The 57671-nt window shown below is 59.7% G+C and carries 44 protein-coding genes and 2 tRNA genes (2 of these 46 cut by a window edge); 16 read left to right on the top strand and 30 right to left on the bottom strand.

What is annotated here, in order from left to right:
- Positions 1-762, bottom strand: partial view of an L-piperidine-6-carboxylate dehydrogenase gene (locus BMY73_RS15260; protein WP_092408115.1) — the 5' portion only. The gene continues 729 nt to the left of window position 1, outside the view; the window shows 762 of its 1491 coding nt (coding positions 1-762); it begins with the start codon at positions 760-762; its stop codon lies off the left edge, out of view.
- 174 nt (positions 763-936) lie between these two features.
- Here BMY73_RS15260 and BMY73_RS15255 point away from each other — a divergent pair, with 174 nt between their 5' ends.
- The 4 genes from BMY73_RS15255 to BMY73_RS15240 all read left to right on the top strand — a co-directional run bounded on the left by BMY73_RS15255 (position 937) and on the right by BMY73_RS15240 (position 5601).
- Positions 937-1842 carry a LysR family transcriptional regulator gene (locus tag BMY73_RS15255; RefSeq protein WP_092408113.1) on the top strand — a complete coding sequence of 302 codons (906 nt, stop codon included), beginning with the start codon at positions 937-939 and terminating at the stop codon, positions 1840-1842.
- Positions 1843-2222: 380 nt separating this feature from the next.
- The gene (gene pncB, locus BMY73_RS15250) at positions 2223-3422 is read left to right on the top strand and encodes a nicotinate phosphoribosyltransferase (protein ID WP_062378995.1); all 1200 of its coding nucleotides are present in this window, start codon (positions 2223-2225) and stop codon (positions 3420-3422) included.
- A gap of 61 nt (positions 3423-3483) precedes the next feature.
- Entirely contained in the window at positions 3484-4311 is an 828-nt protein-coding gene (gene nadE, locus BMY73_RS15245) for an ammonia-dependent NAD(+) synthetase (RefSeq protein ID WP_092408111.1), read from the top strand.
- A 273-nt stretch (positions 4312-4584) separates the two neighbouring features.
- The gene (locus BMY73_RS15240; RefSeq protein ID WP_092408109.1) at positions 4585-5601 is read left to right on the top strand and encodes a DUF1338 domain-containing protein; all 1017 of its coding nucleotides are present in this window, start codon (positions 4585-4587) and stop codon (positions 5599-5601) included.
- Positions 5602-5732: 131 nt separating this feature from the next.
- On the opposite strand, the gene azu is transcribed toward BMY73_RS15240, so the two are convergent.
- Positions 5733-6179, bottom strand: coding sequence for an azurin (azu, locus tag BMY73_RS15235; RefSeq protein WP_062379000.1), 447 nt, complete (start codon positions 6177-6179; stop codon positions 5733-5735).
- Between the two features lie 422 nt (positions 6180-6601).
- On the opposite strand from azu, the gene BMY73_RS28335 reads away from it, so the two are divergent.
- Entirely contained in the window at positions 6602-6778 is a 177-nt protein-coding gene (locus BMY73_RS28335; RefSeq protein WP_175500186.1) for a hypothetical protein, read from the top strand.
- Positions 6779-6936: 158 nt separating this feature from the next.
- On the opposite strand, the gene BMY73_RS15230 is transcribed toward BMY73_RS28335, so the two are convergent.
- From BMY73_RS15230 to BMY73_RS15215, 4 genes are all read right to left on the bottom strand, one after another.
- Positions 6937-7833: a transglutaminase family protein gene (locus BMY73_RS15230; RefSeq protein ID WP_092408107.1), complete on the bottom strand. Its 897-nt coding sequence runs from the start codon at positions 7831-7833 to the stop codon at positions 6937-6939.
- Positions 7833-10340, bottom strand: a complete 2508-nt coding sequence (locus BMY73_RS15225; RefSeq protein ID WP_092408105.1) for a circularly permuted type 2 ATP-grasp protein — start codon at positions 10338-10340, stop codon at positions 7833-7835. Before BMY73_RS15225 ends, BMY73_RS15230 begins: the two co-directional genes overlap by 1 nt.
- 143 nt (positions 10341-10483) lie before the next feature.
- Entirely contained in the window at positions 10484-13777 is a 3294-nt protein-coding gene (locus tag BMY73_RS15220; protein WP_092408103.1) for a transglutaminase family protein, read from the bottom strand.
- A gap of 632 nt (positions 13778-14409) precedes the next feature.
- Entirely contained in the window at positions 14410-16719 is a 2310-nt protein-coding gene (locus BMY73_RS15215) for a YgiQ family radical SAM protein (RefSeq protein WP_062379008.1), read from the bottom strand.
- Positions 16720-16917: 198 nt separating this feature from the next.
- Here BMY73_RS15215 and BMY73_RS15210 point away from each other — a divergent pair, with 198 nt between their 5' ends.
- Together BMY73_RS15210 and BMY73_RS15205 are read left to right on the top strand one after the other, a co-directional pair.
- Positions 16918-19752, top strand: a complete 2835-nt coding sequence (locus BMY73_RS15210; RefSeq protein WP_092408101.1) for an RHS repeat domain-containing protein — start codon at positions 16918-16920, stop codon at positions 19750-19752.
- A 127-nt stretch (positions 19753-19879) separates the two neighbouring features.
- Positions 19880-21070 (top strand): alginate lyase family protein, encoded by a 1191-nt coding sequence (locus BMY73_RS15205; protein WP_092408099.1) that lies wholly within the window; start codon positions 19880-19882, stop codon positions 21068-21070.
- Positions 21071-21079: 9 nt separating this feature from the next.
- Here BMY73_RS15205 and dnaB read toward each other — a convergent pair whose 3' ends face one another.
- The 7 genes from dnaB to rnr form a co-directional block, all read right to left on the bottom strand.
- The gene (gene dnaB, locus BMY73_RS15200) at positions 21080-22477 is read right to left on the bottom strand and encodes a replicative DNA helicase (RefSeq protein ID WP_062379013.1); all 1398 of its coding nucleotides are present in this window, start codon (positions 22475-22477) and stop codon (positions 21080-21082) included.
- Between the two features lie 149 nt (positions 22478-22626).
- Positions 22627-23073, bottom strand: a complete 447-nt coding sequence (rplI, locus tag BMY73_RS15195) for a 50S ribosomal protein L9 (RefSeq protein ID WP_062379016.1) — start codon at positions 23071-23073, stop codon at positions 22627-22629.
- A 20-nt stretch (positions 23074-23093) separates the two neighbouring features.
- Positions 23094-23990, bottom strand: coding sequence for a YybS family protein (locus BMY73_RS15190; RefSeq protein WP_062379018.1), 897 nt, complete (start codon positions 23988-23990; stop codon positions 23094-23096).
- Positions 23991-24032: 42 nt separating this feature from the next.
- On the bottom strand, positions 24033-24263 hold the full coding sequence (gene rpsR, locus BMY73_RS15185) for a 30S ribosomal protein S18 (RefSeq protein WP_037015707.1): 231 nt from the start codon (positions 24261-24263) through the stop codon (positions 24033-24035).
- A gap of 28 nt (positions 24264-24291) precedes the next feature.
- On the bottom strand, positions 24292-24714 hold the full coding sequence (gene rpsF / locus BMY73_RS15180; protein WP_062379020.1) for a 30S ribosomal protein S6: 423 nt from the start codon (positions 24712-24714) through the stop codon (positions 24292-24294).
- 247 nt (positions 24715-24961) lie between these two features.
- Entirely contained in the window at positions 24962-25723 is a 762-nt protein-coding gene (gene rlmB, locus BMY73_RS15175) for a 23S rRNA (guanosine(2251)-2'-O)-methyltransferase RlmB (protein ID WP_092408098.1), read from the bottom strand.
- The gene (gene rnr / locus BMY73_RS15170) at positions 25720-28347 is read right to left on the bottom strand and encodes a ribonuclease R (RefSeq protein WP_092408096.1); all 2628 of its coding nucleotides are present in this window, start codon (positions 28345-28347) and stop codon (positions 25720-25722) included. The genes rlmB and rnr overlap by 4 nt, the downstream gene beginning before the upstream one ends.
- Positions 28348-28574: 227 nt before the next feature.
- On the opposite strand from rnr, the gene BMY73_RS15165 reads away from it, so the two are divergent.
- Both BMY73_RS15165 and BMY73_RS15160 read left to right on the top strand, forming a co-directional pair.
- A tRNA-Leu gene (locus BMY73_RS15165) sits at positions 28575-28661 on the top strand.
- Between the two features lie 209 nt (positions 28662-28870).
- Positions 28871-28957, top strand: a tRNA-Leu gene (locus BMY73_RS15160).
- A 185-nt stretch (positions 28958-29142) separates the two neighbouring features.
- Here the strand turns inward: BMY73_RS15160 and BMY73_RS15155 are convergent.
- The 12 genes from BMY73_RS15155 to BMY73_RS15100 all read right to left on the bottom strand — a co-directional run bounded on the left by BMY73_RS15155 (position 29143) and on the right by BMY73_RS15100 (position 44223).
- Complete coding sequence (locus BMY73_RS15155; protein ID WP_371914979.1) at positions 29143-31104, bottom strand: methyl-accepting chemotaxis protein; 1962 nt, start codon at positions 31102-31104, stop codon at positions 29143-29145.
- Between the two features lie 123 nt (positions 31105-31227).
- Complete coding sequence (locus tag BMY73_RS15150; RefSeq protein WP_062379027.1) at positions 31228-32520, bottom strand: adenylosuccinate synthase; 1293 nt, start codon at positions 32518-32520, stop codon at positions 31228-31230.
- A 53-nt stretch (positions 32521-32573) separates the two neighbouring features.
- Positions 32574-33761 carry an ATP phosphoribosyltransferase regulatory subunit gene (locus BMY73_RS15145; protein ID WP_092408094.1) on the bottom strand — a complete coding sequence of 396 codons (1188 nt, stop codon included), beginning with the start codon at positions 33759-33761 and terminating at the stop codon, positions 32574-32576.
- A 297-nt stretch (positions 33762-34058) separates the two neighbouring features.
- On the bottom strand, positions 34059-34928 hold the full coding sequence (hflC, locus tag BMY73_RS15140; RefSeq protein WP_092408092.1) for a protease modulator HflC: 870 nt from the start codon (positions 34926-34928) through the stop codon (positions 34059-34061).
- Complete coding sequence (gene hflK / locus BMY73_RS15135; RefSeq protein ID WP_092408090.1) at positions 34928-36112, bottom strand: FtsH protease activity modulator HflK; 1185 nt, start codon at positions 36110-36112, stop codon at positions 34928-34930. The genes hflC and hflK overlap by 1 nt, the downstream gene beginning before the upstream one ends.
- Positions 36113-36208: 96 nt before the next feature.
- On the bottom strand, positions 36209-37510 hold the full coding sequence (hflX, locus tag BMY73_RS15130) for a ribosome rescue GTPase HflX (protein ID WP_062379033.1): 1302 nt from the start codon (positions 37508-37510) through the stop codon (positions 36209-36211).
- Between the two features lie 12 nt (positions 37511-37522).
- Positions 37523-37783 carry an RNA chaperone Hfq gene (hfq, locus tag BMY73_RS15125; RefSeq protein WP_062379035.1) on the bottom strand — a complete coding sequence of 87 codons (261 nt, stop codon included), beginning with the start codon at positions 37781-37783 and terminating at the stop codon, positions 37523-37525.
- Positions 37784-37873: 90 nt separating this feature from the next.
- Positions 37874-38845 carry a tRNA (adenosine(37)-N6)-dimethylallyltransferase MiaA gene (gene miaA, locus BMY73_RS15120; RefSeq protein ID WP_092408088.1) on the bottom strand — a complete coding sequence of 324 codons (972 nt, stop codon included), beginning with the start codon at positions 38843-38845 and terminating at the stop codon, positions 37874-37876.
- Positions 38845-40830 carry a DNA mismatch repair endonuclease MutL gene (gene mutL / locus BMY73_RS15115; protein WP_062379039.1) on the bottom strand — a complete coding sequence of 662 codons (1986 nt, stop codon included), beginning with the start codon at positions 40828-40830 and terminating at the stop codon, positions 38845-38847. The genes miaA and mutL overlap by 1 nt, the downstream gene beginning before the upstream one ends.
- Positions 40827-42266 (bottom strand): N-acetylmuramoyl-L-alanine amidase, encoded by a 1440-nt coding sequence (locus BMY73_RS15110; RefSeq protein WP_218190157.1) that lies wholly within the window; start codon positions 42264-42266, stop codon positions 40827-40829. Before BMY73_RS15110 ends, mutL begins: the two co-directional genes overlap by 4 nt.
- Before the next feature lie 2 nt (positions 42267-42268).
- Positions 42269-42739, bottom strand: coding sequence for a tRNA (adenosine(37)-N6)-threonylcarbamoyltransferase complex ATPase subunit type 1 TsaE (tsaE, locus tag BMY73_RS15105; protein WP_092408084.1), 471 nt, complete (start codon positions 42737-42739; stop codon positions 42269-42271).
- On the bottom strand, positions 42727-44223 hold the full coding sequence (locus BMY73_RS15100) for a bifunctional ADP-dependent NAD(P)H-hydrate dehydratase/NAD(P)H-hydrate epimerase (protein ID WP_062379044.1): 1497 nt from the start codon (positions 44221-44223) through the stop codon (positions 42727-42729). Before BMY73_RS15100 ends, tsaE begins: the two co-directional genes overlap by 13 nt.
- 105 nt (positions 44224-44328) lie before the next feature.
- Here BMY73_RS15100 and queG point away from each other — a divergent pair, with 105 nt between their 5' ends.
- Complete coding sequence (queG, locus tag BMY73_RS15095; RefSeq protein WP_092408082.1) at positions 44329-45399, top strand: tRNA epoxyqueuosine(34) reductase QueG; 1071 nt, start codon at positions 44329-44331, stop codon at positions 45397-45399.
- 28 nt (positions 45400-45427) lie between these two features.
- Here the strand turns inward: queG and BMY73_RS15090 are convergent, their stop codons facing one another.
- Both BMY73_RS15090 and orn read right to left on the bottom strand, forming a co-directional pair.
- On the bottom strand, positions 45428-46039 hold the full coding sequence (locus tag BMY73_RS15090) for a trimeric intracellular cation channel family protein (protein ID WP_092408080.1): 612 nt from the start codon (positions 46037-46039) through the stop codon (positions 45428-45430).
- Between the two features lie 98 nt (positions 46040-46137).
- Entirely contained in the window at positions 46138-46674 is a 537-nt protein-coding gene (orn, locus tag BMY73_RS15085) for an oligoribonuclease (RefSeq protein ID WP_062379049.1), read from the bottom strand.
- Positions 46675-46779: 105 nt separating this feature from the next.
- Here orn and rsgA point away from each other — a divergent pair, with 105 nt between their 5' ends.
- The gene (gene rsgA, locus BMY73_RS15080) at positions 46780-47811 is read left to right on the top strand and encodes a small ribosomal subunit biogenesis GTPase RsgA (RefSeq protein ID WP_092408078.1); all 1032 of its coding nucleotides are present in this window, start codon (positions 46780-46782) and stop codon (positions 47809-47811) included.
- Positions 47812-48037: 226 nt separating this feature from the next.
- Here rsgA and motB read toward each other — a convergent pair whose 3' ends face one another.
- Together motB and motA are read right to left on the bottom strand one after the other, a co-directional pair.
- The gene (motB, locus tag BMY73_RS15075; RefSeq protein ID WP_092408076.1) at positions 48038-49099 is read right to left on the bottom strand and encodes a flagellar motor protein MotB; all 1062 of its coding nucleotides are present in this window, start codon (positions 49097-49099) and stop codon (positions 48038-48040) included.
- Between the two features lie 3 nt (positions 49100-49102).
- Entirely contained in the window at positions 49103-49954 is an 852-nt protein-coding gene (gene motA, locus BMY73_RS15070) for a flagellar motor stator protein MotA (RefSeq protein ID WP_062379054.1), read from the bottom strand.
- A 210-nt stretch (positions 49955-50164) separates the two neighbouring features.
- Here motA and BMY73_RS15065 point away from each other — a divergent pair, with 210 nt between their 5' ends.
- The 4 genes from BMY73_RS15065 (at position 50165) to BMY73_RS15050 (ending at position 55570) form a co-directional block, all read left to right on the top strand.
- Entirely contained in the window at positions 50165-51700 is a 1536-nt protein-coding gene (locus BMY73_RS15065; RefSeq protein ID WP_092408074.1) for an HDOD domain-containing protein, read from the top strand.
- A 46-nt stretch (positions 51701-51746) separates the two neighbouring features.
- A complete protein-coding gene (rhdA, locus tag BMY73_RS15060) occupies positions 51747-52562 on the top strand; it encodes a thiosulfate sulfurtransferase (RefSeq protein ID WP_092408072.1) in 816 nt (271 codons plus the stop codon).
- 70 nt (positions 52563-52632) lie between these two features.
- The gene (asd, locus tag BMY73_RS15055; protein ID WP_092408070.1) at positions 52633-53496 is read left to right on the top strand and encodes an archaetidylserine decarboxylase; all 864 of its coding nucleotides are present in this window, start codon (positions 52633-52635) and stop codon (positions 53494-53496) included.
- Positions 53497-53776: 280 nt separating this feature from the next.
- Complete coding sequence (locus BMY73_RS15050) at positions 53777-55570, top strand: molecular chaperone (protein ID WP_092408068.1); 1794 nt, start codon at positions 53777-53779, stop codon at positions 55568-55570.
- Positions 55571-55707: 137 nt separating this feature from the next.
- Here the strand turns inward: BMY73_RS15050 and serB are convergent, their stop codons facing one another.
- Positions 55708-56925, bottom strand: a complete 1218-nt coding sequence (gene serB / locus BMY73_RS15045) for a phosphoserine phosphatase SerB (RefSeq protein WP_062379062.1) — start codon at positions 56923-56925, stop codon at positions 55708-55710.
- Positions 56926-57056: 131 nt separating this feature from the next.
- Between serB and BMY73_RS15040 the strand changes: the two genes are divergently transcribed.
- Positions 57057-57671 carry the start of a HAMP domain-containing protein gene (locus tag BMY73_RS15040; protein ID WP_092408064.1) on the top strand. 915 nt of this gene lie beyond the right edge of the window, so only the first 615 of its 1530 coding nucleotides appear in the window; it begins with the start codon at positions 57057-57059; its stop codon lies off the right edge, out of view.

The raw sequence follows: 57671 nt of genomic DNA, 5'->3' as shown, positions 1-57671 counted from the left end.
GCCCAGCTCCAGAATGCTGCGTGCGAAACGCGCTGCAATCTTCGGCGCGACTTCGCGGCCCATGCGCGTGCTGCCGGTGGCGCTGATCAGCGCAACACGGGCGTCATCCACCAGCGCTTCGCCGGCCTCACGTCCCCCGACGATGCACTGCGCCAGAAACTGCGGCGCGTCAGGAAACTCTGCGGCAACGCGATCGAACAACGCCTGGCAGGCCAGTGCAGTCAGCGGCGTCTTTTCCGATGGTTTCCAGATCACCGAGTTACCACACACCAGCGCCAGCGCGGTGTTCCACGACCAGACAGCCACCGGGAAGTTGAACGCGCTGATCACGCCAACCACACCCAGCGGGTGCCAGGTTTCGCGCATGTGGTGACCCGGACGCTCGGAGGCGATGGTCAGGCCATACATCTGACGAGACAGGCCCACCGCGAAGTCGCAGATGTCGATCATTTCCTGCACTTCACCCAGACCTTCCTGAGTGATTTTGCCGGCCTCCCAGGAAACCAGCTCGCCCAGATCGGCCTTGTGTTTGCGCAGGGCTTCACCGAACAGACGAATCAACTCACCGCGGCGAGGCGCAGGGACCTTGCGCCAGGCATCGAACGCGTGCTCGGCACGGGTGATGCGCTGCTCGACTTCAGCGGCACCTTCCCAACTCACCGAAGCGACCTGGCTGCCATCGATCGGCGTGTGAACAGGCTTGTCGCCTTTCTGATGGAGGGCAGGGTCGACACCGAGGCGGGATAGAAGATCGTTAAGCATGGTTTCTCCTGGATTCAGTTGAGCCGTAAACACGAATGCGGAATGCCGGGATTGCGTGCGGGCATGGGGGCTAGCGTCAGGCTCTAGTAATAGCCGGACTCAGTCAGTCCAACAAACGACGTTTAAGCGAGATATCATTCCGTTTTTTCATGCTGATGCTTAACAGGCCTGAATATGCTGAACAAACGCCACCTGCCTTCCGTCACGGCGCTGCAATGTTTCGAAGCGGTGACCCGGCACCTGAGTTTCACCCGCGCCGCCGAAGAGCTGAACCTCACGCAAAGTGCGGTCAGCAAGCAAGTGGCGCAACTCGAAGAACTGGTCCAGCACCTGTTGTTCAGACGCGTGCGTCGACGCCTGCAGCTGACGCCCGCCGGCGCGCTGTACCTGGCGGAAGTGCGCAAGGTGCTCACGCAGATGGAGATGTCCACGCACTTTCTGCGCTCTTACGGCGGCGAAACCGAGGTTCTGCGTGTGTCCACACCATCGACGTTCGGCGCACGCTGGCTGGTCCCCCGGCTCAAAGGCTGGCGCCTGCGTCATCCGCACATTCATCTGGACCTGGTCAACGAACAGGAAAGCGACGATCTGGCCCAGAGCCGCTGCGACATGTCGTTCTATTTCGGACAGGGCGCGCGCCCCGGTGCAGAAAGCGTGAAGCTGTTCAGCGAGGAACTGATCCCGGTCTGCGCGCCCGCCAGCCTGCCCGACAAGCCCTTCACCGATCCGACGCAGTTGGCGGATCTGGTCTTGCTGCAGAACGCCCATCGTCCTCAAGCCTGGCATGAATGGTTCGAAGATCAGGGTTATCAGACCGAACACAGCTACCACGGCCCGCGTTTCGAGACGTTCTACATGTGCATCCGCGCAGCACAGGTCGGTTGCGGCGTTGCGCTGTTGCCGCGGTTTCTGGTCGAGGAGGAGTTGGCGGACGGCAAGCTGATCATTCCCTGGCCGCATGCACTGCCCAGCCGCGATGCCTACTACCTGGCGTACCCGGAGCACGCGGCCGAGGTACCGAAGATCCGCGTATTCGTGGAGTGGATGCTGGAGCAACTGGACACGCCAACGCCGCAGTAAGGCCCGTTCACCTGGCACCTGGCACCTGGCATGCTGACATCTGGCATGCTGACATCTGTAGGAGCGTGGCTTGTCCCGCGATCTGCCGGGAACCGGCAGCAAACCCATGCGACCCTGGCGTATCAGGAACATCTCATTTCCCGGTTTTACTGCCGCTACGCAGCAGATCGCGGGACAAGCCACGCTCCTATAGGAAAATCACACAACCAAACATTTCTGCCCCAACCCGCTCTCGGCTGGCATTATGTCGGTCATCGTCAATAACAGACCGGACGTAGTGGCCTGAAGCCAACATCAGGCGCTCCCACAAGGTTGTATGCGACACCGACTTGAATTCCATGGGCCGCACCCTGGCGGCCGCTGCTGGCTGGAGCGACACAATGAGTGAGAGCGCTTTCGCGGACCGGATCGTGCAGAACCTGCTCGATACCGACCTCTACAAGCTGAGCATGATGCAGGCTGTGCTGCACAACTACCCCAACGTCGACGTTGAATGGGAGTTTCGCTGCCGTAACAGTGAAGATCTGCGGCCTTATCTGAAGGACATTCGCCAACAGATCGAGCAGCTCTGCGATCTGTCCCTGAGCATCGAAGAAACCGGCTTTCTGGAGCGCATCAACTTCATGAAGCCGGATTTCCTGCGTTTCCTCGGCCTGTTCCGCTTCAACCTCCGTTACGTGCAGACCAGCATCGAGAACAACGAACTGACCATCCGCCTCGCCGGCCCGTGGCTGCACGTGATCCTGTTTGAGGTACCGATCCTCGCCATCGTCAGCGAGGTGCGCAATCGAAACCGCAACCCCGATACCCTGCTGGTTCAAGCCCGCGATCAGTTGTATCGCAAGTTCGACTGGCTGACCGGCGCTGCCACGCCCGACGAACTGGCGGAACTGAAGGTGGCTGATTTCGGCACCCGCCGGCGTTTTTCCTACGCAGTGCAGGAAGATGTCGTATCGGTTTTGAAGAAAGACTTCCCCGGTCAGTTCGTGGGCACCAGCAACGTGCACCTGGCTCGCAAATTCGACCTCAAGCCACTCGGCACCATGGCCCACGAATGGATCATGGCGCACCAGCAACTGGGCCCGCGCCTGATCGACAGCCAGATCGCCGCGCTCGATTGCTGGGTGCGTGAATACCGCGGCCTGCTCGGCATTGCGCTGACGGACTGCATCACCACCGATGCCTTCCTGGGCGATTTCGACCTGTTCTTCGCCAAGCTTTTCGACGGCTTGCGCCACGACTCGGGCGATCCTGTGCAATGGGCCGAGAAATGCATCGGGCACTACCAGAAGCTCGGCATCGATCCGATGACCAAAACCCTGGTGTTTTCCGATGGGCTGAACCTGCCCAAAGCGCTGGAAATATTTCGCGCATTGCGCGGTCGGATCAATGTCAGCTTCGGCATTGGCACCAACCTGACCGCTGATGTGCCGGGCGTCGAGCCCATGAGTATCGTGCTTAAAATGACCGCCTGTGCCGGCCAGCCCGTCGCGAAAATTTCCGACGAACCCGGCAAGACGCAGTGCAAGGACCCCGAGTTCGTGTCCTATCTGCGCCACGTATTCAAGGTGCCAACCTGACTCGAGCACCCGTCGCACACTTTTTAATGCCTATTTTCTTCTTCTGCATAAGGAGTCAATCATGCAAGCCGTACAGCTCGAGATCGCCAAGGCGCTCAAGGTCCAGGCCCCGTTCGCCAATCAGGGTGAACTTGATGCCGAAGTCACGCGCCGCGTCCAGTTCATCAAGGACTGTCTGCAGAACGCCCGCCTGAAAGTGCTGGTGCTGGGCATCAGTGGCGGCGTCGACTCGCTGACCGCCGGCCTGATGGCGCAACGCGCGGTGAAGGAACTGCGTGAAAGCACCGGTGACACCGCCTATCAGTTCATCGCCGTGCGCCTGCCGTATCACATTCAGCACGACGAGCATGAAGCCACTGCCTCGGTGGACTTCATCAACCCGGACGAGCGTCACACGGTGGACATTGCGCCCTCCGTCAAGGCGCTGGTCGAGCAGGTGAAGGCCTTCGAAGGCCAGTCCGACGCGGCTGTGGATTTCGTTAAAGGCAACGTCAAAGCGCGCACGCGCATGGTCGCGCAGTACACCATCGCGGGCGTTCGTGGCGGCCTGGTGATCGGCACTGACCACGCGGCGGAAGCGGTGATGGGCTTTTTCACCAAGTTCGGTGACGGCGCCTGCGACCTGGCGCCGCTGAGCGGTCTGGTGAAAAACCAGGTGCGAGCCATCGCGCGTTTCTTCGGTGCGCCGGAGAATCTGGTCGAGAAAATTCCGACTGCTGACCTCGAAGATTTGATGCCGGGCAAACCCGACGAGGCGTCCCACGGCGTGACCTATGCCGAGATCGATGCCTTCCTGCATGGCCAACCTTTGCGTCAGGAGGCGTTCGACATCATCATCAACACCTACCGCAAAACCCAGCACAAGCGTGACCTGCCTTACGCGCCGTAAGGGTCTGCTACGGAATTAATGACGGTATGCAACCTTGTAGGAGCAAGCTTGCTTGTGAACATTGAGGATCAGCCACCGAAAATGCATCGGATCTACTGGCCTCTTCGCGAGCAAGCTCGCTCCCACAGTTGATGTGTGGTGTGTCGGAACGAGCGCAGGCATCTGTAGGGCATCAATAGAAAAAGGAATGAACCCGTCGTTTTTTTTCGCTTGATGGCATTCGCCATGAAGGCTTACATAGCGTTCTGACTTTCTCGCTCAGAGCCGCTACCCATGACTGCTTTCCAAGGCCTCTTCTCCCTCGTCGCTTCCACCGTCGGCCAGCCCGCTGCTGACTGGCTCGAACACCGTGTGGAAGTCCCTCAGGCGCTGCAAAACTTTTCCTGGAGCGACGACGCGATCCATCGTGTCTGGCTCGCCGAGGCGCTGAACCTGTGCCTGTTCCACAAGCTGGTCGAGGCGGTGCCGGACGGCCTTCGCTACGTGGATGAGCAACACGACAGCGGGCGCAAGGTGGTGTTCGATCACGGCGCAATCCGCACCGTGGACTGGGTGCAGAACGGCGAGCTGCCACGGGGTCGTCTGGCCTTCTCCCGACTGCTGGAGCCGCTGGGCTTCACCGATGTGCGCACCTATCCGTTGACCAAATTGAACATGACCGGTTGGGGCTATCGCCAGATGGACCTGCCGGAAGACATCGCCCAGTTTTTCGTGTCCGAGCTGCACCCCGGCCGCCTGAGCGAAGGGTTCCAGAACGCTGTCAGCCGCGTCGTCGGCTCGAGCCGCGATCCTCTGAGCCACGAAGACCTGAGCATCCTCAAGCGCCTGCAATCGACCCACCATTGCAGCCTCGACGAGGCCACGCGGCTGTTGCCGGGCCTGTACCGCGCCTTCGACCGTCAGCACGGTGTCGTGCGGGAAGACGATTATCGCCAGTTGCTCAGTGAAAGCGTGGAAATGGCCTGGATCTCGACGGAGGGCAATAGCTTCAACCACCTGACCGACCGGGTTGAGAACCTGGAGGCCACGGTTGAAGAACAGCGTCGGCGCGAGCGCCCGATGAAGGACAGCATAGAGGTCTCGGCATCAGGACGTGTCTTGCAGACGGCCTACAAGGCCTGCACCGTGAACCGCGAGTTGCTCGATGCCGACGGTGTCGTGAGAACGCATCAGGTGCCAGGGTCGTTTGTCGAGTTCATTCAGCGCAAAGTCGACCCGGAGAACGGCAAGCTCGACCTGAACTTCGACAGCAGCAATGCGCAGGGGATTTTCAAGATGACCGCGTCGTGAGGACGCCAGTCACTCTATAAGAGCGCGCTTGCCCGCGACAGGTATTTGCATCCGAGACATCTGCGTCGTCGGATGCATTTTTTCGAGGGCAAGCGCGCTCCTACGCGAGCTGAATCATCACACGGCCTGCATCACTTCAGCGTGATCGTGCCCTTCATCATGCTGATGTGGCCCGGGAACGAGCAGAAGAAACCGTACTTCTCTGCCGGATCCAGCTTTGACACATCGATTTTCAATGAATCGGTTTCGCCAGCGCCAATGATCTTGGTGTGAGCGATGACGCGCGCATCACCCTCTTTCAAATACTGCTTGTCGATGCCGGCGCTCATGCCGTCGGTGGCGATTGGCTGCATGTCCGCTTCTTTACTGATCACCAGGTTATGGCCCATGACGTTCTTCGGCAGACTGCCAGAGTGCTTCAGGTTAACCGTGAACTCTTTGCAGCTCTTGTCGATCTCAATCGCTTTGGTGCTGAACGTCATCTGGTCGGTCGAATCGACCTCGACCGAGCATTCAGCCGCCAACAAATGCCCGCTGGCCAACGTCAGCAGGGATACAGCCACAAGCTTGCGAATCATGATGGGTCTCCTGAATGGATTTTGCTTCTGGTTTTTGTATACAAAGAGTGCCCTAACTTTAAACAATTTATCAACCGCTTATTATGAAACCTGTCTGGTTCGGCTCTATCAGGGCCATCGAGACAATCAAACAGCGGACCCTACAGTGTCTTTCTAAAATGGCGTTGTCACTCATCAATTAGGACGATCTTCATGCCACTCAATAGTCTTTTTCGCAGCTTGCTCGCCGCCTACGCCTGCGGCGCCAGTGGCAATTACCACAGCGCCGCACAAGATTACGGCGATTACCGCCGCGCCTGATACAGGGGCTGATCGCGTGGTTGCTCGTGAGCCGGACAGTGGGTGTGCGAAAAATACAACGCCGGAGGAGCGTCGTTCTCAGGCAGAATGACCGGACTTATCGTCTGCCTCGAGGATTGCCCATGGCCAAACCCAATTATTCCTTTGCCAAACGTCAACGTGATCTGGCTAAAGAGCAGAAGAAAGAAGAGAAAGCACAGCGCAAACAGGCCGAAAAAGCTGAAGCACTGGCTGGAGAAGGTGAGGCTGCGGAAAGCGACACTGCCGAGCAGCAGAGTGACGAAAAGCCAGCTGAATGATTCACTGCCGAAACCGCTGAACAGCACAATGGGATGGGTGAACGCGAAATCCTGAAGGAGTGAGCTTGCTCGCGATGAGGTTTTCGCCACGATCCATCCGTTGGCTGACATTCCACGATCGCGAGCAAGCTCACTCCTACAGTGAATGCGTCGCCCGCCTACCCCGCAATCGGCATTACGGTCACCCGCACTTCGGGATCATGATTGCCGCCGCCCAGAATCACGCCGCGTAGCGGAGAAACATCGGAAAAGTCCCTCCCCCACGCCAGACTGATGTGCTCCAGCGCTGGCTGGATATTGTTGGTGGGATCGAAATCCACCCAGCCCAGTACCGGGCAAAACACCGATACCCAGGCATGCGACGCATCGGCGCCGATCAGCCTGGGCTGACCGGGCGGTGGCTGGGTCAGCAGATAGCCGCTGACATACCGCGCCGCCAGCCCACGTGAACGCAGGCACGCCAGCATCAAATGCGCGAAGTCCTGACAGACCCCACGCTTTGTCTCCAATACTTCCACCAGCGGCGTCGCCACTTGGGTCGCTTCGCCATCGAACGTGAATTCGTCGAAAATCTTTTCCATCAATGCCTGAGCGCACAGCAGCATCGGTCTGCCCGCCGGAAAGCAACTGGCCGAGAACTCGACAAACGACTGCTTTAAATGCACGTAGGGCGATTCAAAGCGATAGCGGCAGGCATCGAGAATGTCCGGGGACATCTTCGAAGCACTGTAGGTAAGCGTGCTGCGGGTGTGGTCCCAGGCATCCGACTGAAAGAAATCCAGCGCGGGACGCTCCAGGACTTCGACGCGCAAACGCGCATTGACCTGTAATTCGTCGTGGGGACGCTCGAACGCCAGCCGGGTCAGCGGGTTGCCGAACACATCCAGCTCGTCGCGGCGGGTGGTGGGTGTCGGGCTGATCACCAAATGCTGTTCCAGGCAACGCTGCCACGGACTGCGTCGCGGCCACAGATGGGCCAGTTGCTGGGCCAGCGAAACCGGGCTGTCGTACTTATAGTGGGTATCGTGAAGGATCTGGTAATGAGCGCTGTTCATCAGACGGACACCGTGCGCTGGCTGACATCATCGACATGAGCGAAATGGCGCAAGGCCAGGCGGTCAGAGACCTGACCGCTGACCTCGCCAATACCCTGCAGTAAATCAGCCAGCCCATGCAGCGCAGCCTTGACACTGCTTTCCCCGAACAGACCGTTCTCCAGACACCCGAGATCGAAGGCGGCCAGACGCTGCGTCAGTGCCGCCAGACTGCGGTCCTGCGGCGCGCCGAAATCGTCGTTCAAACGCTTCAAGGAACGCGTCACCAGCTTGAGCTGGAACAGCACCGCGTGAGGGTTCTGGTCATCGAGCAACAGCAAGTCCAGCACCGGAATCAATTGCGGCACCGCCAGGTAACGCGAGCGGTACGTGATGCTGCTGTTGCCCAGCTCCAGCACCCAGTCGAGCGCGTCCTGATCGAACACCGCATCGCTGCGCAAAAACGCCGCCAGACTCGTGCTGAGAAATTGCAGGCGTTCGATACGCCGCCCCATCATCAGGAAGCGCCAGCCTTCATCGCGCGTCATGTCGTCGAGGGCAAAGCCCGACAGCGCGGCGAGCGACATCACCAGCCGGTTGAGGAAGTCCAGCAGCTCACCGAAATCAGGGGTGTCGGTGTCCAGATGAGTGGCTTCCCGCTGCAGCTCCACCAGCGCCTGCCAGTTCTCGCGGGACAACTTGCCACGCACCTGGGACGCTGCCCACTGCAACCGTTGCAGGTTGGAACGCAAGCTGAACGGCCATTCGTCACCGAGCAGCGCGGCAAGCAAACGGTCAGGGAGCGCAGAGCCTTCCTCGTCCTCTTCGTCGACCCGAGGAACCAGGTTCAAACGCTCGCCCAACTCGATAGCGGCTTGCAGCGCCAGCGGGTCATCACCGTCGACATAGCGCGCCAGCATGATCCGCAGCAACCGCGCGCTGTCGTCGCAACGTTCGCAGTAACGACCGAACCAGAACAGGTTTTCCACCACGCGCGACGGCAGATACGGGTCGCGGCGAATCAGGTCGTGCACGCCCAGTGAACGACGGCCCTTCCAGGGTTCGCTGCCCAGCGTGCGTTCGCCGAGAATCCAAGTGTCCTTGCTGGCACCGCCTCGCTGCATCGACACCACGTCCGCGTCGGCATCGGCGGCTACGCGCGTCAGGCCACCCGGCAGAACGCGGTAGCCGTCCTCGGTGGCGACGGCATACACCCGCATGCCGATCGCACGAGGCTGCAACTGCTCCTCCTCGCCCTGCCAGACCGGCGCGTGCGAGAGTTGGGCCAGTTCCTGGGCCACATAGGCATAAGGTCGGGCCTGCATACGCGCAGCCAGGGCCCGGCGCTGCTCTTCATTGAGATCGCGTCCGAACACGGGCGCGAAACTCTGGGACGGGAACGCCGGCTTGATCAGCAGGTCAGGCATTTTTTCCAGCGCCTGAGCCAGCACAGGCGGCTCGCCGCACCACCAGGTCGCCACAGAAGGCAGCATCAGTTCTTCGCCAAACAGGTGTTCGTTGATCTTCGGTAAAAAGCCCAGTAATCCGGGAGACTCCAGCACTCCGCTTCCCAGCGCATTGGCCACCAGCACACGGCCCTGACGCACGGCTTCCAGCAAGCCCGGCACACCCAGCGCAGAGTCAGTGCGCAACTCCAGCGGATCACAGAAATCATCGTCCAGCCGACGCATGATCGCGTGAACACGGCGCAGGCCGCTGAGTGTTTTCAGGTAGACCGTGGCATCGCGTACGGTCAGATCACTGCCTTCCACCAGTGGATAACCCAACTGACCCGCCAGGTAGAGGTGTTCGAAATAGCTTTCGTTGAAGCGTCCCGGCGTCAGCAGTACCACCAGTGGCACTTCGTTGCTACTGGGTGCCTGACGGGTCAGGGTTTCCTGCAATGAACGGAAGAAACCGGACAGGTGCTGCACTTCCAGATCGCGATACAGCTCCGGGAATGCCCGCGACACGATCAAACGGTTTTCCAGCGCGTAACCGGCACCTGAGGGCGCCTGGGTGCGGTCTGCCGTCACCCACCAGCGACCGTCCGGCGTACGCGCCAGGTCCACTGCATACACGTGCAGGAAGGTCCCTTCCGGCGGCGTTACGCCTTGGCACGGCCAGAGAAAATTGTTGTGGCCGAAGACCAGTTCGGCCGGAAGCAGCCCCTCGGCAATCAGCGTCTGCGGACCGTACAGGTCAGCCAGTACCGCGTTGAGCAGGCGCGCGCGCTGGGCAATGCCGGCCGCGACCTGTTGCCATTCCTCAAGGGGAATCAAATGTGGCAGCAGGTCCAGTTCCCACGGGCGATCCGCGCCCTTGGGGTCGGCATAGACGTTGTAAGTGACACCGTTTTCCTGAATCTGCCGGGCGAGCAGTGCCTGGCGCTGAATCAGCTGCGCGGGCGTGCTGCGTTGCAAGTGCTCGTAAAAACGCAGCCAATGCGGGCGTACCTCGCCGCTGGCGTCGAGCATCTCGTGATAAGTACCCGCACTCAGCGGATATTGGTCAAGCAGGTCGGGCATGGAAGGCTCGGCAGACAACTAAAGGGCTCGAATTCGCAGGGATTAGATTAGCGCAGACAAATGACACGGAGTGGCTTGCTTCCCTGCGGCCGCTTTCTGGGTCGTATTGCCTGACGCAGAACGTCAGGCAAGGTGTCCGGGCCTTACCGATGCAGACGCATGTCCAGCGTCATCGGCATTTCATCGTTGATGGTCAATGCGGGAACGGCCTGTTTGCCGGGGGTGTGACCAAGGCGGAAGAACCGCGACAGGCGTCGGCTTTCGGCTTCGTTGGCGTTCACCGGCAGGGTTTCGTAATTGCGACCACCAGGATGCGCGACATGATACTCGCAGCCGCCCAGTGAGCGCTGCATCCAGGTATCAAGAATGTCGAACACCAGCGGCGCATGAACCGGAATGGTCGGTTGCAGCGCGTTGAACGGCTGCCAGGCACGGTAACGAACGCCCGCCACGAATTCGCCAACACGCCCCGTCGGTTGCAACGGCACCGGGATACCGTTGCACGTCAGTATGTAGCGTTGTGGTGGCAGCCCGGTGACCTTGAGTTGCAGACGCTCCAAGGACGAATCCACGTAACGAACCGCGCCGCCCGCCGCACCTTCCTCACCCAGAACATGCCAGGGCTCCAGCGCCTGACGCAGTTCCAGCTCAATGCCGCTGACTGCGTAATCGCCGACCTTCGGAAAGCGGAACTCCAGGTGTGCCGCGAACCACTCGGCACGCACCGGGTAACCCGCAGCGTTGAGTTCGACGATGACGTCGGCGAAATCCTGCTCGATGAAGTGCGGCAGCATGAAACGATCATGCAGTTCGGTGCCCCACCGTGCGAGTTTTGGCGGCGCATAGGGCTCACGCCAGAATCGCGCGACCAGGGCCCGGAGCAATAACTGCTGCGCCAGACTCATGCGGGCGTGAGGCGGCATTTCGAAGGCGCGCAGCTCCAGCAAGCCCAGACGGCCCGTCGCGCCATCGGGCGAGTAAAGCTTGTCGATGCAGAACTCCGCGCGGTGGGTGTTACCCGTGACGTCAATCAGCAAGTTACGCAGCAAACGGTCCACCAGCCACGGCGCACATTCCTCGCCGGGGGCTGGCATTTGCGAGAAGGCGATTTCCAGCTCGTACAGTGAATCGTTGCGCGCTTCATCGACGCGTGGCGCCTGCGACGTAGGGCCGATGAACAACCCCGAAAACAGGTACGACAGCGATGGATGGTTATGCCAGTAGCTGAGCAGGCTGCGCAGCAGATCCGGTCGACGCAAAAACGGAGAGTCGCCCGGCGTGGCGCCACCGAGCACAAAATGGTTGCCGCCTCCGGTGCCGGTATGGCGTCCGTCGATCATGAATTTTTCAGTGGTCAGCCGCGTCAGGCGCGCCTGTTCGTAGAGGAATTCGGTGCGCTCGACCAGTTCGTCCCAACTGGAGGACGGCTGCACGTTGACTTCGATCACGCCAGGGTCTGGCGTGATACGGAAATTGGTCAGACGTGGATCGCTGGGCGGCTCGTAGCCTTCCAGCAAGACCGGGCAGCGCAATTCTTCAGCGGTCGATTCGATGACGACCACCAGCTCAAGGTAGGCTTCCAGCGACTGCAACGGCGGCATGAACAGGTACAACCTGCCGCCTCGCACTTCGGCGCCAAGCGCGGTGCGTGTCAGCCAGTCGGCAGACTCGTCGATGGCAGGTGCTCGCTCGGTGTCTGGATTTTTCTGTTCGACCAAACCGTCCAGGTTGGCCTGAACCTGGTCACGGTCCGGCAGATCGGGGAAGTCCTGGTTGTGGTCGGTCGGATGGATGTACGGATATTCGGCAGCCCTGACCCACGGTTGCGACGCCAGCGGCAAACGATAACCCAGCGGGGAATCCCCCGGCACCAGACGGCAGTGCTCGTCGCGCAGGTACCAGCGGCCGCTCTGCCAGCCATCATCGGCAGCCGTACGCGCCAACGGCAGCACATGGCCGATGATCTTGTCCAACCCTTGCGAAAACACTTTGCTCAGTCGCGCCCGCTCAAGTTCGTCGCTCAGACGGGAGTCTTCGGCAGTGACGTTCCCGGGCAGCGCACCTTCGCGCCACAGGTAATAGAAATTGTCTTCGTACGCGGGAAACACGTAGCGAGCCGGCAGTTTCAGTCGCTCGGCAACACTGCGCAGAAAGCGCCCGGCCATTTCGCTGTCGGTGCCGTAATCTTCGTTTTCATCGGCGATCAGCGCATTATTGCGCCACACCGGTTCGCCATCGCGGCGCCAGAAGCAGTTCAGCGACCAGCGCGGCAATTGCTCGCCCGGATACCATTTGCCCTGACCGAAATGCACCAGGCCCTGTGGCGCGTAGTGTTTGCGCATGCGCTGGAAGAGCTCGGCGGAGAGCACACGCTTCTTCGGCCCCAGTGCCGCCGTGTTCCATTCGATTCCGTCACGATCATCGATCGACACAAAGGTGGGTTCGCCCCCCATGGTCAGGCGTACGTCATGCGCGATCAGGTCGGTGTCGATCTGTCGCCCCAGCGCCTGAATCTCGAGCCATTGCTCTTCGGTGTAGGGCTTGGTGACGCGCGGCGCCTCCCAGATGCGCTCGACGGACATCTCGTGGCTGAACTCCGTTTCGCACGGCTCGACCAGACCACTGATCGGTGCCGCCGAAGAGGGTTCCGGGCTGCACGCCAAAGGGATGTGCCCCTCTCCGGCAAACAGCCCGGAGGTCGCGTCCAGACCCACCCAGCCAGCGCCGGGCAGATACACCTCGCACCATGCGTGCAGATCGGTGAAATCGACGTCAGTACCCGAGGGCCCATCGAGCGCCTCGACATCGGCCTTGAGCTGGATCAGGTAGCCGGAAACGAATCGCGCTGCCAGGCCGATATGACGCAGCAGTTGCACCAACAGCCAGGCCGAATCGCGGCAAGAGCCGGAGGCATTTTCAAGGGTGAACTCCGGCGTCTGAATGCCAGGCTCCATGCGGATCAGGTAACCGATGTCGTTAGCCAGACGCTGGTTGAGGTTGACCAGAAAGTCGATGGCCGGGATTGGCGTGCGATCGATGCTCTCCAGATACGCCTGAAATTTCGGCGTCAGCGGCAGCTTTTCCAGGTAAGGCTGAAGCTCGTGATGCTCTTCCCTGGCGTAGGTGAACGGAATCTTCTCGGCATAGGGCTCAAGAAAGAAGTCGAACGGGTTGAACACCGCCATCTCGGCGACCAGGTCGACCTCGATACGCAGCTCATTGGTCTTCTCCGGGAACACCAGACGCGCCAGGTAATTACCCTGCGGGTCCTGTTGCCAGTTGATGAAATGAGTCTCAGGCAGGACGTTCAGCGAATAAGACAACACACGCGTGCGGCTGTGAGCCGCCGGACGCAAGCGCACAATCTGCGGACCCAGTTCCACCGCGCGGTCATAGCGGTAATGAGTGACGTGGTGCAAGGCAATGTGAATCGACACGGCGTGCCTCCTGCGAGCCTGGACGGTAGCGGAACCGCGCAAGACTTATGCCATCCAGGCAAGTCCAGCGCCTTCGGCGTTGAAGGTGCTCGCTCAGCTAAGCACAGCACCAAAATTGCGCCAGCTTCGGCGGCTGGTGCAAGGGTCGCACGGAAATGAGGCGGGCGGGGTTATTTACCGCTTTCAAGGCGCAGTGACCCGCCGAAACAGGCACATCTGGAGGCCTCCAGACATCGATTTCGGCGTGCGTCCATCGCTTGGCTACAGCACTCGGTTCAACGCATGGAGAAAACCGTGGCAATAAACCAGGCCGGCGCCCATACAGGTTCCGGACGCGCAGGCGGGCTGAACAATCGATTCAACTGAGCCGCTCGCTCGATCCGTAAACGTGCCGCGTTCATCGCACAGGAATAATCGTTCCTGATCACAGTCAAACTCACTTCTTTGCACCTCGGCGTGATTAGGCCGAAGACAATACGGAGCAAGTTGAGATTTCGAAGTCGGACCGCGGCTCGTTGAGTGTAGGAACTTTCCTGAATTTCAGGCCGTGGGGCGAACGGAAAGTCAGGCCCACCGGGCCGTCGCGCAAAAAAACGCCAGCTTGGTAGCTGGCGTTTTTATGACCGCGTCACTTAGCGCGGAAACACCGGCTGACGTGACGGCTTCTTGCTCTTGCCACCTTTACCGCCCTTGGCCGCATCGGCACGTTCCTTCGCGGCCTGTTTGTTGCGAGCCGCTGCGGCGGCCTTGGCCTCTTCGCGTTTGTCCCACGGTTTGCTGCCGTCGGTAGCGCGTGGCGGCAGCCCTGTGTGCTGGGTCAGGATCTTGGTGGTTTTGGCCACCTTGTGGCTGCCAGCCGGCGTCGAATTCTTGCGACGCGCGCTCTGGTAACTGTCGGTTTCCGGTTGATGCAGCGGAATCAACTGGTGTTTACCCGGACCGATCAGGTCGGCACGGCCCATGCGCTCCAAGGCCTCACGCAGCATCGGCCAGCCTTTCGGGTCGTGATAGCGCAGGAAGGCCTTGTGCAGACGGCGCTGCTCTTCGCTCTTGACGATGGTCACCGAGTCGCTCTTGTACGTGACCTTGCGCAGCGGGTTTTTGCCGGAGTGGTACATGGCAGTCGCGCTGGCCATCGGTGACGGATAGAACGCCTGCACCTGATCGGCCCGGAAGCCGTTGCCCTTGAGCCACAGCGCCAGGTTCATCATGTCTTCATCGGTGGTGCCGGGATGAGCGGCGATGAAGTAAGGGATCAGGTACTGCTCTTTACCGGCCTCTTTCGAGTACTTCTCGAACATGCGCTTGAACTTGTCATAGCTGCCAATGCCCGGCTTCATCATTTGGTTGAGCGGACCTTCCTCGGTGTGTTCCGGGGCGATCTTCAGGTAACCACCGACATGGTGCGTCACCAGCTCTTTCACGTACTCCGGTGACTCCACCGCGAGGTCGTAACGCAGGCCGGAAGCGATCAGGATTTTCTTCACTCCTGGCAGTTCGCGCGCGCTGCGATACAGCTGAATCAACGCCGAGTGATCGGTATTCAGGTTCGGGCAGATGCCGGGGAATACACAAGACGGCTTACGGCACGCGGACTCGATTTCCGGACTCTTGCAGGCAATGCGGTACATGTTTGCGGTCGGGCCGCCGAGATCGGAAATGACGCCAGTGAAGCCCGGAACCTTGTCACGGATTTCTTCGATTTCACGGATGATCGAATCGTGCGAACGGTTCTGGATGATCCGGCCTTCATGTTCGGTGATCGAGCAGAAGGTGCAGCCGCCGAAGCAGCCACGCATGATGTTCACCGAGAAACGAATCATGTCGTAAGCCGGAATCTTCTCCTTGCCGTACACCGGATGCGGGACGCGCGCGTACGGCATGCCGAACACGTAGTCCATCTCCTCAGTGGTCATCGGAATCGGCGGCGGGTTGAACCAGACATCGACTTCACCATGCTTCTGGACCAGCGCGCGGGCGTTGCCGGGGTTGGTTTCCAGGTGCAGCACGCGGTTGGCGTGGGCATACAGCACAGGGTCGTTGCGCACCTTTTCCATGGACGGCAGGCGAATCACGGTTTTGTCGCGGGTCATGCGCGGGCTGGCGAGAATCTGCACGACCTTGGCTTCATTTGGGTCCTCAACCTCACCCTTTTCCTGCTCGATGGCGCAGGCCTGAGTGTCTTGAGTGTTCACATACGGGTTGATGATCTTGTCGATCTTGCCCGGACGGTCAATGCGCGTGGAGTCGACCTCGTACCAGCCTTCCGGCGTGTCACGACGAATGAACGCAGTGCCGCGCACATCAGTGATGCTTTCGATCTTCTCACCGCAGGACAGCCGATTGGCGACCTCGACGATGGCCCGCTCGGCGTTTCCGTACAGCAGGATATCGGCGCTGGCGTCGATCAGAATCGAATTGCGAACCTTGTCCTGCCAGTAATCGTAGTGCGCGATCCGGCGCAGCGAGGCTTCGATACCACCCAGCACGATCGGCACGTTCTTGTAGGCTTCCTTGCAGCGCTGGCTATAAACCAGGCTCGCGCGATCCGGCCGCTTGCCCGCCATGCCGCCGGGCGTATACGCGTCGTCGGAGCGGATTTTCTTGTCCGCAGTGTAGCGGTTGATCATCGAATCCATGTTGCCGGCCGCGACGCCAAAAAACAGATTCGGCTCACCGAGCTTCATGAAGTCGTCTTTGGATCTCCAGTCTGGCTGGGCAATGATCCCGACGCGGAAGCCCTGCGACTCCAGCAGCCGGCCAATGATCGCCATGCCAAACGACGGATGATCGACGTAGGCATCACCGGTCACGATGATGATGTCGCAGGAATCCCAGCCAAGCTGATCCATTTCTTCCCGGCTCATCGGCAGGAAAGGCGCCGGCCCGAAACATTCGGCCCAGTACTTCGGATAGTCAAATAACGGCTTGGCTGCTTGCATGTCAGGACCTACGTGTTTGCACGTTGGAAAAATCGCGGGCGCGGAGGATAGCACAAATTTTGATCAAGTCCGACTACGCCAGTCGGTTTTTAGCCGAGTCACTTTGCAGGAACCGGCCCGCCGTTACTGTCAGTTCTGACAGTTTCGAACGTTAGAAGACAGGTGTACGTTGGGCATGACTTGACAGGGGAACGTGACATGCCAACCTCCGTTCATACCCATACCCCCTCCCTGAAAGTGACCGATTGCCGTGGCCTTACCGTACGGAATGTAAATTTTCATCGGGCGATAATCGGTGAACAGGTGGAGGCGAGAATAGAAAGCCAGACCTTCGATGTCGCAGGGCATTTGGCTACGCGTCGTGACCCACGCCTTTTTACCGCTTTTCAGGGCGATCCGTCGGCGCCAGCCAATATCACCAATGTCTTCAGCCTGTCCTCAGCGTTACTGTTTCAGAGCAGCGTGGACGCGGGCTGGAAAGCACGTCTCTCCGGCAGTGCAGGCAATGACCTGGACACCTGGGATGCTCGGGGAACCTATCGCAGGCTGGAATATGATTCGCTGCTTCGGCCCTCAGCGGCTTATGAGCAAATGGCTGACCGTCAGGTTCGAGCCTGCGAACGGCTCTCTTACATCGCCCCCTCCGAGGCAGCTTCAGCGCTTAATCTCTGCGGTGTGCTTCACCGCTGCGATGATGGGGCAGGCAGCCACTTCATTGATGCCTGTAATATTCTAGGGGTACCAAAACAACAGCGACGACGTTTCCTGAAGAGCCTGGAACTGCCTGATTGGCCCGATGACACCGAGCAACGCGATGCCCTGCTGGGGCCTGATGAAGGCTCGAAAAATACAGATTCAATGGGCCCAACGGGCGACCTCCTCGCACAAACGGACGCAAGCGGAAATCGACGTTCTTTCGCCTACGATACCGCCGGACTGTTGTCGCGGGTCGAGTTGACGCTGGCCTCGACATCAACACCGCGGGTTCTGCTACACAGCCTCTCGTACGACGCATTTGGAAACCTTGAGTCCCAGACAGCAGGCAACAACGTCACCAGCCACGCACGTTTCTCCATGATCGATTGCCGTTTGCAGGAGTTGATCACCTGCAGATCCGCAACCACGCCTTTACAGCACCTTGTTTATGGTTACGACCCCGCAGGGAACATCGTGAATGTCCTGGATCAGGCTCAGCCAGCTCGCCACTTCAAAAATCAGCAAATCCAGGCACTCAACAGCTATGAACACGACAGCTTGTATCAACTGGTCAAAGCGACGGGGCGTGAGTCGTCAACTGCAGCGATTCAACCGGGGCTGCCTACCCCCATCTCGTTGCTCACCGACACGAGCCAGCTTCTGAATTACACGCAGCACTATCGATATGATGAAGCAGGAAACATGCTTGAGCTCAGGCATGAAGGCCAGCAGGCATACACCCGTAGAATGTGGATCTCACCGTTCAGTAATCGAGCGCTGGCATGGGAGGACGACAGCGCCCCGCCCGACGCTGATAACCTGTTCGATGCCTGCGGCAACCTTCAAAAACTGACACAGCAATCACTTCAATGGGACGGCCTGAATCAACTGACTCAAATGGACGTGCTGACTCGCAACGATGGGAATAACGACAGCGAATCCTATTTTTACGACAGCGACGGACAACGGTTGCGCAAAATTGCAATGTCATCCGCAAAGTCAATCGTGCATACCCGTGAAGTACGCTACTTGCCTGGTCTGGAAATAAGAATGGATACCGCCAACGGCGAACATCTGGAAGTCATCACCGTCCAGGCAGGACGCAACTTGGTGCGCTGCATGCATTGGGTCTGCGGCAAACCCGAACAGATCCTCAATGATCAACTGCGTTACAGCGTGGACGACCATTTGGGATCATGCACGCTGGAACTGGATAACGAAGCCCGACTGATCAGTTATGAAGGCTACTATCCGTTTGGAGTGACCGCCTGGTGGGCTACGCGATCAGTCGTCGAAGCGTCCTACAAAACCGTTCGCTACTCAGGCAAAGAGAGAGACGGTGGCGGGCTTTATTACTATGGATTACGGTATTACGCCCCTTGGCTAGCTCGTTGGATAAACCCGGATCCCCTGGGGATGGCTGATGGGTCCAACCTGTATCAGATGGTCAATAACAACCCGGTGAACAGAGTCGATGTGCAGGGCGGACACAGCATGGAATTCGGCGTTTACGATATATTTCTTTTCTTGGGTATAGCGATGGGTATAGGCGTTCTAATTTATGCTCTTCATGAAATACAAAGGGCATATTCCCTTCGCCAAGACCCCCGGCTAGACCTCTACAGAAAACTCAAACTGAAATACGACATTCAGCTGGATGAATTTCTAAGCCTTGATGAGTTCGTGGTAAACCATTACAAGAACTCACAACTTGTACTGCACGAAGATGAGGCGACACAACAGCCTTCAGTGTTTGTCTTAAGCAGTGCTAAACAACTGTCCTTTTTCAACCAACATAAATCTCTTCATGGCTTTTTAACCAGTCAATTCGCCCGTAACACGCCGCACTTCGACTTTAAAAGGGCCACACTTTTACCCCAGAGTCACGCATCCCCTCGCGCCCCTGGGACGCTGACGGCGTTTCGGACAAATGAATCACTTTGGGCCCCCTCAACGGGAAGCTCACCCGTAAAAAGAAATAAAAAACACCGGGCAAGTGCCGCTCCTGCGAAATCGGACGAACCCTCTGTTCAGAACATGAGTGCGCTGGCGGGCAAAATACCCCTCCAGCGCGTTTCCGAGGAAGATGTGGAAGCCTATTTCAATACCTCCGACTTTCTCAAACAGGAACCAAAGTATGAAGGCCTGCGGGGTGCCGTTCGGGCCGCCATCGAGAATGTCGAGCGAGGTAGAGGCAATCTACATAAAGTGACCAAAAATACATATTCCGTGGATTTACCCGGTCTCGGAGGCCAGACCGGACGCGGCGCCTGGCGTTTGTTGCTCAAGCGGAAAGAAAATGGCTTTGCGCCACACTCCATTGTAGACACCCACTGATCGAGACGTCGGACCTAACGCTTTTCTTGACCGTTCATGTTTTCTGCGATTAACCGCCAAAGTGACGTTGCCTGACAGCTTGGCGACGACACGCGAAATCATGTCGTAAACAAGAAGAGTACAGCTCATGAGTAAAGCCACACCGGTCCGCACCCTGGCCTTGATCGCCTTGGGAGCCGTGACACTGGGAACAGAAGCCTCAGACGCCGCAATAACGACGTTCAAACATCCGGGCATATTGCTGGACAGCGACCGGCTGGACTTCGTCAGGGAAGCGGTCAGAGAACAACGCTCGCCCTGGCACCAAGCCTACAACGCCATGATGAGCGACCCGCTTGCAGCACGTGACTATCGACCCACGCCGTGGACGACCGTCGAGTGCGGGCCGTTTTCGAACCCCGACAAAGGCTGCAAGGACGAGGTGCGCGACGCACAGGCGGCTTACACCCAAGCCTTGGCATGGTCTTACAGCGGTGATCAGCGCTATGCCGAGAACGCCATCACCATTATGAACGCCTGGGCCTCGACCATGAAGGACGGGCATCGCAACTCCAACGCGCCCTTGCAGGCGTCTTGGTCTGCACAGCTGTGGACTCGCGCCGCGGAAATCATTCGCCATCGTGGCGAGGTTTGGGCTGCAAGCGATATCGAGCAATTTTCCCTCATGCTGCGCACCCAGTACCTGCCGGACATACAGCGCGGTGAAGCGCCGCGCATTGGAGTCTGTCATTACGGCAACTGGCAGGCCAGCGGCATTGAAGCGCAGCTCAATATCGCAGTGTTTCTGGATGACCGCGCACTTTTTGACAAGGCCATTTCACAGTGGCGCAAGCGTTTACCGGCGTTCGTATATCAAGAGGCCGATGGCCCGCTGCCTGTGATACCGCCTGATTGCGCCAAGACCGATGAGCAGCTGATTGCGTACTGGGAAGGCCAAAAGACATTTGTCGACGGCCATGCACAGGAAACCTGTCGCGACCTTGAGCACACCGCTTACGGCTTGGCAGCGTTCATCAATGTCGCGGAAACGGCGTATTTGCAGGGGCTGGATTTGTACGGTGAACAATCGAAGCGATTGCGCGACGGCATGGAGTTTCATGCCGCCGCCAGGAATCAGGCCACCACGCCTGGCTGGCTATGCGGCGGCAAGCTGATTGGAGACCTGAACGGAACGTTCGAGGTGGCCTACAACCATTACGTTAACCGGAGGAGCTTTGAACTGCCCGAAACCCGGCGCTGGCTGCTCCAGCGGCGTCCGGCCAAAGGCTACTTTCATTACCTCTGGGAAACGCTGACCCACGCTGACACGGGCGCGTGAGTCAGCCTGCTATTCGTCGTCATCGAAGTTATAACTGCCCGGCGCGAGGTTCTCGAAGCGGGTGTACTTACCGATAAACGCCAGACGAACAAAACCGATCGGGCCGTTACGCTGCTTGCCGATGATGATTTCGGCGATGCCCTTGTGCTCGGTTTCCGGGTGATACACCTCGTCCCGGTACACAAACATGATGACGTCGGCGTCCTGCTCGATCGCTCCGGATTCCCGCAAGTCGGAGTTGACCGGACGTTTGTTGGGGCGCTGTTCCAGGGAGCGGTTGAGCTGCGACAACGCGACCACAGGGCAGTTGAATTCCTTGGCCAGCGCTTTCAGGGATCGGGAAATCTCGGAAATTTCGTTGGTCCGGTTGTCACCGCTAGACCCCGGAATCTGCATCAACTGCAGGTAGTCGATCATGATCAGGCCGATCTCGCCGTGCTCACGTACCAAACGGCGGGTACGCGCGCGCATTTCCGAAGGACTGATGCCGGCCGTGTCATCAATGAACAGCTTGCGGTCGTTGAGCAGGTTCACCGCCGAGGTCAGACGCGGCCAGTCATCATCGTCCAGTTGACCGGAGCGGACCTTGGTCTGGTCGATACGGCCGAGCGACGACAACATACGCATGATCAGCGATTCCCCTGGCATCTCCAGCGAGAACACCAACACCGCCTTTTCGCTGCGCAGGACCGCGTTCTCCACCAGGTTCATCGCAAAGGTGGTCTTACCCATCGAGGGACGACCTGCGACGATGATCAGGTCAGCGGGTTGCAGGCCGCTGGTTTTTTCATCCAGGTCGGTATAACCGGTGGACAGACCGGTGATCCCCTCGCCGAGATTGAACAGCGTGTCGATGCGGTCGATGGCCTTGGTCAGCAGGTCGTTGACGCCCACCGGCCCACCGGTTTTCGGCCGCGCTTCCGCGATCTGGAAGATTTGCCGTTCGGCTTCGTCGAGAATCTCTTCGGCGGTTCGCCCTTCAGGATTGAACGCGCTGTCGGCGATTTCGTTACTGATGCCGATCAACTGCCGCAGAGTCGCGCGCTGACGCACGATCTGGGCGTACGCCTTGATGTTGGCGACCGACGGGATGTTTTTCGCCAGCTCCGACAAATAGCCCAGGCCGCCCACCTGAGAGGTCTGACCTTCCTTGTCCAGTTGCTCGGACAGGGTGACCACGTCAATGGGCAGGTTCTGATCAGCCAGCTTGGCGATGGCGCGGAAAATCAGACGATGGTCATGACGATAGAAATCACCGTCCGAAACCTGATCCAGCACGCGTTCCCAGGCGTTGTTGTCCAGCATCAGACCACCGAGCACGGCCTGTTCGGCCTCGATGGAATGCGGCGGCACCTTCAGGGCAGCGGTCTGCAGGTCGTATTGCTCGGGAGCGGAAATATCGTTCATGGCCACACGGAATAAGGGGTTTGAAACAGGATACTCAGAAATGACAAAGGGCACGACCTGATAAACAGGAACGCGCCCCTTGCTGACCCACCGACGAGCGAATCGTCAATCGGTCGGACTCCAGCGCCGAAACGCCGGAATCGAGCAGCTTAAGCAGCCACCACAACTACGCGAACGGTAGCTTCAACGTCGCTGTGCAAGTGCACGGCAACGTCGTATTCGCCAACGTTACGGATGGTGCCGTTCGGCAGACGAACTTCAGCTTTGGCCACTTCAACGCCAGAGGCGGTCAGTGCGTCAGCGATGTCGTGAGTACCGATCGAACCAAACAGCTTGCCTTCGTCACCAGCGGTGGCAGTGATAGTCACTTCCAGCTCAGCCAGTTGAGCAGCACGAGTTTCAGCAGAAGCTTTCTTCTCGGCAGCGGCTTTTTCCAGCTCGGCGCGACGCTCTTCAAACGCAGCCAGGTTGGCAGCGGTTGCAGCGGTGGCTTTGCCGAAAGGCAGCAGGTAGTTACGGCCGTAACCAGCCTTAACGTTTACTTTGTCGCCCAGGTTGCCCAGGTTGGCGATTTTTTCCAGCAGGATGAGTTCCATTTGGTAATAACCTCTTAACTTTAACCTTCACCGTTCGCAGAACCGTTATCGGCATCTTTCGACGCCAGACGGCCGCGAAAATCAATCAGGCTGTCGACAATGGCAAACACCACCAGCAACGGATAAATCAGCTGCATGAACAGCAACAACGTGACGTACAACCCCACCAGCCAGAACCGTGTCAGGCGCTTTGCAGCCACCAGACCGTGAATCAAGGCCAGCCCCGCGAACATGAGCGGTACGCTGCACAACGGTGTCAACATCGCCAGTTGCGGACCGAAATTCGGCGCAACCAACATGCACACCAGCAGCACCAGCATCGGTGCCCGCGGGAGTCTCAAGCTGCGAAATTCGCGCCCGAAACCACCCGGGTTATACAAGAGCGCCTGCCAGTACCGCCCAAGAATCAGGCAGACCACGCTGACGATCTGCAACACCGCTGCGATCAGGCCGTTGAGGACCGGCGTAATCAATGCTCCCAGACGCGCTCGCTCTTCTACCGACATCTGTTGGTAGACATCACCGAAGACGTGTGGAAGGAGTTTCTGCAACTCCCCCGCCATGGCTTCGATGGGCTCGCGGAAAACCGCCCCCAGAATCACCGAATACAACAATCCAGCCGCTACGCTGACCAGCAGCACGCGGACCCAGGACTCGCTGGCACGCAACAAAGCCGCCAACCCCCATGACCCCAGCAACACCATCAGCGTGCGAGGATCACCGAAATACCACCAGACCAAAGCCGGCAGCAGAGCCCAGGCGAGTACGCTCGAAGCGTCGCTCAACCCGCGTCGCAGGAGCACAAGGCACCCTGCGGCAGCACTCAACCAGAACAACAGCGGCAACGCCGCACATCCCACCACTACGAGAGTGGCCTGCACGCGGCCGCGCATGATGAATTCAGCCATGGCGCGCATGCGATTTATCCCTTACTGCGTTTTTGTCGACTGAACCTGGTCTCAGCGGCCGTGGCTGTCGGTGTAGGCCAGCAGGGCCAGGAAGCGGGCGCGCTTGATAGCGGTAGCCAGCTGACGCTGATAACGAGCTTTGGTACCGGTAATGCGGCTAGGAACGATCTTGCCGGTTTCGGATACGTAGGCTTTCAGGGTGTTGAGATCCTTGTAATCGATCTCCTTCACATTTTCAGCTGTGAAGCGGCAGAATTTACGACGACGGAAGAAACGTGCCATGTAATAGGCTCCTCAAAAGGTCCGTGGATTACTCGTCAGCGTTATCGCTGTTGTCGCTGTCATCACTGTCAACGCCTTCGGCGTCGGAGTGCTCAGGACGGTCGCGACGCTCACGGCGCTCACTGCGGTTCTCTTCAGCCTTGAGCATTTCGGACTGGCCGGTAACGGCTTCGTCGCGACGGATGACAAGGTTACGGATCACGGCATCGTTGTAACGGAAGTTGTCTTCCAGCTCGGCCAGGGCCTTGCCGGTGCACTCAACGTTCAGCATCACGTAGTGAGCCTTGTGAACATTGTTGATTGCGTAGGCCAGTTGACGACGGCCCCAATCTTCCAGACGGTGGATCTTGCCGCCGTCTTCTTCGATCAGCTTGGTGTAACGCTCAACCATGCCGCCGACTTGCTCGCTCTGGTCCGGGTGAACCAGAAAGATGATTTCGTAATGACGCATGAATGCTCCTTACGGGTTGTAGCCTGCCGCCAAAACGGTCAGACAAGGAGTGAATAACACTGGTTTAGCTTGCACAGGACAGGCACATGAGCGCCTGCCATGACAGCAAGGGGCGCAATTGTAGAGAAGGGCCAGAGACGGCGCAAGGAAATTGGTGATTATTTGAGCAAGGCAGCGTCAAGCTGTAAGCGGCAAGCGACAAGCCGATCGCGGACGGTTTCAGCTTGTCGCTTGTCGCTTGAGGCTCCTACTTTCGCGAAGCGGCTGCTTTCACACTGCGCTGGCGCATCGCTTCGAACAGGCACACACCTGTCGCCACCGAAACGTTGAGACTACTGACGCTACCCGCCATCGGCAGGCGGACCAGGTAATCGCAATGTTCACGGGTCAGGCGACGCATGCCTTTGCCTTCCGCCCCCATGATCATGATGGTCGGCCCGGTCAAATCCTGCTGATACAACTCTTGCTCCGCCTCTCCAGCAGTGCCCACCACCCACAGGCCACGCTGCTGGAGTTTTTCCAGCGTGCGTGCAAGGTTGGTCACCGCTACCAGCGGGATCACTTCGGCAGCGCCGCACGCCACCTTCCGAACGGTCGGGGTAAGCGTCGCGGATTTATCCTTGGGTACGATCACCGCCAGCGCACCCGCAGCATCGGCGGTGCGCAGGCAAGCGCCGAGGTTATGCGGATCCGTCACGCCGTCGAGCACCAGAATCAAAGGTGCGCCTTCGGTGCGGTCGAGCAACTCGTCGAGCATCGCTTCGCCCCAGACCTGACTCGGGCTGACATCCGCCACCACGCCTTGATGCACGCCCTCAACCCAGGCATCCATTTCACGACGCTCGGCCTGACCGACCGATACGCGATTCTGCGCAGCCAGGTCGATCAGCACCTGAACGCGCGGATCGCTACGCCCTTCCGCCAGCCAGATCTGCTTGACCCGTTTCGGGTGGTGCCGCAACAACGCCTCTACGGCGTGAACGCCGTAGATTTTTTCCAACGAACTCATGACTTCGCCTTAGGTTTACGCACCCCGCCGCTCTTCGCAGCTGGAGCCGAGCCCGACTTAGACGGGCCCTTACGGTGTTTGCTCGGTTTCCCGGAAGCCGTTGCAGGCGCCGAATCACTCCTGGCCGACTTTCCCGACGTCGCCTTGCTACCGCCCTTCGCTTCCGCCAACAAGGCTTTCTTCATCTCGCGGCTTTTGCGGACTTCAGCGTTTTTGGCGGCCGCGTCGCTTGGGCGATACGCCTCGACGACAGGCTCTTTCGACGCACTGCGACGGCTTGGGCGTGCAGTCGACGCTTTTTCCTTCTCTTTCTCTTTTTCCACCGGAGCAGGCTCGGCGGCCCGGCGCTTGCGGCCAATCGGCGCGCTGGTGGTTTTTTCAGACATTTCGAAGTCAATCTTGCGCTCGTCCAGATCGACGCGCATGACCCGCACTTCCACCGTGTCGCCCAGACGGAAACTGCGCCCGGTACGTTCACCTGCCAACCGGTGATGAACCGGATCGAAGTGATAGTAATCGCCCGGCAGCGCGGTGACGTGAACCAGACCTTCGACGTAAATATCCGTCAGCTCGACGAACAGGCCAAAACCGGTCACGGCCGTAATCACGCCAGGGAACGACTCGCCCACGCGGTCTTTCATGAATTCGCACTTGAGCCAGTTCGTCACATCGCGAGTGGCCTCGTCGGCACGGCGCTCGCTCATCGAACACTGTTCGCCCAACTGTTCCAGCACGGCCTCGTCGTACGGATAAATACGCGCCTTCGGAATCGACGCAGCGCCAGCCCGGCGAACGTGCGGCGTTTCCTGCTTGGAGCGGATCACGCTACGAATGGCGCGATGGGTCAGCAAATCCGGGTAGCGGCGAATCGGCGAGGTGAAGTGCGTATACGCCTCGTAATTCAGTCCGAAGTGCCCGTTGTTGTCGGAGCTGTAAACGGCCTGGCTCAGAGAACGCAGCATGACGGTCTGGATCAGGTGGTAATCCGGACGGTCCTTGATGGTTTCCAGCAGCGCCTGATAGTCCTTCGGCGTCGGGCCGTCTTTACCCTTGTGCAGAGACAGGCCAAGTTCGCCGAGGAACGCGCGCAGCTTTTCCAGACGCTCCGGCGGCGGGCCGTCGTGAACGCGATACAGCGCAGGAATCTCGTGCTTCTTGAGGAATTCGGCGGTGGCCACGTTGGCAGCCAGCATGCACTCTTCGATCAATTTGTGAGCATCGTTGCGCGTCGTCGGGCGGATTTCTGCAATCTTGCGCTCGGAGCCGAAGATGATCCGGGTTTCCTGGGTTTCGAAATCAATCGCACCGCGCACATGACGCGCCCCCAGCAACACCTTGTACAGCGCGTAGAGTTGCTTGAGGTGGGGAACCACGTCACCGTATTCGCCGCGAAGCTGCTTGGCTTCTGCGGATTTCGGATGTTCCAGAATCGAGCTGACCTTGTTGTAGGTCAAACGGGCGTGAGAGTGGATGACGGCTTCGTAGAACACGTAGTCGGTCATCTCGCCGGTCTTGGAGATGGTCATCTCGCAAACCATCGCCAGACGGTCGACCAACGGGTTCAGCGAGCACAGGCCATTGGACAACTGCTCAGGCAGCATCGGCACGACACGCTCAGGGAAATACACCGAGTTGCCGCGCACCTGCGACTCGGCATCCAGCGCCGAACCGATCTTCACGTAGCTGGAGACGTCGGCAATGGCCACGTACAACTTCCAGCCACCGGAGAACAGGCGCAGCTTGCCGGGCTTGGCCTCGCAATACACCGCGTCGTCAAAGTCGCGCGCGTCTTCGCCGTCGATCGTGACGAACGGCAGATGGCGCAGGTCGACGCGATGCTCCTTGTCTTTCTCTTCCACTTCCGGCTTGAGCTTGGCGGCTTCCTTGAGCACTGCTTCAGGCCAGACGTGAGGGATATCGTAAGTGCGCAGCGCGACGTCGATCTCCATGCCCGGCGCCATGTAGTTGCCGACGACTTCGATCACATCGCCCTGGGGCTGGAAGCGCGGCGTTGGCCAGTGGGTGATCTTCACCTCGACGAACTGGCCAATCTTCGCGTTGGCGTTACGACCCGGTGTCACCAGCACTTCCTGCTGGATCTTGGGATTGTCCGGCACCACGAAGCCGATGCCGCTTTCTTCGAAATAGCGACCGACAACCGATTCATGAGCACGGGAGACGACTTCGACGATGACGCCTTCACGACGACCGCGACGGTCCAGGCCGGAAACACGCGCCAGTGCGCGGTCGCCATCGAACACCAGACGCATCTGCGCAGGACTCATGAACAAGTCATCCGAACCGTCGTCCGGCACCAGGAAGCCAAAACCGTCGCGATGGCCGCTGATGCGCCCCAGGATCAGGTCGAGCTTATCCACAGGTGCGTACGTGCCACGACGGGTATAGATCAGCTGCGCATCACGCTCCATCGCGCGCAAGCGGCGACGAAGGGCTTCGATCTGATCTTCGGTCGTCAGACCGAACTCTTCCACCAACTCCTCGCGAGCCGCGGGCGAGCCACGGTCGGAGAGATGCGCCAGAATCAGCTCACGGCTGGGGATGGGGTTTTCATATTTTTCCGCTTCACGAGCGGCCTCGGGATCGAGGGACTGCCAATCGGCCATTAGATTCAGTTCACCTTATCTGTATGCAATTAGTTTGGCATATACCAGATTGAAACGCGAAGACAGCGTTTGCTGTCGCTTTTCGCTATTTCAAAAAAAATTTCTCAACAGGGGGTTTACAGCCTCCAAACTCATCCGTAAGATGCGCCCCACAACGACGGCAGCGCCACGTTGTAGTTGAAATCAAACGGCTTTTTGAAAAATTAACCGAATGAAATCAACGCATTGCCCAGATGGTGAAATTGGTAGACACGCCAGCTTCAGGTGCTGGTGACCTTACGGTCGTGGAAGTTCGAGTCTTCTTCTGGGCACCAATTCAACGAAACCGAGCCAAGTGCTCGGTTTTGTGTTTTCCGGGATTTGAAAACCAATCGATCCACAAAACAGATCTGAGCGTAGATCACTTCCTTCTCCCTATCGAACTCCTGCTGCGTCTGCCTCCTGCCGAAGATTTCTCAGCCCGCTCACAAAATCGCAAATTTGTGTTGCATTGAAATGAAAAATCTAATTAAATCAGCGCCATGCCCAGGTGGTGAAATTGGTAGACACGCCAGCTTCAGGTGCTGGTGACCTTACGGTCGTGGAAGTTCGAGTCTTCTCCTGGGCACCAAACAAAACAAAACCGAGCCAAGTGCTCGGTTTTGTGCTTTCTGGGGGTTTGAAATTCTCCGAGCCCCAGCACGCCTCACCTATAGGAGTGAGCGTGCCCGCGATAGCCATACATCAGTGAGCGCAGTATTGCCCGATGCATATCGCGAGCAAGCTCACTCCTACAACGGGTCGCTCAACGACACATCAAGCCCGGAACTGCCCCAGACTCGCCTTCAACTGCGCCGCAAGCCTGTCCAGCGTCTTGCCGCTTGCCGTCGTTTCAACCACTGCCTGGGCGGCCTTTTCTGCCTGGGCATGGATGACCTCCACGCGCCCTCTCACAGCCTGCGCCCCCTTGGCCTGATGCTCCGCCGCCCGGGTCGCCAGCCCAATTGCCGCATGGACCTGCTCAACCGATGCCTGCACCGTTTGCTGAAGGCGCGCGCTGTCTCGCAAAACCGAAAGCCCTTCCTTGGCCTGACGCCCCGCCACACCGATGGTCGCGACAGCCTCCTTCGCGCCCGCCTGCAGCTTGGCGATGTGCTCCTGGATATCTCCCGTGGAGCTTTGCGTCTTGCTGGCGAGCGCGCGAACTTCATCGGCAACCACCGCAAAACCGCGACCCGTCTCGCCCGCACGGGCAGCCTCAATGGCGGCGTTAAGCGCCAGGAGGTTGGTCTGCTCGGCGATGCCGTGAATGACCTCCAATACCACTTCAATCTGCTGGCTCTGTTGCGCGAGGCGCTCGATGACCTGCGCCCCGGTTTCGACCTGCCCGGCCAGGGCTTCGATCAGGCTACCGACCTGATTGGAGGTGCGCGTGTTTTCATCCGTGGCCTGACGAATATCCACCACCTGCTGCAGCGCTGCCTGCATGGCCTGGCTTTCGGCTTGCGCTTCGTCCGCCATTTGCGCCAACGCCTGGAGGCTGGCCGCCACCTCGTCGCGCTGCAGTTCTGCAGCCGCATCGGCACCGGCATTGCGCTTGCTCATGGCGTCGATCTCGACACCCGTCTGCTGTGCAACGTCTCCCGCCTCACGAACGATCGGCTGCAACTTGTCGACGAACCGGTTCACTGCCGCCGCCATGTCGCCAATCTCGTCGTTACTGGTGAGTTTGACGCGCTTGGTCAAGTCACCCTCGCCCGCCGCCAGATCATCCAGCGCGCGGTTGAGCAATTGCAGCCGCAGGACGACACGGCGACCCAACACCACCGCCAGCGCCAGCAATACCCCCAGACCGACCAGTGCCAGGCCCACGCCGATTCTCCAGCGCAGCGTGGCCGCAGCGTCCTGGACGGCAGCGCTGGTATTGGTCGCCATCGCCGATGCGGCTGCCTGCGCCGCCTGCAAACGGGAACGCAAGGCACCGGAGCTCTCAGCCGCCGCACCGCCGAGGCTCTCGGAAACAAGCTGCTCGCCGCTGCCAATCAGCGCAGTGAACCGCTTGTCCAACGCCGCCAGGTTTTCTTCGACCGTGGCGGTCGACACCCCCATGCGCACCTTACCGATCTCGACACCGTTAGGGCTGATCGAGGCTTCGACGTAGTAGACCGAAGGGTCCTTCTGGGCGGCATTGAGCACCTTGTCCAACGCCCGATCCCCCTCGCCTTTGGCCAGCAGCGACTTGATCGATTCATTTTCACGGTTCAGATAGCGGGTCAGATGCTCGCCCTGCGCATCGTCGTAAACCACAAACAGCACATTGGGATTGCGCTGCGCACGACGCGCGAATTCGGACAACGTCGGCGTGTCGCCATCCCACATGGCGCGCGGGGCAACGGCCGCGAGAAGCTCGGCCATATCGGTCGCCGAGTCCTTGAGGTCTTTTTCCAGCGTGGCACGAAGCTGCTTCTGCTCCTCCTTGAGGCGGGCAGACAATCCAGCGCTCAGGCGCTGACGGGTATTCTGGGAAAGGCTGTCGAGACTCGACGTTACGTCACGGCCCGCCTGCTCCAGATCGCCTGACAAGTGCTGCGAATCGACACCCAGCCGTGTCGCAAGATCGGCCTCTAACGCCGTCACGGTGCTCCGGGTAAGGGCGACCGCCATCAAGACCTGCACCAAAAGAGCGATGCCCAGCGCAATGAATACGGGGCGCAGCAAGCGGCTGCGAAGAAGCGAAAGGACAGCTGACACAGGAGATTCCCCCACAACAAACGCCATTAAAATGATGGCATCTTTTCTGGCGGTATTTACAGCAAGTGTTGTGCCGAGATTGCGAGGACGGTCCGTCAGGCAAAACAAAGGGCCGCCTGAGCGACCCTTTGTAGGTATTTCAACGACTTATCACGCAAACGGATGACGCAGAACGATGGTCTCGTTGCGATCAGGGCCCGTCGAAATAATGTCGATTGGCGCGCCGACCAGCTCTTCAAGGCGCTTGATGTAAGCGCGAGCATTTTCCGGCAGCTCTTCCAGCGTTTTGGCGCCGAGCGTCGATTCCGACCAGCCGGGCACTTGCTCGTACACCGGCTCCAGGCCGATGTAGCTGTCAGCATCGGTCGGCGCATCGATAACGGCGCCGTCTGCGTTCTTGTAACCCACACAGATGTTGATGGTTTCAAGACCGTCGAGCACATCCAGCTTGGTCAGGCAGATGCCCGAGATGCTGTTGACGTCGATGGCACGACGCAGGATGACGGCGTCGAACCAGCCGCAACGACGGGCACGGCCAGTGGTGGCACCGAATTCATGACCGCGCTTGGCCAGGAATGCACCCACGTCGTCGAACAGCTCGGTCGGGAACGGGCCGGAACCCACGCGAGTGGTGTAGGCCTTGGTGATGCCCAGGATGTAATCCAGGAACATCGGGCCGACACCCGAACCGGTGGCGATGCCGCCTGCCGTGGTGTTGGAACTGGTGACGTACGGGTAGGTGCCGTGGTCGATGTCCAGCAGCGAACCCTGGGCGCCTTCGAACATGATGTCTTTGCCAGCGCGACGCATTTCGTGCAGCGCCGCGGTGACGTCGAGCATCATCGGCTTGAGCAGCTCGGCGTACTCCATGCACTCGTCGAGTGTCTTCTGGAAGTCGATCGCCGGCTCTTTGTAGTAATTGACCAGCACGAAGTTGTGGTAGTCCAGCAACTCGCCCAGCTTGGCGGCGAAGCGCTCACGGTGAAACAGATCGCCGATGCGCAGGCCGCGACGCGCCACCTTGTCTTCGTAAGCCGGACCGATGCCACGACCGGTCGTACCGATCTTGTGCTCGCCACGGGCTTTTTCACGCGCCTGGTCCAGCGCAACGTGGTACGACAGGATCAGCGGGCAGGACGGGCTGATGCGCAGGCGTTCGCGCACTGGAATACCCTTCTCTTCCAGCTTGGTGATTTCGCGCATGAGTGCATCAGGCGCCACGACCACACCGTTACCGATCAGGCACTGAACGCCTTCGCGTAGTACGCCGGACGGAATCAGGTGCAGAACGGTTTTTTCGCCATCGATCACCAGGGTGTGACCGGCGTTGTGGCCGCCTTGATAGCGAACTACCGCGGTAGCATGTTCGGTCAGCAGATCAACGATCTTGCCTTTGCCCTCATCACCCCACTGGGTGCCCAGGACTACGACATTCTTACCCATAACACTTGTCCTCATTCACGCAAACTGGGTGCCGGCTGCGCCGACTGGAAAACTCAAGAGGCCAGCGGCATCACCTGCCAACGCTCGCCATGCTGAATCAATTGCCGATCGCAGTCGGCTTCTTTCGCCGCCGAGACCGACTGGCCCGGCAACGCCTGAACCACGCGCTGACCTTCGCCGCGCAGCTGGCAGACTTTCTGCCAGAGTGCCGCATCGGTGCTGTCAGGCATCCAGATACCGCCAGACGGTAGCTCGATCTGCGCCTGCCCCAGCGTGACCAGGGTTTTCAAATCGGTGGAGAAACCCGTTGCCGGGCGCGCGCGACCGAAGTCAGCACCGATGTCATCGTAACGACCACCTTGGGCGATCGACTGGCCGACACCCGGCACGAACACCGCGAACACCACACCCGTATGGTAGTGGTAGCCGCGCAGCTCACCGAGGTCGAAGTACAGCGGTAGATCAGGGAAACGCGCTGACAACCGCTCGGCGATCTCCAGCAAGTCATCCAGCGCATCAATGACCGGTGCTGGCGCCTTGGCCAGACGATCACGGGCAGCGGTCAAAACCTCACGGCCGCCGCACAGATCGACCAACGCACGCAACATGGCTGCCAGGTCCGCCGGCAGGTTTTCGGTCAGGGCAACGACTTCGTCGATGGCCTTGCGCTGCAATGCATCAAACAGTTGTTGCTCGACTTCACCGGACAGGCCGGCCGCCCTGGCCAGGCCACGGTAGATGCCGACATGCCCCAAATCCATATGGACGTCAGGCACATCCGCCAGTTTCAGCATAGCCAGCATCAGACTGATGACTTCAACATCGCTGCTTGGGCTGGCATCGCCGTACAACTCGGCACCGAGCTGGATCGGGCTGCGCGACGAAGACAGTGCGCGTGGCTGAGCGTGCAGAACGCTGCCAGCGTAGCACAGGCGGCTCGGGCCTTCGCGGCGCAAGGTATGCGCGTCGATGCGTGCAACCTGCGGCGTGATGTCCGCGCGGAAGCCCATCTGCCGACCCGATTGCGGGTCCACCACTTTGAAGGTGCGCAGATCCAGATCCTGGCCAGCGCCCGTGAGCAGTGATTCCAGGTATTCGATGTGCGGGGTTACGACGAACTCATAGCCCCAGCTCTGAAACAGATCCAACACCTGACGACGCGCCACTTCTATGCGCGCAGCTTCCGGCGGCAGTACTTCTTCGATGCCATCCGGCAGCAGCCAGCGGTCAACCGTTGCCATTACGCCTTTCCCCTATGATCCGGGCGGCCAACCCTCGGGCAAGCCTTGAGTGAAGCAGACAGCGTTGAGCCCGACGAACGCCTGCAAGGGCATTGATCCCGAACAAGACGCGCCGCAGCTTCGCCAACACTGTCCTCGAAAAAACTGCCGCGCACGGAACACGCCACGGCCAATCAATCGTGTAGACGCAAAAAAGCCGGGAATTTCCCGGCTGCCGCATCATACACACGTTTTCGCGTGCGATCACCCCGCCGGACAGTTTTGCCGCCCGGCGGAGTGCTCAATTGCGGTCGACGATTACGGTTTGGCTTTATTCAGGTAGCGGAAGAATTCGCTGCCTGGATCAAGCACCATCACGTCACTTTTGTTGGCGAAGCTTTCACGATAGGCGCGCAGGCTGCGATAAAACGCATAGAACTCCTGGTCCTGACCGTAGGCCTTGGAATAGATCGCGGCGGCTTGCGCATCACCGTCACCGCGCGCTTCCTCGGACTCACGATACGCCTCGGCCAGCAGCACGCGACGTTGACGATCGGCGTCGGCACGAATGCCTTCTGCCAGTTCGTTACCCTTGGCGCGATGCTCGCGAGCCTCACGCTCACGCTCGGTACTCATACGTTCGAAGACGCTGCGGTTCACTTCCTTCGGCAGGTCGATCGCCTTGACGCGAACGTCGACGACTTCGATGCCCAGTTCTTTCTCGGCCATCTTGTTCAGCGAAGCGGTGATGTCGGCCATCAGCGCATCACGCTCTCCCGACACGGCTTCATGCAGGGTGCGCTTACCGAACTGGTCACGCAGACCCGATTCGAGACGACGCGACAGACGCTCGTCGGCGATCTGCTTCAGACCCGATGTCGCGGTGTAGAAACGCTCGGCGTCCTTCACGCGCCACTTGGCATAGGCATCGACCATCACGGCTTTCTTTTCCAGCGTCAGGAAACGCTGAGTCGGCGCATCCAGCGTCAGCAGGCGACCGTCGAATTTGCGCACCTGGTTCACGTACGGAACCTTGACATGCAGACCCGGCGGTACGTCAGCCTCAACCACGCGACCGAATTGCAGCAGCACGGCGCGCTCGGTCTGGGCAACGATGTAGAAGCTGTTCCACGCCACAACGGCCAATACGACACAGACAATCAGGGCAACCAGAGATTTATTGCTCATCAGCGAGTCTCCCTAGTGCGCGTGTCGCGTTGTTGTTGCATGTCCGCAGCCCGAGAGCCCGGATCGACGACGGTGGTCGCAGCACCGCTCGCAGACGATGCCGAACCGTTACGACTGCTTTCGATCATTTTGTCCAACGGCAGATAGAGCAGGTTGTTCTGACCTTTGTCACCGGTCACGAGCACCTTGCTGGTGTTGCTGAAGACTTCCTGCATGGTGTCCAGGTACAGACGCTCGCGAGTAACCTCTGGTGCCTTGCGGTACTCGGCGACCAACTTGGTAAAGCGATCCGCCTCACCCTTGGCACGAGAAACCACTTCGTCACGGTAACCGTTGGCGTCTTCGACGATACGCTGGGCCTGACCACGGGCTTCCGGAATCACACCGTTGGCGTAGGTTTCGGCCTGGTTGCGTGAACGCTGCTCGTCTTCACGGGCACGGATCACATCATCGAAGGCTTCCTGAACTTCACGCGGCGCGGCAGCGCTTTGTACGTTCACCTGGGTCACGGTGATACCGGTGCGATAGGTGTCGAGGAAACGCTGCAGGCGCTCCTTGATCTCGCTGGCCATCAACTCACGACCTTCGGTCAGCACCTGATCCATGGCGGTCGAACCGACCACATGACGCAGCGCGCTTTCGGTGGCGTGCTGCAGGCTGACTTCAGGCTGATCGACGTTCAGCACGAAATCCTGCAGGTTGGTGATCTTGTACTGCACGGTCAACGGCACCTCGACGATGTTTTCGTCTTCGGTGAGCATCTGACCCTGCTTGCTATAGGCACGCTCACGCGTGACGTTTTCGAGGTACTTGCGATCGAATGGCGGGAAATAAATGTTCAGACCCGGCCCCACTGTTTCGTAGTACTTGCCGAAACGCAGCACAACCGCCTGCTCTTGCTCGTCGACCACATAGATCGCGTTGTAGAGCCAGATGGCGAGCAGCACGACCAGACCGATGCCGAGCAGGCCAAAACCGCCGCCCTTGCCCGAACCGCCGCCGCTGCCACCGCCACCGCCATCACCACTGCGTTTCTTACCACCACCGAACAACCCATTCAGGCTTTCCTGCAGCTTTCGGAAGGCCTCGTCGAGATCTGGTGGCCCCTTGCGGTCGCCGCCCTTGCGCTTACCACCCCAAGGATCCTGATTATTCGAGTTGCCACCCGGCTCATTCCAAGCCATAGCGCTCTCCATCTGATAAAGCAAAGACGCGCCCGCGGCGCGCCGACCAATGCTACAGAATGCCTGTCAAAGCAGCACAACCGCTTTTTCAGGCTTTTATTGCAAAGTGTGTTGCTCGATGAATTCCAGCGGCTGCAGTCCTTCGCGACTCACCAGGCGATTGAATTCAACTCGGGGTAGACGTACTGCCAACAGGCTTTGACCCTCGTCGTCATGCTCTTCGCTCTGCACCGCACCCAGTTGGAAAAACTGGGCCCGCAGCCGGGCGAAGCGTTGCGACAGACACAAAGTGCCAACGAACAGATCATTGCCCAACAGCTCGGCAATGGCTTGCTTGAGCAAATCCAGACCGCGACCATCACGAGCAGATACCCAGACCCGCTGCGGCTTGCCATCGGCATCGCGTTGAATCTGAGGCTCGACCCCCTCGAGCAAATCGAGTTTGTTATAGACCTCCAGCATCGGCAAGTCCTGCGCACCGATCTCGCCGAGCACCACCATCACTTGCTCGATCTGCTCCATGCGATCGGGCTCGTGAGCGTCGATGACATGCAGCAGCAGGTCCGAGTTACTCGACTCTTCGAGCGTAGCCCGAAAGGCCTCGACCAGCTTGTGAGGTAGATGACGGATGAAGCCTACGGTGTCGGCCAGTACGATCGGCCCCAGATCGTCGAGCTCAAGACGGCGCAATGTCGGGTCAAGCGTTGCGAACAACTGGTCAGCAGCGTAGACGTCGGAATCGGTCACCGCATTGAAGAGGGTCGATTTACCGGCGTTGGTGTAGCCCACGATGGACACCGTGGGAATGTCGGCGCGAGAACGACCGCGGCGAGCCTGGTCGCGCTGACTACGGACTTTTTCGAGACGCCCCTTGATCTGGCGCAGGCGAACCCGCAACAGGCGACGGTCCGTTTCCAGCTGGGTTTCACCCGGACCACGCAAGCCGATACCACCGCCCTGACGCTCAAGGTGAGTCCAGCCACGAACCAGACGCGTGCTCATGTGCTCGAGCTGAGCCAGCTCGACCTGCAACTTGCCTTCATGAGTACGCGCCCGCTGGGCGAAGATGTCGAGAATCAGGCCCGTACGGTCAAGCACGCGACACTCGAACACGCGTTCAAGGTTGCGTTCCTGGCTGGGCGTAAGGACGTGATTGAAAATGACGATATCCGATTTTTCGGCTTTGACCAGGTCCCGCAACTCTTCGACCTTGCCGCTGCCCACCAGATATTTGGCCGTTGGCCGATGCCGTGGCACGTTGATAAACGCGACGATATCGGCACCTGCCGAAAGAGCAAGCTCCCGGAACTCCTGCGGATCTTCGCGCGCCTCAGGGTCCTGACCATCCAAATGAACGAGGATTGCCCGCTCACCACCACCGTGGCGCTCAAAGAACAAAGCAGACTCCTATCAGGCGTTACCTGGCTCTGCGTCAGCCTGGTCGGATTCGGTTGCGCTAGGCAGACGAATAGGACGAACCGGAACGACGGTGGAGATGGCGTGCTTGTAAACCATTTGGCTGACAGTGTTCTTCAGCAAAATAACGAACTGGTCGAAGGACTCGATCGTGCCTTGCAGCTTGATACCGTTTACCAGATAGATCGAAACCCCAACCTTTTCTTTACGCAAAGTGTTCAGGTAAGGGTCTTGTAGCGAATGCCCTTTTGACATGTGCCGCACTCCTTTAAGGATCAATAGAATAAATTCAAAAACATTGGCTTGGGCCGTTACCCCCCAAGGATAGACGGCTATTGCAAGGACTCAGCTCAATATGGAGGCCGATCCCAGGTATTTCAAGGTGCGTGGCAGATTGTCGTAAGCCAGGCTGTCCAACCAGTGTAAATCTTCCCAGCTTCGCAACCAGGTGAACTGTCTCTTGGCCAATTGACGCGTGGCGATGATGCCGCGTTCCTGCATCTCGTCCCGGGTCAGTTTGCCGTCCAGATAGTCCCAGACCTGGCGATACCCTACAGCTCTTATAGACGGTAAATTCGAGTGCAGGTCACCCCTCGAACGTAACGCCACGACTTCTTCAACGAATCCTTCATCAAGCATTTGTCTGAAACGCAGCGCGATTCGGTCATGCAGTACCTTGCGATCGGTCGGTGCGATCGCAAGATTTGCGACAGTATAGGGCAATTGATGTCGCCCCGAACCGCCAGCTTGAGCACTTTGCACACTTTGTTGCTCGCGATGCGCAGTCATGCTCATCCCGCTGACCCGATACACTTCCAGCGCACGAACCAGCCGCTGAGGATCGTTGGGATGAATTCTGGCCGCCGACACCGGGTCGACACTCGCCAACTCATCGTGCAACGCCTGCCAGCCACGACTGACCGCTTCAGCCTCCAGTTGCGCACGAATCCGGGCATCGGCGGCCGGCATGTCTGCCAGACCCTCCAATAGAGCCTTGAAATACAACATGGTGCCGCCCACCAGAAGGGGAATTTTTCCCCGCGCGGTGATTTCGGCCATGGCCTGCAGCGCGTCAGTCCGAAAATCGGCAGCGGAATAGCTCTGGGACGGATCGAGGATATCGATCAGGCGGTGCGGATACTTGTCCAGAAGCGCTTTTGACGGCTTGGCGGTGCCGATGTCCATGCCCCGATAAACCAGCGCCGAATCGACGCTGATCAGTTCGCAAGGCAGTACCTTGGTCAGCTCGATAGCCAGATCGGTCTTGCCAGCGGCGGTCGGCCCCATCAGGAAGATGGCCGGAGGGAGAGCACTCATCAGCGACCGCGCAGGAACAGTTTGTCGAGATCGTCCAGGCCCAGCTGGGTCCAGGTCGGCCGCCCATGGTTGCATTGACCACTGCGCTCGGTGGTTTCCATGTCGCGCAGAAGACCGTTCATTTCCGGAATTGCCAGACGCCGGTTGGCACGGATTGCTCCGTGACAGGCCATCGTGCCAAGCAGTTCGTTCATGTGCGCCTGCACGCGGTCGCTGGTGCCGTACTCCATTAAGTCAGCCAGCACATCGTGCACCAAGCGATTGGCCTCGGCCTGCTTGAGCAACGCGGGAATCTGCCGGATCGCAAGACTCTCCGGACCCAGACGCTGCAGCTCGAAGCCCAACTGCTGGAAGGTCGCCATGTGCTCTTCGGCGCAATCGGCTTCACGCTGACTCACCGCGATCGACTCAGGCACCAGCAGCGGCTGACCGCTCAGCCCTTCGCTGGCCATGGCGACCTTAAGGCGCTCGTACATGATCCGTTCATGGGCGGCGTGCATGTCCACCAGCACCAGGCCGTGGGCGTTCTCCGCAAGAATATAAATGCCCTTGAGTTGCGCCAGCGCGTAACCCAGTGGCGGAACATCGCCCTGAGACTCGGGCAAGGCGACGGGCGTTGCGACGGGGTTTGCCTGGGTGCCGGGCAAGGGTGCGAAGAACTCGCGATACGCGGCCTGCGCCTCGGCGATCGGCAGCATCGTGGAGGGACGGGGCGTGTACTGATACTGATAACCCGCCCCGCTCCCGCTTCCGGCACCGGAGTCAGACGACGGATTCCAGGCCGAACCTTGCGGGGTTTCCAGCAGATTGTTTGCCAGACGCATCTCGCCCTGCGGCCCGAATTCGCCGGCTTCCGGCCCGGTCGGGCGCACGAGCGCCGTGACCGATGTCGTGCCCGCCAACTGATCCTCGGGACGCACATCACCCAGCGCGCGGTGGAGTGTGCCGTACAGGAAATCGTGCACCATACGCCCATCACGGAAGCGCACTTCGTGCTTGGTCGGATGCACATTGACGTCGACGACGGCCGGGTCGACTTCGAAAAACAGAACGAAGGTCGGATGACGCCCATTGAAGAGCACATCTCGATAAGCCTGACGTACAGCGTGTGCGACCAGTTTGTCGCGAACGGCACGACCGTTGACGAAGAAATACTGAAGGTCGGCCTGACTGCGCGAGAACGTCGGCAAGCCCACCCAGCCCCACAGTTTCAACCCGTTACGTTCAACCTCGATGGGCAGCGCCTGTTCAAGAAAACCAGGACCGCAGACCGCTGAAACCCGACGCGCACGGGCGACGTCATCACGCGCCTCGTGCAGGCTGAGGATGGTCTTGCCGTTATGACGCAGGTGGAAGGCCACGTCGAAACGCGCCAATGCCATGCGCTTGATCACTTCCTGCAGATGATCGAATTCGGTTTTTTCAGCCTTGAGAAACTTGCGGCGCGCAGGCGTATTGAAGAACAGGTCGCGCACCTCCACCGAGGTCCCGACCGGATGCGCAGCCGGCTGGACGCGGGACGCCATGTCGCGGCCCTCGGTTTCAACCTGCCAGGCTTGGTCGGCATCACGGGTACGAGAGGTCAGCGTCAGACGTGCAACCGAGCTGATCGACGCCAGGGCTTCGCCACGGAAGCCAAGGCTCATGACCCGTTCAAGGTCTTCCAGCTCACGAATCTTGCTGGTGGCATGTCGCGCCAACGCCAGCGGCAGATCATCGGAGGAGATCCCGCCGCCGTCGTCGCGCACGCGCAGCAACTTGATGCCCGCCTGTTCGACCTCCACATCGATGCGCCGCGCACCCGAATCGAGGCTGTTTTCAAGCAACTCCTTGATCACCGACGCCGGGCGCTCCACAACTTCGCCCGCCGCAATCTGGTTGGCCAGGCGCGGGCTGAGCAACTGGATGCGCGCCGCTTGGGCGGCGGGGTTGTCGGCGTTCAGACCCGCGTCAACGCCCTGTTCATCGAGTAGCAGGTCGGTCATGGCTCACCCGCCAGTTCCGCGCTTGGAATTCTGAGCTGCTGGCCGATTTTCAGCTCGTCGGAGCGGAGTTTATTGGCTGAGCGCAACGCCTCCATGCTCATGTCGTAACGCACCGCGATCATGCTCAGCGACTCGCCGGGGCGAACCGTGTGCTCGCGTGCACCCATGGCCAGCTTGCCGTTGTCACGCAGCCAGGCAATGTAGGTGCCCTGTGGCGGGTTTTGCTGGAAGAACTGCTTCACACCGGCGGTAATGGAACGCGCCAATGCCTGCTGATGGCTCGAAGCTTCTAGCTTGTTGGCCTCTGCGGCATTGGAGATGAACCCGGTTTCTACCAGAATCGACGGGATATCCGGCGACTTGAGCACCATGAAACCTGCCTGTTCGACCCGCGACTTGTGCAGCGACGTCACCCGTCCGATGTTGGTGAGTACCTTTTGTCCGACATTGAGGCTTGAGGTCAGCGAGGCGGTCATCGACAGGTCAAGGAGCACACCGGCCAGCATGCGGTCCTTGTCATCCAGGCTCACCGCGCCCGCACCACCGATCAAGTCGGAGCGGTTTTCACTGTCGGCCAGCCAGCGCGCGGTCTCTGACGTGGCGCCCCGATCCGACAACGCGAACACCGAAGCCCCGAAAGCTGCCGAGGACGGCGCAGCGTCAGCGTGAATGGACACGAAGAGGTCCGCGCCTTTGGCACGGGCGATTTCGGTGCGCTTACGCAATGGAATGAAGTAGTCGCCGGTACGCGTCAGCTCGGCCCGGTAGCCCTTTTCGGCGTTGATCTGACGCTGCAGTTCTTTTGCGATCGACAGCACCACGTTCTTTTCTTTCTGGCCCCGACCACCGGAGGCGCCCGGGTCTTCACCGCCGTGTCCGGCATCGACTACCACGACGATGTCGCGTTTGCCGTTAGGCACAGGAGGCAGTTTGATTTCAGGCTTGGACGGGCTCACCGGGACCGCGGGGGTGGCGGGCGCAACGGTTGCCGGGGTATCGGCGACGGTCGGGGGCGGATTGGCATCAGCCGGGTTGTCGTACAGATCAACCACCAGACGATTGCCGTATTGCTGGTTCGGCGCCAGCGTAAAACTTTTCGGCGTCACGGCTTTTTTGAGGTCGATCACCACCCGCAGGTCATCCGGCGTGCGCTGTGCAGAGCGCATGCTGGTAATCGGCGTGTTGGCCGTTGGAATGTTCAACGAACCGCCCAGCGTCGCACCGTTGATATCGATCACCAGACGATCCGGAGCCTGGAGGGTGAAGACGCTGTGCTGTACCGGGCCGGACAGGTCGAAAACCAGCCGGGTGTTATCCGGAGCACGCCATAAGCGGACACTTCGTACCTGTGTAGCGGCCAACGCGTCGACGGCCAATGTCGTCAGCAGCAGTCCTAGCACAGTAACCAGCGCGCGCATGCGCATACCTAACCCCATATCTATTTGAATTCCAAAGCCAAAGCGGCACACCACTGCTCGCCGCGCGAGCTTTTCGGACTCAGCGTCAACACTCGACCTTCCGCGTGGGGCCTAATGGTAATGATCAGGTCAGGCTTTGGCAAAAAGCCTGCACCAAGATCGGGCCACTCGATCAGGCAGAGCGCGTCCCCTTCGAAGTAGTCGCGTATGCCGAGGAATTCTAGCTCTTCTGGATCAACAAGTCGGTAAAGATCAAAGTGATACGCGCGATTTCTCCCGATTTCGTAAGGTTCTACGAGGGTGAATGTCGGGCTTTTGACCGCGCCAGTATGACCCAATCCACGTATGATTCCGCGCGACAACGTCGTCTTGCCCGCGCCGAGATCGCCCTCCAGAAAAATAATCCCATTACTTTCAGTGACCTGGGCAATCCGTGCACCAAAGCTCGTCATGGCTTCTTCGCCCACCAGATGCAGGGTTAACTCAGACACGGTTGTTGCTCCTCCAGAAGCTGACGAATCACAGGAATCAGATCAGCGGCAGCCATCCCCCGGCCACTGGCCCCGCATTTTTCTCCGGCCAGCGCGTGCAACCACACCCCAAGGCAGGCCGCATCGAACGCGGGCATCTTTTGCGCCATCAGGGCACCGATCACACCAGACAGCACATCGCCCAATCCGCCAGTCGCCATGGCTGGATGTCCATGGTCGGCCAGCGCCAGATCGCCGTCGGGACTGGCAATCAGGCTGCCGCTGCCCTTGAGTACGCAGACAGCGTTGTATTTTTTGGCGAGGGCCACGGCAGATGCGGGACGGTCGGCCTGAATGTCCCGAGTGCTGACACCCAGCAGACGCGCCGCCTCACCGGGATGCGGAGTGATCACACACCCGGTCGGCAAACGGACGAAACCGGCCGCCAGTTGGTTCAACGCATCGGCGTCCCAGACTTGCGGGCGATCGGCATTGGCCACAGCAGACAGCAAACTGCGCCCCCAACTGTGCTGCCCAAGCCCAGGCCCCACCACCAGAACGCTGGCGGGTTCGATCAACGCCATCAACTGGTTAGCCGAAGAGATACCCGCGCTCATGACTTCGGGAAAACGGGTCAAGGCCGCGCAAACGTGCTCGGGGCGTGTCGCCAGGGTGACCATGCCCGCGCCGCAGCGCAGCGTGCTTTCGGTGGACAGGAGCGCTGCGCCCCCAAATCCCAGATCGCCGCCCACCACCAGCACTCGGCCAAACAGCCCTTTGTGCGCTGTGCGCGGGCGAGGTGCCAGCCTGGGCAGGTTGAACGTATCGAGGCGTTTAATGCTGACCGGCGTCTGCGCCACAATCGCGGCATCGGCTTGTAGATCGTCGAACACTAATTCACCGACCAGGTCGGGGGCGTCGCCCGTGAACAGGCCGATCTTCAGGCCTATGAACGTCACTGTGAGGTCGGCACGAACGGCCACACCCAGCGTGCGTCCGGTGTCCGCGCTCAGACCCGAAGGGATATCGACGGCCAACACCGGCAGGCCGCTGTCGTTGATGCACTCAATAGCGCTGGCATACGGCTCACGGACGTCGCCGTTAAGGCCGGTGCCCAACAACGCGTCGACGAGGATGCCAACCAGCGGTTGTTGGCTCCAGGGCAGCACATTGACGCCCGCATTTTGTGCTTCTTTATAGGCAGACGCCGCATCGCCGGTCAGGGCGCAAGTGTCGCCGACGGCCAAGACTGAAACCTGCCACCCCGCACGCTGCGCCAACGCGGCGATCAGATAGCCGTCGCCCGCATTATTGCCGCGCCCCGCGAGCACGGTCAGTTGCCGGGCTTCAGGCCAGCGCCGACGCAAGGCTCGCCATGCTGCGTGAGCCGCGCGCTGCATCAAATCGAAGCCAGGCGTGCCCGCTGCGATCAAGCGTGCGTCGAGGTCGCGCACGTGCGCGGCGCTATACAGCGCGTCGGGTAATGGGGGTTTACTGTGCAACATGCGTCTTTGAGCTCCGATGTCTGGCAGAATTATACGCACCTGCGCCCCGGTGTCCTCTTTGCAATGTCCGCAATTACAGTAGATCCATCCAAACACTCTGTGCCCATGACGGCTGCGGAGTTGAACGAGCTTGCCCGATCGATCAAGGACTGGGGGCGTGAGCTCGGGTTCCAGCAGGTCGGCATCTCGGGGCTGGATCTGGCGGAGCATGAGCAGCATCTGGAGCGCTGGCTCGAAGCCGGTTATCACGGCGAGATGGACTATATGGCAGCCCATGGCCGCAAACGTTCGCATCCTGATGAATTGGTGCCGGGAACGTTACGCGTTGTGTCGTTACGCATGGACTATCTTCCGGGCGACACGCACATGGCCCAACGGCTGGCCGAGCCGGAAAAAGCCTACGTGTCGCGCTATGCGCTGGGCCGCGACTATCACAAGCTGATCCGTAAACGCGTGCAGCAATTGGCAGAGCGCATCCAGCAGGCCATCGGGCCGTTCGGGTTCCGAGCCTTTGTCGACAGTGCGCCGGTGCTGGAAAAAGCTATCGCCGAGCAAGCCGGCCTGGGCTGGATCGGCAAGAACACGCTGGTGCTCAACCGCAAGGCGGGCAGTTACTTTTTCCTCAGTGAACTGTTCGTCGACTTGCCATTGCCGGTAGACGAACCTCATGTGACCGAGCATTGCGGGCGCTGCACCGCTTGCCTTGAGATCTGTCCAACCAATGCATTCGCCGGCCCTTATGTGCTGGACGCACGCAAATGCATCTCGTACCTGACCATCGAACTGAAGACATCGATTCCCGAAGCGCTACGCCCCATGATCGGCAATCGAGTGTTCGGCTGCGACGATTGTCAGATTGTCTGCCCATGGAACCGCTTTGCACGACCGACTGACCAGAACGATTTCAAGCCACGCCACGGCCTTGATAACGCCGAACTGGCGACGTTGTTTTTGTGGGATGAGACGACCTTTTTAAGCAACACCGAAGGTTCGCCGCTGCGCCGAGCCGGTTATGAACGCTGGTTGCGCAATCTGGCAGTGGGATTAGGTAATGCCCCGTCCAGCATTCCGGTGATAGAAGCCTTGAAGGCGAGGCTCGATGACCCTTCGGAAATGGTGCGCGAGCATGTGGAATGGGCGTTGCGCCAGCATGAGATGAGAGGCACGATTATCTGATCCCCACAGGTAAACAAATCAATCAGCCTCAATGCCCATCCTTGTAAACGAACTTGGGCATTTCCCAGCGGTATTTGATCGCCAGCAAGCGCAGCAGCAATCCTCCAAACAGGGTGATCAATGTGCCCTGCTCGATCGGCATTCCCGCCCATTGACACACCAGAAAGCACCACGCTGCCGCAAATGACACGCTGGCGTATAGCTCGCGACGGAAGATCAGCGGGATGTCGTTGCAGAAGATGTCCCGCAAAATCCCGCCGAACACCCCGGTAATCACGCCACTGACGGCCGCGACCATCATGCTCAGCCCCATGTCCAGCGCCGTCATGCAGCCGATGACCGTGAAGGCGACCAGCCCGAGTGCATCGAGTACCAGAAACAATGCGCGCAGGTGCCGCATCAGCGGGGCGATAAGGATCGTCACCAACGCCGCCACGCTGGTGAGGATCAGATATTCGGGGTGTTTGACCCACGTCAGCGGGTAGTGCCCCAGCAGCACATCGCGCACCGAGCCGCCACCGAGGGCCGTGACGCAGGCAATCAGCACCACACCAAACCAGTCCATGCCTCGGCGACCGGCAGACAACGCGCCTGTCATGGCCTCGGCAGTGATGGCGATCAGATAGAGCATCAACAACATGGCGGCAGTCCCTGCGAGTAAGGGGCGCAGTCTAACCAGTGAGCCCGAGCACCAAAAGAGGGCGACTCATCCTGCCTTCTTCGCTCAACCCGTCAGACTCAGACTTTGATGAAGTGCTCGCGGTAAAAACGCAGTTCGGCGATGGATTCGCGGATATCGTCCAGCGCAAGGTGCGTGCTGCCTTTCTTGAATTTCAGCTCAGGCGACCAGCGCGCGGCCAGCTCCTTGAGCGTCGAGACGTCCAGATTGCGGTAGTGGAAGTAGTTTTCCAGAGTGGGCATGCGCTTGTAGAGAAAGCGGCGATCCTGGCAGATGCTGTTGCCACAGATGGGCGAGCTGCGTTCAGGCACCCACTGCTTGATGAAATCGAGGGTCATGGCTTCCGCTTCAGCCGTGGAGATCGTGCTCTCGCGCACGCGCTGGGTCAGGCCCGAACCGCCGTGTTGACGGGTGTTCCACTCGTCCATGCCGGCCAACAACTCATCGCTCTGATGCACGGCGATGACTGGCCCCTCGGCCAGCGTGTTGAGCTCGCTGTCGGTGATGATGGTGGCCATTTCGATGATGACGTCGTTGTCGGGGTCCAGACCGGTCATTTCCAGGTCGATCCAGATCAGGTTCTGCTTGCTCTGCATATATTGGCTCCTCAGCGTAGGCGCGCAGTTTAGCGCAGGCGGGCATGCTAGACTCCCCCCCGCTTCAACCTTCAGCTGCTTTATCCAATGGAACACTGAGCACCCATGGCCAAACGCCAACTCAACCGTCGCCAGAACTGGCGCATCGAAAAGATTCAGGGCGAGCGCGCCGCGCGTGCCGCCAAACGAGAATCGCAAGCCTTGGAAACCCTGGAAGGCGGCGATCTGGGCCCGGAGCAGACGGGACTGGTGATCGCGCATTTCGGCGTACAGGTGGAAGTCGAAGCGCAGGAAGGAGAACTGAGCGGTCAGGTGTTCCGTTGCCATTTACGCGCCAACCTGCCCGCCCTGGTCACAGGCGACAAGGTCGTCTGGCGAGCGGGCAATCAAGGCATCGGCGTGATCGTCGCGCAACTGCCGCGCAGCACTGAACTGTGCCGCCCGGATTCCCGCGGACAGCTCAAACCTGTCGCCGCCAACGTCGACCTGATCGTCATCGTGTTCGCGCCCATGCCCGAGCCACACGCCAACCTGATCGACCGCTACCTGGTCGCTGCTGAACATGCCGGCATTCGGCCGCTGTTGCTGCTGAACAAGTTCGACCTGATCGACGATCAGAACGCCCCGGCGCTCAACGCCTTGCTGGAGGTCTATCGCACGCTCGGTTATCCGGTGCTGGAAGTCTCGGCGCATCACGGCAACGGCATGCAGAACCTGCAAGACCAGCTGGACGGCCACATCAGCGTGTTCGTCGGGCAATCCGGTGTGGGCAAATCGTCGCTGGTGAACAGCCTGTTGCCCGAAGTCGGCACCCGCGTCGGACCGCTGTCGGAGTATTCCGGCCAGGGCACGCACACCACGACCACCGCCCGCCTGTTCCACTTCCCGAGGGGCGGCGATCTGATCGACTCACCGGGGATTCGCGAATTCGGCCTGGGCCACGTCAGCCGCGCCGATGTCGAGGCAGGCTTCATCGAATTCAACGACCTGCTGGGCCGATGCCGTTTCCGCGACTGCAAGCATGATCGCGAACCGGGTTGTGCATTGCTTCAGGGGCTTGCAGACGGCCGTGTGCAGCAACAGCGGATGAACAGCTATCGGTCAATCATTGCGAGTTTGCCGGAGAGCAGTCACTGACCGCCGACAAACTGGAGCGCGCTTGCCCGCGATGGCGTCTGAATACCCAATATTGAGGGTGCCTGACACACCCTCAATCGCGGGCAAGCGCGCTCCTACAAGGGCCGTGGTTCGCAGGTGGTGATACCTTCAACACCTCACCCCCGGCAGGCCGGACTGCTACCGATGGATGTACAGGGACACAAAAACGCCGCGATGATCGCGGCGTTTTTTATTGAGGGTTACGTCAGTTCCTGGTCTCGTCGATCTTCAGTTGCCCTTGATCGAAGATGTTCAGCTTCTGCCGGATCTCATGGGGCTGGGCGTACGCCTGGGGATCGACCGCAGGCGCGGCAGTCGATGCGCCTGGCTTGCCGGTCGGAGCAGTCGGCGACGTTGGTGCAGGTGTAGGTGCAGCAGGAGCAGCAGGTGCGGCGTCGGTCTTCGGCGCCTCGCCGGCGTTCTGAGCACCTTCGATGCGCGCCTGGGCCTTCTTGGTCAGCACGGTGATGTCGATCCGGCGGTTGATCGGGTTTTCAGGGTGCTCCTTGTCGTACAGCGAAGACGAGGCATACCCCACGACACGAGCAACCTGCGCATCCGGGTATCCACCGGCGGTCAAGGCCCGGCGAGCCGCGTTGGCGCGGCTGGCCGACAGTTCCCAGTTACCGAAGCCGTTGTTGCCCACGTACGGGGTCGCGTCGGTGTGACCGCTGATGCTGACTTTGTTCGGCACCGCCTTGATGGTGTCAGCCATGGCCAGCAGGATGTCTTCGAAATACGGCTTCAGACGCGCGCTGCCGATGTCGAACATGGGGCGGTTCTCGGCGTCCATGATCTGAATCCGAAGGCCGTCCTGGGTGATCTCGAACAGAATCTGGTCTTTGAACTTGGCCAGTTGCGGGTTCTCGTTGATTTTGGTCTGAAGCTCCTGCAACAGCATTTCCAGGCGATCCTGCTCGACCTGATCGGCAGCGGCGTCCTGCTGGTCGGCATCGACAGGCACTTTGTCCGGCGCCGGCGTGCTTTTCACTTCCGGGTTAAGCGTCTGGTCAGGCGACATCTCGGGCGAACCACCCAGGTCGATCACGTAAGGCGAGCCGCTGTCGGAAAAACCGACCGGGTCCTTGAAGTAACCGGCGATGGCGATCAACTGTTCAGGCGTGGCCGAGGACATCAGCCACAGCACGAGGAAGAACGCCATCATTGCCGTCGCGAAGTCGGCAAAAGCGATTTTCCAGGCGCCGCCGTGGTGGCCTCCGCCAAAGCGCTTGACGCGCTTGACTATGATTGGCTGGTTATTTTCCATGGATCAACGACCGCGGACAGCTTGTTCCAGCTCGCTGAAGCTGGGGCGGTGCGCCGGATACAGAACCTTGCGACCGAACTCGACCGCCAGTGAAGGCGGCACGCCCGAAGCCGACGCCACGAGGGAGGCCTTGATGGCTTCGAACACGTTCATCTCTTCTTTGGCGTCATGCGCCAGGGAGGTGGCCAGAGGACCGAAGAAACCGTACGCCGCGAGAATACCGAAGAAGGTCCCCACGAGCGCCGCACCTACGTGCATGCCGATCGCGGCCTTGTCACCGGACCCCAGAGACGCCATGGTCACCACGATACCGAGTACCGCCGCGACGATACCGAAACCGGGCATACCGTCGGCCACGCCGGTCACCGCGTGGGACGGGTGCTCCAGCTCTTCCTTCATGCTCAACAGCTCCATGTCGAACAGGCCTTCGAGCTCGTGAGGGGCCATGTTGCCGGACGACATGATGCGCAGGTAGTCGCAGATGAACGCGATCATCCTGGTGTCTTTGAGGATGCTCGGATACTTGGCGAAGATCGGGCTGTTTTCCGGCTCTTCGATATCGCCCTCGATCGCCATCATGCCTTCCCGACGGCTCTTGTTGAGGATCTCGTAGATCAGGCCCAGCACCTCAAGGTAAAAGGCGTGAGTGAAACGCGAGCTGAACATCTTCAAGGATTTCTTGATGACGTGCATGGTCATGTAGCCCGGGTTCGCCTGCAAAAAGGCGCCGAACGCAGCACCGCCGATGATCAGAACCTCGAAAGGCTGGATCAACGCGGCGATTTGACCGTGGGAAAGTACGTAACCGCCGAGGACGCTCGCGAAAACGACGATGATGCCGATAATTTTTGCCATAGATAAAAAATACTTACTGAGTCGGGTTCATGGTCATTGTGCGAGAAGCGCTCAAAACTCTTGTTCTACTTATCGGCATGAGTGCGCCAGACTATAGTCAATTCAAGTGAAAATCCTGTGTGGCGTCTGGCTCGGGCACGCCTGCCAGAAGGCCGGCATGATGCCATCATTCGACGCCGATCAAAACCTGCAGCCGTATGGGCCTTGTGAATGCAACCAGATAAAGCGTCATCGCTCCCCGTTCCGCAGACACTCGATACCTGGGTCAAACAACTGGACAGCATCGCTTTGCCTGTTCCGGCGATCGCGCACACCAAGGTCAACGCGGCGCTGAATGACAGCCGTCGCTCGCTTCGAGACATCGCCGATTTGATGCAGGACAGCCCGGCGCTGGTGCTGAGCGTGCTGCGCGAGGCCAATGTGCACAGCAACGGCCTGGCTGAACCGGCCGAAAGCCTCGAGGTCGCACTGAACCGACTGGGACTGGCGCGAACGGCCACCTTGCTCACTCGCTTGCCCAGCGTCGAATGGCAAGACATTCCCATCGCACTGCGCCAGCTGCAAATGATCAGCCAGCACGCCACACAACAGGCGTACGGCTTGTTCGCCAATCAACTGGCCCGTCTCTGGCAGGACATTCACCTGGGCAGTCTGCTGTTCCTCGCGCCGTTATGGCCGGTGGCGCTGGCGCACCCCAAGCTGCTGGAAGAATGGGAGCTGCGGGTCATCCATAAGGGAGAGTCGGCCCGCAGTGTGGAAAAATCCCTGTTCGGCGTTCGTCTGCTGCACCTGTGCCAAGCGCTGGCCAAACACTGGAAACTGCCGATCTGGGTGACACAGGGCTATCATCTGCTGATTCGCGAGCAGCGCAACCTGGTGAAAGTGTTACGCATTGCGCACGAAAACGAAGATCCGCTTAAACAGCAACAAGGCCTGGACGCGGATCTACCATTGCAGCGCTGGCTCAATCAGCCGGCCAACACGATCCTGCTGGCCAACGGTCTGGCATTATCGTCGCAGCAAGCCTGGGACACGCCGCACACGCTGCGCTGGCAACTGCTGACGAGCCTTTACCGACAACAACCCTTGACGGAGTTGCAGCAGCAGGTACACCAGAACGCTGCGGCCAGCGCTCGCCAGCATGCGACCCCTGGCATCTGGCACCCGGCCGAAGCCTTGATCTGGCCATGGGGCACGCGACGGGTTCATAAAGGCTTGCTGCCCGCGCCACCGCCTTCACCCGAGGCATTGCAGCTCTGGCGCAAGCACTGCGGCGACCTGCTCAGGGAGCCGAGCGCATTCAGCAACGCCATGCACCTGACCACCTGCGCACGGGATGCCTTACTGGCCTGCGGCATGCAGCGCGCGGTCCTGTTGATGATCGACCGCAAAACCGACAGTTTGCGCGTACATCAGATCGCGGGGGTGGACAAGTCTGCAGCGGCGCTGCTGATCCCTTATAAAGACAGCACCGTGTTGCAGCGATTGCTGGCCCAAGCGACGCAATTGCGACTGACACCGGCCAACAATGCTCAATTCTCGGCCCTGCTGCCGCCCCAACTGCGCAACCTGTTCACGGGAGAAAACCTGCTGATTCGCTCGCTTGCGAGCAATGGGCGTGTCGTGATGTTGATCGTTGCCGACCAGGGCGGTGGTCCGTTCTCGGAAGTCACGGTCCAGGCCTTTGGCAAGACAAGCCAGTGCGTAGAGAAAGCGCTGACGACCTTTAGCCATCGCAATGCCTGACGGCTGCGCTACAATTCGCCTCCTTTTCCGTGATCTGGAGACCCTCATGTCTGCCTTCTCAAGTTTGCCGCTGGTGATCGAGCCCGCAGAACTGCAGGCACGCCTCGGCGCTTCAGACCTGATTCTGGTTGATCTGACCAGCGCCTCCCGCTATGAAGCAGGCCACATCCCGGGCGCACGGTTCGTGGATCCGAAGCGTACGCAACTGGGTCAGCCTCCTGCGCCCGGGCTGCTGCCGACTAAGGCACAGTTGGAAATGCTGTTCGGTGAATTGGGCCACAACCCTGACGCGGTCTATGTGGTCTACGACGACGAAGGCGGCGGTTGGGCCGGCCGGTTTATCTGGCTGCTGGACGTGATTGGGCATTCCAGCTACCACTATCTGGACGGTGGCCTGCTGTCCTGGCAAGCCGAAGGTCTGCCATTGTCCACCGAGGTGCCTGCACCTGTCGGCGGCCCTGTCCCGCTGACGCTGCACGACGAACCCACCGCCACCCGTGAATACCTGCAAAGCCGCCTGGGTGCCGCTGATCTCGCGATCTGGGACGCGCGCGGTCCGACTGAATACTCAGGGGAGAAGGTGGTGGCCGCCAAAGGTGGACACATTCCGGGCGCCGTCAACTTTGAATGGACCGCAGGCATGGATCAGGCGCGCCATCTGCGCATCCGCAAAGACATGCCGCAGATCCTCGAAAAGCTGGGCATCACCCCGGACAAAGAAGTCATCACCCATTGCCAGACTCACCACCGTTCCGGCTTTACCTATCTGGTCGCCAAGGCGCTGGGTTACCCTCGAATCAAAGGGTACGCCGGCTCGTGGGGCGAATGGGGCAACCACCCGGACACACCGATCGAGAAATAACCGGACGCTCCGGCTTCCCATTGGCTTCACCTGTCGAAAGCCCATTTTTTGAAACGTTTTAGGAACCTTGATGAAACAGCGTCTGTTTATTCTTTTCCAATACCTGCTTCCCCACCATCTGCTGTCACGCCTGGCAGGCTGCGTTGCCGAATGCCGCGTGCGCTGGTTCAAGAACGCGTTCACGCAGTGGTTCGTGCGCCGTTATCAGGTCGACATGTCGCAAGCACTGGTCGAAGACATCACCGCGTACCCGCACTTCAACGACTTCTTCACCCGCGCCTTGAAGCCCGGTGCGCGTCCGCTGGACGAAACGCCGGGGGCCATTCTCTGCCCTGCCGACGGCGCGGTCAGCCAGTTGGGGCCGATTGATCACGGTCGTATATTCCAGGCCAAAGGCCACAGCTATAGCGCGCTGGAACTGCTCGGTGGCGATGCCCGCCTGTCTGCGCCGTTCATGGGCGGGGAATTCGCGACGGTTTATCTGTCGCCAAGGGACTATCACCGCGTCCACATGCCGTTGGCCGGGACGTTGCGCGAGATGGTTTACGTGCCGGGGCGTCTGTTCTCGGTGAACCAGACGACCGCCGAAAACGTGCCTGAACTGTTCGCACGCAATGAGCGTGTGGTCTGCCTGTTCGACACCGAGCGCGGCCCCATGGCCGTGGTCCTGGTTGGGGCGATGATCGTGGCGTCCATCGAAACCGTCTGGGCCGGGCTCGTTACCCCACCGAAACGCGAGCTGAAAACTTTCAGTTACGACGAAGCCGCGCGTGCACCGATCCACCTGGAGAAAGGCGCAGAGCTGGGTCGCTTCAAGCTGGGCTCAACCGCCATCGTGTTGTTCGGACCCAACCAGGTGAAGTGGGCAGAGCACCTCGCGGCGGGATCGCCTGTGCAAATGGGTCAATTGCTCGCAGCGCCCGCTCAGGCCTGATTTTTGCCTGTTAACTTCTGAAACGATTTTCTGACACGCCTGCAAGACCTTTGCAGGCGGCCGTTGGTCTCCTCAGTGCAGGTGTATTAACGCTGAAACGGTATCACTTTGACATTAAGGGCTGCGATTACGCAGTGATGCTGCTAGAGTCGTCCATGGATGTTGTAGGAAACTTCGCTTTCAATTGACGTACACTTGCCCGTTTAGCTTGACCGCGTGTCACTGCACCGCAGTTGCACACAGCCAGCCGAGCCAGTAGTTGTTGGAGTTTGCCTGTCACATGAGTTATTTAAGTCTCCCGCTGTTGTTGCGCGCACCTGTGCCGACGCAGTCGAGCCTGTCGTTCTGTGACGCGACACCCAAAGACATGAAGCGCTGGATCTCCTCCCTCCCCAAAGCCAACCTCGGCGAAATGGCCCGTCAGCTTTATCAGGGCCTGGGTGAACTGAACCAACTGCTCACGCCCAGCGATAACCGCCTGCAACTGCTTGAGTTGCTGCGCCCGGAAGTGTTTTTCGTGTGCAAGCACCTGGAGCGGCATTTCCTCAACCAGTCGGTGGTCCTGGAAGAGCGCCCGCGCAAAGTCGCCAACCTGTGCCAGGCGCTGCAAAACCATCTTGCCATTGGCTACAAACAGATCATCGCGCGGGTCGCGCCAAAGCTCAGCAGAGATCGCACTACCCTGTTGACCACGGCCCTGCAACGGGCGATACATTGCCTCAACGGTCCGCTGATTCGCGCCAACCAGCTTTATTGCCCGGTGCAGGATGGTTTGTGGCTGGAGCTGCACCAGATCTACCAGATCGCCCGTCAACATCAGTTGCACAATATTCCCGTCGCCGACAATCAGGCGCACCACACGCGCACATTGACGGTCGAGCAGACTTACCTCGTCGCCCTGTTGATGGGGTGTTCACGCTGCAATCAGATGCGCCAGCACAACATCGGCAAGCTGGCCGATGCGCTCGATGCCTGGAGCGCGATGGTGACGTTACAGCAACCGCTCGACGACACCAGCCTGTACGCGGTCTCCCCAAACGCTGACACGGCGCCGCGCTACACCTCGCTGTACACCGAAGATCAACGCACCCATCTGCTCGGTATCAACACCCGGGCCCTGTCTGCCGCACTGCATCGCTACATGGAACTGCCGATCGAACAGCGTTCGCAGTCATACCTGCACGTGCCACCTGGGCTTTCGACTGACGTGTTGCAGCACCTCGCGGCGGCCTGGGGCGACGTGTCGGAGCGCGCCTTTCAACGCACGGCTGGCCAAGGCACGCTCACCGTCTGCGTCGGCATGAGCGCCCTGCACTATTTTGTGGGCGATCAGAAATGCTTCAGTGAGCTGCTGCAGGTCCCCGCCGGAACAGTCAGCAAGGTCGCCGAGTACACGCTGCAGCCCCTTGAGCCTGCGCGTCATGACCCATGGGCTCAAGCCATGGACGTCCAGCGTAGTGGCAGCGGTAGCCCCAGCAATATGCTGCCCTTTGAAGAAATCGAGTATCAGGGCAGCGAGTCCGAAGCCGCTGCTGCGGCGGCTGACGGCCAGAAGAGCTTTCCCACTTACGCGCTGCACATCGTCAATCACAGCCCTGGCGGCTACTGTCTGGCCTGGCCGAAGGACGTACCGGACCAGTTACAAGCCGGAGAGATGATCGGCATTCAGGATCACGGCCACGGCTGGAGTATTGCCGTGGTGCGCTGGGTGCGTCAGGTGCGAAGCGGCGGGACGCAGATGGGCGTCGAGTTGATTGCCCCGTTTGCGCAGGCCTGTGGCATGCAGTTGCTGCGCGCCGAGCACAGCAGTCAGTACCTGCGCGCCCTGCTGCTGCCCGAGGTCCGTGCGATCGATGTGCCGGCGACCGTGATCGCGCCCCGCCTGCCGTTCGAAGAGGGCAGCAAGGTCATGATCAACACCAGCGGCGACGAACGTCGCGCCAGCCTGAGCAATCGCCGGGCGACGACAGGCAGCTACAACCAGTTCGAGTATGAGGTGCTGGAAGGGCCGAAGAAGAATGCGCCGCAAGAGGGGCCGGAACAGGAATTCGATTCGTTGTGGACAGCTTTGTAATTCTATATCCGCGCTCAGCCCTGTAGGAGAGTGAGCTTGCTCGCGATCCTATCTAATCAATCCTGGCGGCGCCTGAGCTGACGCCATCGCGAGCAAGCTCACTCCTGCAGTGGAAGCGAGTACCGTCTAAAGGCGGCTTATGCGCCCTGCCCTTCCCGGTCGCGGAAACCCAGTAAGTACAGCACGCCATCAAGGCCGAGCGTCGAGATCGACTGCCTGGCCGACTGTTTCACAAGCGGCTTGGCACGGAACGCAACGCCCAAGCCGGCTATCGCCAGCATCGGCAGATCGTTCGCGCCGTCACCGACCGCGATCGTCTGCTCCAGGCTCAGGCCTTCCTTGCTGGCCAGTTCGCGCAGCAGATCGGCTTTACGCTGTGCATCGACAATGGGCTCGACCGCGACGCCTGTGCATTTGCCATCCACCACCTCCAGCTCGTTAGCGAAGATGTAGTCGATACCCAACCTGGTCTGCAATTGACGGGCGAAGTAAGTAAAGCCCCCAGACAGAATCGCCGTTTTGTACCCCAGGCGCTTGAGCTCGGCAAACAGTGTTTCGGCACCTTCGGTCAGCCGCAACGACGCGCCGATGTCGTCCAGAACCTTGATATCCAGGCCCTTGAGCAACGCCAGACGTTCTTTGAAGCTGGCGCGAAAATCCAGCTCACCGCGCATCGCCCGCTCGGTGATCTCTGACACGCGATCGCCCACACCATGGGCCTTGGCCAACTCGTCGATCACTTCGGCCTCGATCAGGGTCGAGTCCATGTCGAACACCGCCAAACGGCGATTGCGACGGAACAATGAGTCCTGCTGAAACGCGATGTCGACATTCAACTCCTGGGCGACATGCAGGAATTCGGCACGCATCTGCTGAGCATCGGCAGGCTCGCCACGCACGGAAAACTCGATGCAGCCCTTGCCCTTGCCGCTCGGCATGTCCAGCGGCATACGCCCGGAGAGTCGATCGATGCGCTCAATGTTAAGCCCGTACCTGGCAGTGATAGCACTGACGGTCCGCAATTGCTCGGCAGTGACCTTGCGGGTCAACAGCGTGACGATGTGCCGGTCCTTGCCCTGATCGTCGACCCAATGCTGGTAGTCGTCTTCGCTGACGTGGGTGAACAACACCTGCTGACCCAACTCGTCTGCCTTTGCCTGGACCCGATCCAGCACCGTCGCACCGTTTTCGGTGTCCGGAATCACGACCAGAATGCCGAACGACAGCGTGTCGTGGATGACGGCCTGACCAATATCCAGAACATCGACCCCACCGTCGGCCAGCACGCCAGTGATGGCCGCAGTGAGGCCCGGGCGGTCTTCACCGGTGATGTTTATCAGGACAATTTCGCGCAAGGCGCACCCCCGCAGTGGAAAAAAACCGCATTCTACTCACTTTCAGTGACGGCCGGGCACAGTGAGCGCTTTGCCGCTACTGGGTCGCTCGCTATACTGCGCCCCAACTTCTTCCAAGAGAGCCGTGCTCAGTGAACCGGCCCACGCCAGTCAAAACCGATAACTTCTTCTTGCTGATCTTCCGGGCATTGCGTCACCGACGTGTTCCGATTGCTTTGCGTATCGCCAGCCACAACGTGATCCTTGTCGCGCTGGCGCTGGTGATCTACGCCTGCGTGATGGGCTTGCAGTTCAAGCAAGCCATGCACGAGCAGGCCGACGCACTGGGACAGGCCCTGACCACGCAAACCGCGACCTCCGCCACGGAGCTGCTGGTGTCCAACGACATCCTCAGCCTCAACGTGTTGCTGGGTAATCTGGTGAAGAATCCGCTGGTCGCTCACGCCGCCATCTACAGCGTCGACAACCGCATTCTCGCGGAGGCCGGACAGCGCCCGAAAACCGGGATTCTGGGTGAGGCCGAAGGTCTTTACGAGATCAAGGTCACGTTCCAGGACGTCGTCGCGGGCACGCTTCGCATCAGCCTGGACATGAGTCAGTTCCAGCAGCCGTTGACGATCAGCCTCCAAAGCATGGGCATCCTGGCCGGCATTCTGCTCGCGCTCGCACTTGCCTTGAGCCTGCGCCTGGGACGGCACATTTCAACGCCCATGCTGCAACTGCGGATGTGGTTGCGTTACATCGAC

Origin of the sequence: Pseudomonas sp. NFACC02, from assembly GCF_900110765.1 — a bacterium.
Classification (GTDB): domain Bacteria; phylum Pseudomonadota; class Gammaproteobacteria; order Pseudomonadales; family Pseudomonadaceae; genus Aquipseudomonas.
The sequence above is the reverse complement of the archived record's forward strand: the minus strand, read 5'-3'. Positions and strand labels throughout refer to the sequence as shown.

Coding starts and splice junctions, on each gene's coding strand:
- motA (WP_062379054.1), bottom strand. CDS start 49,954: ATGGCAAAAATTATCGGCATCATCGTCGTTTTCGCGAGCGTCCTCGGC.
- BMY73_RS15210 (WP_092408101.1), top strand. CDS start 16,918: ATGCCAACCTCCGTTCATACCCATACCCCCTCCCTGAAAGTGACCGAT.
- hflC (WP_092408092.1), bottom strand. CDS start 34,928: ATGAGCAATAAATCTCTGGTTGCCCTGATTGTCTGTGTCGTATTGGCC.
- queG (WP_092408082.1), top strand. CDS start 44,329: ATGACGGCTGCGGAGTTGAACGAGCTTGCCCGATCGATCAAGGACTGG.
- BMY73_RS15100 (WP_062379044.1), bottom strand. CDS start 44,223: ATGTTGCACAGTAAACCCCCATTACCCGACGCGCTGTATAGCGCCGCG.
- asd (WP_092408070.1), top strand. CDS start 52,633: ATGAAACAGCGTCTGTTTATTCTTTTCCAATACCTGCTTCCCCACCAT.
- dnaB (WP_062379013.1), bottom strand. CDS start 22,477: ATGAACGATATTTCCGCTCCCGAGCAATACGACCTGCAGACCGCTGCC.
- rnr (WP_092408096.1), bottom strand. CDS start 28,347: ATGGCCGATTGGCAGTCCCTCGATCCCGAGGCCGCTCGTGAAGCGGAA.
- rpsR (WP_037015707.1), bottom strand. CDS start 24,263: ATGGCACGTTTCTTCCGTCGTCGTAAATTCTGCCGCTTCACAGCTGAA.
- BMY73_RS28335 (WP_175500186.1), top strand. CDS start 6,602: ATGGCCAAACCCAATTATTCCTTTGCCAAACGTCAACGTGATCTGGCT.
- rsgA (WP_092408078.1), top strand. CDS start 46,780: ATGGCCAAACGCCAACTCAACCGTCGCCAGAACTGGCGCATCGAAAAG.
- BMY73_RS15225 (WP_092408105.1), bottom strand. CDS start 10,340: ATGCCCGACCTGCTTGACCAATATCCGCTGAGTGCGGGTACTTATCAC.
- BMY73_RS15065 (WP_092408074.1), top strand. CDS start 50,165: ATGCAACCAGATAAAGCGTCATCGCTCCCCGTTCCGCAGACACTCGAT.
- BMY73_RS15050 (WP_092408068.1), top strand. CDS start 53,777: ATGAGTTATTTAAGTCTCCCGCTGTTGTTGCGCGCACCTGTGCCGACG.
- orn (WP_062379049.1), bottom strand. CDS start 46,674: ATGCAGAGCAAGCAGAACCTGATCTGGATCGACCTGGAAATGACCGGT.
- BMY73_RS15145 (WP_092408094.1), bottom strand. CDS start 33,761: ATGGCAACGGTTGACCGCTGGCTGCTGCCGGATGGCATCGAAGAAGTA.
- hfq (WP_062379035.1), bottom strand. CDS start 37,783: ATGTCAAAAGGGCATTCGCTACAAGACCCTTACCTGAACACTTTGCGT.
- motB (WP_092408076.1), bottom strand. CDS start 49,099: ATGGAAAATAACCAGCCAATCATAGTCAAGCGCGTCAAGCGCTTTGGC.
- BMY73_RS15255 (WP_092408113.1), top strand. CDS start 937: ATGCTGAACAAACGCCACCTGCCTTCCGTCACGGCGCTGCAATGTTTC.
- BMY73_RS15230 (WP_092408107.1), bottom strand. CDS start 7,833: ATGAACAGCGCTCATTACCAGATCCTTCACGATACCCACTATAAGTAC.
- hflK (WP_092408090.1), bottom strand. CDS start 36,112: ATGGCTTGGAATGAGCCGGGTGGCAACTCGAATAATCAGGATCCTTGG.
- azu (WP_062379000.1), bottom strand. CDS start 6,179: ATGATTCGCAAGCTTGTGGCTGTATCCCTGCTGACGTTGGCCAGCGGG.
- BMY73_RS15150 (WP_062379027.1), bottom strand. CDS start 32,520: ATGGGTAAGAATGTCGTAGTCCTGGGCACCCAGTGGGGTGATGAGGGC.
- BMY73_RS15155 (WP_371914979.1), bottom strand. CDS start 31,104: ATGGCGTTTGTTGTGGGGGAATCTCCTGTGTCAGCTGTCCTTTCGCTT.
- miaA (WP_092408088.1), bottom strand. CDS start 38,845: ATGAGTGCTCTCCCTCCGGCCATCTTCCTGATGGGGCCGACCGCCGCT.
- BMY73_RS15090 (WP_092408080.1), bottom strand. CDS start 46,039: ATGTTGTTGATGCTCTATCTGATCGCCATCACTGCCGAGGCCATGACA.
- mutL (WP_062379039.1), bottom strand. CDS start 40,830: ATGACCGACCTGCTACTCGATGAACAGGGCGTTGACGCGGGTCTGAAC.
- BMY73_RS15110 (WP_218190157.1), bottom strand. CDS start 42,266: ATGGGGTTAGGTATGCGCATGCGCGCGCTGGTTACTGTGCTAGGACTG.
- rplI (WP_062379016.1), bottom strand. CDS start 23,073: ATGGAACTCATCCTGCTGGAAAAAATCGCCAACCTGGGCAACCTGGGC.
- rhdA (WP_092408072.1), top strand. CDS start 51,747: ATGTCTGCCTTCTCAAGTTTGCCGCTGGTGATCGAGCCCGCAGAACTG.
- rpsF (WP_062379020.1), bottom strand. CDS start 24,714: ATGCGTCATTACGAAATCATCTTTCTGGTTCACCCGGACCAGAGCGAG.
- BMY73_RS15240 (WP_092408109.1), top strand. CDS start 4,585: ATGACTGCTTTCCAAGGCCTCTTCTCCCTCGTCGCTTCCACCGTCGGC.
- BMY73_RS15215 (WP_062379008.1), bottom strand. CDS start 16,719: ATGCAAGCAGCCAAGCCGTTATTTGACTATCCGAAGTACTGGGCCGAA.
- rlmB (WP_092408098.1), bottom strand. CDS start 25,723: ATGAGTTCGTTGGAAAAAATCTACGGCGTTCACGCCGTAGAGGCGTTG.
- nadE (WP_092408111.1), top strand. CDS start 3,484: ATGCAAGCCGTACAGCTCGAGATCGCCAAGGCGCTCAAGGTCCAGGCC.
- pncB (WP_062378995.1), top strand. CDS start 2,223: ATGAGTGAGAGCGCTTTCGCGGACCGGATCGTGCAGAACCTGCTCGAT.
- BMY73_RS15190 (WP_062379018.1), bottom strand. CDS start 23,990: ATGCGCGCCATGGCTGAATTCATCATGCGCGGCCGCGTGCAGGCCACT.
- BMY73_RS15205 (WP_092408099.1), top strand. CDS start 19,880: ATGAGTAAAGCCACACCGGTCCGCACCCTGGCCTTGATCGCCTTGGGA.